Here is a 55394-nt window from a genome sequence, read left to right as displayed (position 1 = left end):
AGCCGGCGAAGGGGGCGGCAGTATTGCCGACCGCGGCGTGCTGGCGATGAGCCTGCGCTCCGACGGCGCGCACAAGGACAAGCTCTTTGTCGACGGCGGGCCTTCGACGACGGGAACGGTCGGCTACCTCAGGATGGAAGGCCGCGAGGTCTTCAAACATGCGGTAGGCATGATCACCGACGTCATCGAGGCGACGTTTTCGCAGGCCGGCATCACCGCCGACGACCTCGACTGGTTCGTGCCGCATCAGGCCAATAAACGGATCATTGACGCTTCCGCCAGGAAGCTCGGGATAGCTGAGGAAAAGGTGGTGGTGACGGTCAATCTGCACGGTAACACCTCGGCTGCTTCCGTGCCGCTGGCGCTTTCCGTGGCTGTTGCCGATGGCCGCATCAAAAAGGGCGACCTTGTGCTTCTGGAAGCGATGGGCGGCGGCTTCACCTGGGGCGCGGTTCTGCTTCGCTGGTAAGTGCCGAACGGTCCGGTTCGGTCCTTGACCTTGCCGGATCAATTACTTAGGCTCTGCCGCTGTTGTGTCGATTTTATGTTTGAGCTGATGGGACGGTCGCATGGGGGGAAAGACACTTACGCGCGCCGACCTTGCCGAAGCCGTTTACCGCAAGGTAGGTTTGTCGCGCACTGAATCGGCGGAACTTGTCGAGGCGGTGCTGGACGAGATCTGCGAGGCGATCGTCCGTGGCGAGACGGTGAAACTGTCGTCTTTCGCGACGTTCCACGTCCGCTCCAAGAACGAGCGCATCGGGCGCAATCCCAAGACCGGCGAAGAGGTGCCGATCCTGCCGCGTCGGGTGATGACCTTCAAGTCGTCGAACGTGCTGAAGAACCGCATCTTGCGCTCCCACCAGAGCGGCAAGGCGAAGGGCGGCAAGTAGGCTCGCTGCAAATGCACGGTTGAAAACAGGCCTTGCGATGATGCCGGGCTTGAATATTGCCTCACAAACCGCTGAAATGAGACCCGATTCGGCAACATGGCCGGATTGGTGTTCCGCGTGATCGTTACGCGCAGCCGGAATGAGCTCCCCTCCTGTCGAGGGAATCCCGTTCGAACGCCGGTTCCCATGTCCCGGGATCATGCTCCAGTGTGAGGATTTCGCCCATGGACAAGAGCCCTGACGCCTTTCGCACCATCAGTGAGGTCGCCGAAGACCTCGATCTGCCGCAGCACGTGCTGCGCTTCTGGGAAACGCGTTTCAACCAGATCAAGCCGATGAAACGCGGCGGCGGCCGCCGCTACTACCGGCCGCAGGATGTAGAACTGATCAAGGGCATTCGCCATATGCTCTACGACCAGGGCTACACCATCAAGGGCGTGCAGAAGCTGTTGCGCGAAAACGGCAACCATTTCCTGGTTGCCATCGGCAATGGCGATATGGCCGCCGTCGAGGCGATCTCGCAACGAAAGCAGGCCGACCAGGTGCCGTTGACGGCGGCAGCGCAACCGCGCGGCGGAGATGACGAACTGGTTGGCCAGCCGAGGGTCAAGCCCAGCCGCCGTTTCTTCGGTCTTGGCAAGAGCGACGAGGAAGGCCCGGTCCAGCCGGACGCTTCGAAACTGTCGCGGGACAATCGCGCGCTGTTGCAGGAAGCTTTGTTCGACCTCCTCGAATGCAAGCGCCTCCTCGACCAAGTGCGCTGACGGGCAACCGGCCGGCGCCTGAAGAACGGGAACCCGCCTTTGGGTGATGCGTTACGTTTTCTTGAGCAAGACAAGGCTTGAGCAGACAAGGAAACGCATCATGGCATTATTCTCGACCCTCTCGGACGTCGATCTCGACAGGCGGGTCGCTGCACTCTCCAGGGAATTGGCGGCCCTGAAGAAGGCTGCGTCCAGGCGGGGCGGCGCCTATTACGAAGACGGTCGCGACGCGGCGCTTGACACGTATTCCGACCTTGCGGAACGTCTGCACGATGCGTTGCCGGCGATCCGCGAGCGGGGCAGGGCGATCGAGAAATCCGCCCGCGAGCATCCGGCGGCGGCCGCAGCGATCGGCTTTGTGGTGCTTGGTCTGGTCGCCAGTCTGCTGTTCAGCCGGCGCTGACCTTTATTTTATTCCTCGGTTCCGCTGGATCGGTGCGCGGGAGATTCATGTTGCCCGAAAGTGCACCCGGTTTAGGACAGCGGCGCCTGTGGGTGCCACGAAAAAAGGGCCATAGCCCCAGCTTGTCGGTCTGCACCACGAACAGGGGTTTTTTCGTCAGAGCAGGCGCTCGTTGTAGCGCTGCGAGATCGCGCTGATACGGCGCGTATCCGGAGGAAACCAGGAGAAGACCGGCTTCGAACAAGAAGCCAAAGCCGGTCTTCTCATTGGCAGTCGGTTAAGCTCAGGCCTTCTTGCCCATGACCTTGTGGTGGTGGTGATGATGGTAGTGGTGGCTGCGATGGTGCTTGCGATGATGACGATGATGCTTATGCATCGGCGCCGCATCAGCGCTGGTCGCGCCGAGGATTGGCATGGTGAATGCAAGTGCAACTGCAAGCCCGAGGGCCGAGAGGAGGGACTTCTTCATGGATATCTTCCTTTGTTCGCAGGCAATCTGAATCAGGCCAACAGCCTGTTCGCCGCGAGCGGGATTACGCTCCCGATTTTTTTCGTCAGTATTTCCCGAATATAGAATTTTGTTTCTGGAATGTGTCTGGCGGCGCAGCCTGTGGGCTCCGCCGACAGGCTGAGCCCACAGCGCCGATGAGCGGGAGAAATTTCGGTACGGGGCCGCAGACGCAACCGGCTTACATGGGCGGGACCACGCCATTGTTGCCGACCACGACGCGGTTGGCACTCAGCGTGCCGTCGGCGCCGCGCGTCGCGGTGACCACGACGGGCGCGCCGGGCTTGAGATCGCCCGGCGTGGCCGGCGCGAAGGTGACGACCGGCGTCTTGTCGGGGATTGAGATCTTCTTTGTCTGGCCGTTGTCATAGGTCAGCGTCACCGCGCGGCCATTCACGTCGGTCACGTCGGCGACGGTGCCGTTGGTCATGCGGCTGTTGGGCTTGAGGTCCCAGGCGCGGTCGCCTTCGCCCGTGCCTTTCAAGGCTGCGGGAAACACCACGACCTCGAGCGCGCCGCTGCCGCCATCGGCTTTCGACACGGATGCTATGCCGAGGAAATCGCCGAGCTTGATGTCCTTTACCGACGCGCCCGCGACGCCCGATATCTTCCATCCGGCAGCGAGCTTGATCTTATCCATGCCACCCTGGCGGTTTTTCACCGTCAGCTGGGATTGGTCGGAACTGGCCACGACGCCGCGCACCCGCACCGTGTCTGCCGCCGGCGCGCTGGTTGCAGCAAGGCCAAGGCTGGAAAGCGTGCCGAGCACGATCATGATTGTCCGCAATTTCATCGCATCGATCCTTTCAGGAAAATGACAGCCGCGCCGGCAACGTCTTGGGTTTCGCGCCGGCGCAATTGAACTAACGAACGGGGTCGTAAAAATCATCGAGGGACGAGGTGATCAGGTGTTCAAAAGAACTTGATCGAGAGCGGTTGCGAGCGGCGTCCGCCAGGCATGGTTCACGATGCTGTGACGGCCAGTTTGTGACTTGGCAAATCACCCGCAAGCGGGCATGTTCTCGCCGTCTCAGGCAACACCATTTTCATCAAACTCTTTCAGCCAACGGAGTTGCCAATGCCATACAGTGCAAAGCGCGAACCCCTCCCGGAACTGGTTGCCAGCGAAGCCGGGCAAGGCCATAGCGCCCTCAGAACGATTCGGGAAACCAAGGGATACAGTGTCGAGGAGCTTTCCCTGACAACCGGTCTGTCGGTCGACGAAATCGAGGATATCGAGAACGGCAGGACGGCCGATCCGTCGCAACTGCGCCGTATTGCGTCGGCGCTTCGGCTTCCTCAGGAGGCGCTGCTCGGCACGGCCGTGCAGGCGCGGGCCGCGCAAGACCGCCCCGCGCTGTAGCGCCAGTGCCATGCATGTTCGAAAACCCGCCGGGGACCTTGGCGGGTTTTCTGTTTGCCGTGACTGAAGGCTTCGGCACGTGTTTATGGACGCGCCGGCCTAGCTTGCTGCTTCGTCATTTCGATCCGCGGGGTTTCGATGAGCTTGGAATCCGTTCGTGCCTTCTTTGCCAGCAAGGCGCCTGACATCGACGTGATCGTGACTGACGCGAGTTCGGCAACCGTAGCATTGGCTGCGCAGGCGCACGGCGTGTTGCCGGCACAGATCGCAAAGACGATCTGCCTTCGCGTCGGCGAACGCACCATGCTGGTCGTGACCAGCGGCACCGCCAGGCTGGACAATCGCAAGTTCAAGGATCGGTTCGGCAGCAAGCCGCGCATGCTGGAGGCCGCTGAGGTTATCGAGGCAACCAGCCATCCGGTCGGCGGTGTCTGCCCGTTCGGCCTGCCGGCGCCGCTGCCGGTCTATTGCGACGTGTCGCTGCGCGGTTTCGAAGAGGTGGTGCCCGCCGCCGGCGCCACCAACGCGGCGGTGCGCATCGCACCGCAACGCATGGCTGATCTCACCGGCGCCGAATGGGTCGATGTGTGCCAGGGGTAGATGGCGATAGATGAGACGGACTTTGGGGGTAAGTCCTTGTTTAAAATGGTCGGAGTGGCCGGATTCGAACCGACGACCCCTTGACCCCCAGTCAAGTGCGCTACCGGGCTGCGCTACACTCCGGACCGGTCGCGATGTATCGTGATAACCCCGCTCGGGTCAACCGAAATTCGGCGCTTGTCGCGCTGGTGTGAATGCGATGGCTGTTGAGCCCGGCATCGCCAGCCGTAATTGCCGCTGATGACGGTGTTCCAGCGCGATCGCGCCCCAGACCAATCCGAGCAGCAGATAGACGTGGCGCCAATGGTCGATGTCGATGAAGGTGCCGAGCCCGACATTGCCGATGAAGGCGACATAGGCGCACAGGAGATAGGGCTGCCATGGCCGGTCGCGCAGCAGGATGCGGAATCCGGCACATATCGTCCAGAGGACAAGCGTCAGGAACGATACGAAGCCGAGCCAGCCATAATCCATCAGCATCTTCAGCCAGATGTCGTGGGTGTCCTCGCCGAAGATGGTGCCGAACACCAGAGGCCCGATGCCGAACGGGTGCTCCATCGCCATTTGGAAGCCGATTGCATAGCGGGCGAAGCGGCCGAGGCGGGCGGTGTCGTAGCTCTGTTCGAGATGGGCACGGTTGGAGAACATTTCCGCCACGCCCGGCAGCTGCAGGATGACGATCATGGCGATCGTCAGCAGCGACAATGCCGCGATGGTCATCACCACCACGCGCAGCCGGAACATGCCGCTGTTGCTCTGCAGGAACAGGCAGCCGGTAAGCAGAACGGCAGAGACGGCAAACATGCCCCAGGCGCCGCGCGAGAAGGAGAAGAAGATGCCTGATGTGATGATGAGCAGCGGCACCGCCAGCAGCGGCATGCGCGAGACCGGCCCGGTCAGCAGCAGATAGAGCAGATAGATGCCGGGCAGAACCAGGAACGGCCCGAACACGTTCGGGTCCTGGAAGGCGCCTGCGGCGCGGTCGTATTTGGTGAACATCTCCGCGCCCGGGAAGGCATGGAAATACCCTGCTATGCCGAGCAGCGAAGTCATCACCGCGGATACGACATAGGCAATGAAGATCAGCCGGTAGAGGCTCGGCTGCGTGGCGGTGACCGATGCGAAGAAGACCGCGCTGAAGGCGAGAAACAGCGACACTGCAAGGTAGAGCGGCGTGTTGGCGAGGTCTGACATCTGCGTCATGGCGATCATGCCGCCAATATTCATCGTCACCAGAAGCACCAGCAGCGGCGCGGCCGCGCGCGAAATCCTCAAACCGAAAAGCGCCCAGATGGCGATCAGGCCGGCCATGTAGATTTCGTAAGGAGCCGGCTCGCTGATAACGAAGCCGGAAAGCAGGATGCCGAGCCCGACCGCGCCCGAGGAAATCAGTGCGATCAGCTTGGCATTGACCGCCGCGCGCGGCAGGTCATGGGTGACCGCGCTCAATAGGCGTTTTCCGTGTTGAGCAGCCGGATCGGCGTCAGGAACAGGATCCGCAGGTCGAACAGCATCGACCAGTTCTCGATATAATAGAGGTCGTATTCCGTCCGCATGCGGATCTTCTCGTTGGTGTCCATCTCGCCGCGCCAGCCATTGATCTGCGCCCAGCCGGTGACGCCGGGCTTGACCTTGTGGCGCGCGAAATAGCCGTCGACCACTTCGTTGTAGAGCAGGTTGTGCGACTGCGCGGCAATCGCGTGCGGCCGCGGGCCGACCAGCGACAGCGAACCCAAGAGCGAATTGAAGAACTGCGGCAGCTCGTCGATCGAGGTCTTGCGGATGAAGCGGCCGACGCGGGTGACGCGCGGGTCGTTCTTGGTGACCGTCTGTCTGGCGGTCGGGTCCGACCGGTCGGCATACATCGAGCGGAATTTGTAGACTTCGATCACCTCATTGTTGAAACCATGCCGCTTCTGGCGAAACAGCACCGGTCCCTTGCTGTCGAGCTTGATGGCGATAGCGGTCGCCAGCATCACCGGTGAGAACACGACGATGCCGATCAGGCTGAAAACGATGTCGAAGGCGCGCTTGGCCACCGAATCCCAGTCGTTGATCGGCTTGTCGAAGATGTCGAGCATCGGCACCGAGCCGATGTAGGAATAGGCGCGTGGACGAAACTGCAGCGCGTTCGAATGCGCCGACAGCCGGATGTCGACCGGCAGCACCCACAGTTTCTTCAGCAATTGCAGCACGCGCGATTCGGCGGTCAGCGGCAGCGACACGATCAGCATGTCGATGCGGGCGATGCGGGCGAATTCGATCAGCTCCGAGATTGTGCCGAGCTTGGGATAGCCGGCGACGATAGGCGGCGAGCGTTTGTCGCTGCGATCGTCGAAAATGCCGCAAATGCGGATGTCGTTGTAGGGCTGCCTCTCGACCGAGCGGATCAGGACCTCCGCTGCCTTGCCGCCGCCGACGATGACGGCGCGCCGCTCCATGTGGCCGTCGCGCGCCCAGCGCCGGATCAGCTTCGACATCACCAGCCGCAGGCCGAAGATGAGAATGAAACCGACGGCGAACCAGGTGCCGAACAGCAATCGTGAATAGTTTTCAGATATCTTCATCACGAATGCCGTCAGCGCCATGAGGGCGAACGTGCCGGCCCAGACCAGCAGCAAACGTCCAAAATTGGCGATCGGCCGCATGAGCGAGACGATCTGGTAGCAATCGGTGACGTCGAGCAGCACCACTGCAAGGAACGACGCGGCGGCGATCGTCAGCGGATATTGCCAGGCGAAATAGTTGAAGAAGCCGACAAAGTAGAAATAGACGCCGAGGCCGGAAAGGAACAGCACTGCGAACTCGACCATCCGCAGGACGCCGCTGACCATGATCGGCGACATCGTATCGCGCCGGTATTGCGAGGCGACCTGACGGGCGACATCATTCATGCCGCCCGGCATGCCGCCATCGGTCGGGGTGTCGAGTTTGCGCACAGCCTCTGCCGAAAAGCGGTGCACGGGATCGATCTCGTTCATGGGATTTCCGCAAGCTTCCCCCAGGCAATAGCAAAAGAGAGCTAAGAAACCCTTGAAACAACGCGTGGCTTTGGAAGGGCTTGGGCCGGTGGTTTATTTGGCCAGCGCCGCGAAATACGCTTTCTCGATCTCGGCAGCCATGACATCGGCTCCGAAGCGTGCCTCCAGATCGGCGCGATCGGGCATCAGTTTTCGATAGGCGGCGGGATCGGCCAGCGCTTCGGCGATCTTGTCGGCAAGCTGCAACGGATCAGGTCTGATCAGGGCAGGGGAATCGGCGCCGAAGATCTCCGGTATGCCGCCAACGGCCGTGGCGATCATCGGTTTTCCCGCCGCCAGCGTCTCGAGCACGACATACGGCAATGCTTCGGCGCGCGAAGGAACGACGACCAGCGCGCCCAGCGCAAAGGCATCCCTGGCCGGCATCGGCGGCAGGAAACGCACATTGCCGTCAAGCCCGAGCCGCCTCACTTGCGCGCGGTACCGAGGCAGGTTGTCGCCGTCGCCCACCATGACCGCGCCCAGCGGGCGTCCGAGCCGTGTCCCCGCAAGGGCCAGCGCGTCGATGAAGATGTCGGGTCCCTTGAGGTCACGCATCATGCCGATGTAGAGCAGGTCCACCATTCCGGGCTTCTCCGGAACGGGGTCGAACTCAGCCGCGCGCAGGCCATTGTAGACCAGCGCGTTCGGAATGGGCGCCTCGCCGACCTTCCTGCGATAGGTGCGTCGCTCATAGTCCGAGACGAACAGCAGACAGTCGGTGAAGTGAGCCATGGATCGCTCGAGCGCGAAGAACAGCTTTCCCGTGAACGTGCTCTCGTCATAGTGGAGAGAACCGCCATGCGGCGAATAAAGGCGGGCTACGCGAGACCTTGATACCCGCAACAGTGAGCCGAACAGACGGGCATAGGCGCCACCCTTGGCGCCGTGCCCGTGCAGCACGTCCGGCCGCAATTCCTTGATGATTCCGTAGGTGCGCGAGGCCGAGGCGAGATCGCCCAGTCCGACATGGCGCTGCATCGGCGTGCGATGGATGCCGAGCGCCAGCATGGCCTTCATCCGCTTGAACAGGCGCTCCTCGTATTCCCCGCCTGTGGTCGAATCGCACACGATGCCGACCGAATGGCCGGCGGCGACCTGAGCTTCCGCGAGGTCCCGCACATGCCGAAAGATCCCGCCGACAGGTGAACGAAAGCAATGGACGATCCTGAGTTTGTCCGCCACGTGTGTTCGTCAGAACAGACGTTCACGCACATAGACAGTATCTCCGGGCAGCAGCGGGTCTGACGTGACAACCCGGCCGGTCATCACCTTGCCGTTGATATCTCGGGTGATGTCGACGCTTTCCTGGTTGGCGCGCGGCGTGAAGCCGCCGGCAATGGCGACGGCTTTCTGAACGGTGAGGCCGGGCACATAGGAATACTGGCCGGCGGCGCCCACTTCGCCCATGACGAAGATAGGCCTGTAGCGGTCGATCTCGACGGAAACATCGGGATCGCGCAGATAGCCTTGGCGCAGTTTGTCGGCGATTTCCTTTTCCATCTGCTGGGCGGTGTGGCCGCGGGCCGGCACGGCGCCGACCAGCGGGAAGGAGAGATATCCGGACTGGTCGACACTATAGGTGTTGGTCAGCCCGTCCTGCTCGAACACGGTGACGCGGACGCGGTCACCGGCGCCCAGGCGATAGGGTTGATCGAGCACCTCGTGGAAGGCGGCCGGCGTCGGCCGGTAGCTGGAGCAGCCAGCAAGCATCGACACGGCAAGCAGCGCGCGAAAGAGGGAAGCAGTGCTTTTCATGACAGGACACATACCTTCGACTGGCCGCTGCGGCGTCGCAGCAAACATCTGAGAGCGCGTCCGTTATCGTCCTGTTAGGGTTAATGGCCGGTAAAGGGCGCGATCGATACGGCATCGATCGGCAGGAGTTTTATAACTTTGACGGTTTTGCTTGGCGCCTGCCAGTAAGTCCTGACGGAAGCTTCCTGTGATCTTAACGGCTGAGTTACCATAGTTGTTTACGGTGCATGCGATCCGTATCGGAGTAGGATGCATGTCCGTTCAGTCCACGGCCGCAGACGTTGACGTCGATCTCAGGCAGCTCTTCGCCAGCCTGGCGAGGAACTGGCTGCGAATATTGGTCGTCTCCCTGGTGGTCACCGGGTTGGCGTTTGCGCTCGCTTCGCTGGCAACCAAGCACTACAAGGCCCAGACGCAGGTTCAGATCGATACGCGTGAATCCGTCTACACGCGCCCCGCCGGCAGCAATGACAGCGACAAGCCGATCCTCGATGAGCAAGGCGTCGCCACCCAGGTCCAGATCATTTCGTCCAACGAAATCCTGAAGCGGGTGGCGCAGAAGCTTGATCTGTCGCGATTGCACGAATTCGACGAAACTGTCGATATGTCGCCTCTCAGCCGCCTGCTGATCCTGGTGGGGTTGAAGAACGATCCCATGGATATTCCGGTCGACGAACGCGTCCTGAAGAAGATGCGCGAGAAGCTCAACGTCTATGGCGTCGAAAAGACGCGTATCATCGCCATCGAGTTCTCCTCGGAAGATCCCAAGCTCGCGGCTGCTATCCCCGATGCCATTGCCGCCGCCTACATTGCCGGGCAGGGCGCGGCCAAGCTCGAATCCAACACCGCCGCGGCGGACTTCCTGGCTCCCGAGATCGCCGATCTGCAGAAGCAGGTCAGGGATGCCGAGGCCAAGGTCGCCGCCTATCGCGCCCAGTCGGACCTTCTGGTGGGCGGCAACAATTCTGTGCTCGCCACCCAACAACTGGCCGAACTGTCGACCGAATTGTCGCGGGTGCGGGCCAACCGCGCCGCCGCCGAGGGCACCGCCGACAGCGTGCGCAAGGCGCTGCAGAATGGCGGCTCGCTGGATTCGCTGCCCGAGGTGCTGTCATCCGATCTGATCCAGCGCTTGCGCGAACGGCAGGTCGAACTGCGCGCCAACATCGCCGACCTGTCGACGACGCTGCTCGACAATCATCCGCGCATTCGCGCGGCAAAATCACAGCTGGCCGATCTCGACGCGCAGATCCGCAGCGAAGCTCAGAAGGTGATGAAGGGGCTGGCCATGCAGGCCGATGCCGCCAAGTCACGTGAGAGCCAGCTCGTCGCCGACGTCAACACGCTGAAGGCGGCTTCCGCGGAGGCAGGCGAACAGCAGGTCGGTCTCGATGCGCTGCAGCGTGACGCTGCCGCCAAGCGCCAGCAGCTCGAACTTTACCTGACCAACTACCGCGAGGCGGCTTCGCGCCAGGATCGCAATTACGTGCCGGTCGACGCGCGTGTCATCTCGAAGGCCGTAGTGCCTTCCGAGGCCTACTTCCCCAAGATCGGGCCGATCGTCGGTGCTGCTTTTGCCGCCTCGCTTTTGCTCATGTCGGTGTTCACGCTGCTGCGCGAACTCTTTTCCGGCCGCGCCATGCGCCCGGCCAGCGGCGCTCGCTTCGAGCCGATCGACGAGGTGGCGATGCCGGTCGCGGCCAGGGAAACGACGATCATTCCAGAGTCCGGGCCTGAGCACCACGCTGAGAAAGCGGTGGAACCGGAGATGATGGTGGAACCGGATCTGCCCTCGCCGGCGGAATCTGCCATAGAGGTCGAACCCGCCGCCGGCGCACCGGTCGCCGAAACCGTCCCTGTTGCCGAGGCCGTCCCGGTCGCCAAAACCAGGCCGCGTTCGGTGCTGGGGGAGATCGACGTTGAAAAAGCGGCGGAAAAGCTGATCGCAAGCGGCGCCGCGCGCGCCATCTTCGTGTCGCCCGAAGGCGACGAGGCGGCCGCGTCCGCGATCCTGGTGGCGCGTGAGGTCTCCGACGCCGGCCTGCGCGTGCTGCTGCTCGACCTCACGGCTTCCGGCGCCGCCTCGCGACCGATGCTCGACAGCGGACTGTTCCCGGGCATCACCAATCTGCTCGCGTCGCAGGCGCAGTTCAGCGAAGTCATCCACCCCGACCTCTATTCCGACTGCCATGTCATTCCTGTCGGCACCGCCGATCCGGTTCGCGCCATGCGCGCCGCCGACCGGCTGCCGATCATCATGCAATCGCTGACCACCGCCTATGACCTGGTGGTGGTCGAATGCGGTCCCGCCGACGCCCAAGGCATCAGCCGTCTGGGTGGCGATGCGACCGAGGTGTTCCTCTCCATGCTGGAGCCGGATGATGAGGTGACGCAGGCCGCCGTCAAGCTTATCGAGAATGGCTATCCGGAGTTGACGCTGGTGACCCCGCTCGGCCACGAACCGCCGGGCACCCCGGTGCCGGGAAGGCGCTCGGCGGCTTGAGTCCGATGAGCGGCGCTTGTGGTCATCACGTTGGAAGGTGGGCGGGTTAGCTACCGTCCTCGGCGGGCGCCGGCGCCTGGCCAGCGGCCTTGCGACGCAGCAGCTTGGTCAGCTTCCAGATCGTCGGACTGTTCTTGACGACGGCTTTCAGCCTGGCGCTTTGCCGCAGCCCCAGCGCCAGTGCCCGGCCTTTCGACGTCAGCGGAACCAGCACCTCGAAGTGCTGCGTTTCGATATCGCACCATAAACGCTTGTACGGCTCGTCGCCGACCGAGAAATCATAGACGTCGAAACCCGCCTCGCAGGCTTCCTGGATATTGTCGAAGAACAGGAAGTCGCCGGGGCTGGTGTGGGCGAGGTCATCCTCGGCGATCGCGCCGAACTCGCAGATCAGCCGTTTGCCCGAGCGGCTCGATCCGGTCACGGCGCGAAGCTTGCCGGCGACCTCGAGCCCGTGCAGCACGAAGGAGGGCTTATCCTCGGCAAGCGCCTCGGTGAACAGAGCACGGAAGAACGCGCGCACTTGATTGTCGCCGAAGACGTTGGCGATGCCCATCCTGCGGAAGCGGGATTCCTTCATCTCGAAAAAGCCGTCGAGCAGCCGGCCGACCTCGTCCACGGTCCGCGCCTCGATGCGCCGATGGCTGCCGATGGCCTCGAACTTGCGCGTCTGCGAGCGGTGCTTCTTGCGTTTGCGCTTTCCGTTTGCCCGAGAGAGCAGTGCATCGAAACCGCCGACCAGGTCGACGGCGAGCGACAGGTTCGGGCTGTCGAAATAATCGAACGAGGCGAGTGGGTTGGCTACGCCATCGAGGTCGGGCAGCAGGCGTTCGAAGGCGACGAGATCGATGTCGGGGCGAGCCTCGGCTATGGCCGCCAGGGTCGAACGAATAGCCGCACTGTCCGCCCTGGCAAGCCATTGCGGGTCGGCGGCGACGAAATTGCCATTGGCGTGGCGGCCGCCCATGAAGCGGGCAACACGGAATGGCCCATGGCCGACGACCTCCAGCGCCAGTGCGAAAACCGGTCTGCCTTCGCAATTCAGCATCGCCACGACCGGGTCCGGCTCGACCTGCGCGGCCCAGTTGCGGATCCAAACCGCGCTCTGCGCCGGCGCGAACACGGCGGAGCGGCAGAACGCGGCATAGGCCGCGAGCCCATCGGCGGAAGCGGTGGAAACCGACAGCCCAGCCGGCTCTATCGGCGGCACACTGGGCGGGGCTTCGATTGCCGCCAGGCGATTGCCGTCAAATGACGCGGCCGCGTCAACCATACCTCAATCCTTAGGGCGTATTGCTGCCGATTTGGGGGCGCTCAGGCGTATCCGTGCTTGGTTCAGCCTAGGCGCAAAAGGTGAAGGAATGATCGACGGCGGGGAGGCAATCCGAAAGCTGGCGCTCAACGTCGCCCGCTATACCGGCCTCGCACCGCTGGCCAAACCGCTGGTCGGCGGTATTGGCGCCATCCTCATGCTGCACCGCGTTACGGCAAAGCCCGAAAAGCCCGACAGCGTCAACCGTCATCTCAACATTGCGCCCGGCTTCCTCGACGCCATGATCGCCGGCCTGAAGGCGGATGGCTACGCCTTCGTCTCGATGGACGAGGCGGTGGAGCGTATCGCGGCGCGCGGCAAGGGCGGCCAGTTCGCCGCCATCACCGCCGACGACGCCTATCGCGACAACATGACCGAGGCCTTGCCGGTGCTGGAAAAGCACGGCGCGCCGATCACCATCTATGTGGCTCCGGGGCTTATCAACGGCACTGCGGATCTGTGGTGGGACGTGGTCGAGGATCTCGTCAACGCGGGCGATCGCCTGACCCTGACGACGTCCGAAGGGAAAACGACGATCGACTGCACCAGCCCGGCCAAAAAGCTCCAGGCCATCGCACGGCTGCACACCTATCTCACCAGCGAGGTTCGCGAGGAGGACCTGCGCGCCGTGCTGCGCGAACTGGCGCATGCGAACGGCGTCGACGCCGGCCGGCCGCGCGTCGACACGCTGATGACTTGGTCGGAGATCCGCGCGATCGCAGCGCATCCGCTCGTAACGATCGGTGCTCATACGATCAATCACAGCAATCTGAAGCGGCTTTCAGAAGCCGACGCGCGGCACGAAATCGTCGGGGTGAAGTCCATCCTGCGAGCCGAGCTGGGCGAGGAGCCGCGCCATTTCGCCTATCCCTACGGCTATGCCAGCGCCGTCGGCTGCCGCGAAGTGGGCTTTGTCCGCGATGCCGGCTACACCTCGGCCGTGACCACCCGTCATGGCGTGCTGCGCGCCGAACACGCCGGCTTCCTGCACGCATTGCCGCGCATCTCGGTCAACGGCCGTTATCAGAACCTCGCCCACATCCGCACCATGCTGTCTGGCGTGACGACGCCGCTCGCCAACGCCGGAAGGATGGTGGTCACCATCTGAGGCCGGCCGGCAACGGTTCAGCGCTTGGGCCGAGGCTCCAGCATCAGCCATTTGATGATGCCCATGGCCGGCAGCACCCAGAGCAGGCCGCTTAGCAGGAAGAACAGGAAATGCGTCCACGGGCCCGCCTCGGACAGCCGGGCGACCGCGAAGATCGATGCGACCAGCGCGTAGATGATGACAAGCGCCACCAGCAGGAACATTCCGATCAGCTTTTTCAGGCGCACGGGCATGGTTGGCCTCCTGGAGCCGGGGTAAAGTGCGGCCCAGCTCAATGTGTCGGCTTCGCCATAGGCCTTGACGCGAAGCTGTGCAACCCGACAGACGCGGCGCGACGGCGTGCCGCGCCGCCCGGTCTTGCATGCGGGAGTGCGATGGTCCACCAATCCGCGACTTCAACCTGCCGGGATAAATCCATGGCCGCCATTACTGCCGCGCCTTACGAGGCGCGTGACCGCGATCTGCACAACCGCGCGCTGGTGCGCGGCTGGCTCTACGTGGTGCTTCTGGTGCTGTTCGCGCTGGTGCTGGTCGGCGGCGCCACAAGGCTCACCGAGTCCGGCCTGTCGATCACCGAGTGGCAGCCGATCCACGGCGTCATCCCGCCGCTCAACGACGCCGAATGGCAAGAGGAATTCCAGCGTTATCAGCAGATCCCGCAATATGCCGAGCTCAACAAGGGCATGAGCATCGAGGCATTCAAGTCGATCTTCTGGTGGGAGTGGGCGCATCGGCTCCTGGCGCGCAGCGTCGGCCTGGTCTTTGCCTTGCCGCTGCTGTTCTTCTGGGCGGCGCGCCGCATCGAGCGCGGACTGGGGCCGAAGCTGGTCGGCATCCTGCTTCTCGGCGGTCTGCAAGGCGCCATCGGCTGGTGGATGGTTGCCTCGGGTCTGGTCGACCGCGTCTCGGTCAGCCAGTACCGGCTCGCCACCCATCTGACGCTTGCCGCCCTGATCTTCACGGCGACCATGGTCGTCGCGCGCGGCCTGGCGCCGCATTCGGAACCTGCGGCCGATCGTTCGACCCAGAAACTGGCTGGTTTCATAGTGCTTCTGGCGCTGATCCAGATCTATCTCGGCGGTCTGGTCGCCGGGCTCCACGCTGGCCTGAGCTACAACACCTGGCCGCTGATGGACGGCAAGATCATTCCCGGCGATCTGCTGATCCTGGAGCCGGCATGGCGCAATTTCTTCGAAAGCCCCAAGACGGTGCAGTTCGTGCACCGGATCGGCGCCTACACGGTGTTCGTCGTCGCCCTGTGGCACATGATCGCCACGCGTCGCCGTCTGCCCGGTTCAACGCATGCTCGTCGCGCGACGCTGTTGTTTGCCCTGGTGCTGGTGCAGGCCTCCGTCGGCATCGGCACGCTGTTGATGCATGTGCCGCTGCACATGGCGCTGATCCACCAGGGATTCGCGTTGATCGTGCTGGGGTTCGCCGCCGCGCATTGGCGCGGCACCAAGGGCGCATATCCCTTGCCCCACGAGATCGCCCTCGGACGCTGAGTCTCTCCGGTCACATCCAGAACGTTCGACTGCGCCATCGTCTTGTCGCCGTCGAATTCCGCCTGACGCAAGGCGGCACGGATCAGAAGCCGAGCCGTACCGTTCGGATCGCTGCTGCGACCGACAGTTCGCGGTTCTCCTCGATCGCGTTGTCGTCCTCATGGTGCCAGGAAGCCGACAGGCAGCCATAGGCGATGGCGTGATCCAGTATTGCCGCCGGCGTCTGGCTCAGCGTTCGCGCAAAGACTTCAGCCATCCCGGCAATCCGTGGGGGATCGAGACAAAGGTCGTCGCGATCAAGAGGATTGTAGAACATGTTCGCGGCATCGAATCCCGGGTCGCCGAGAACGCTCTTCGGATCTATCGCCAGCCAGCCGCGTGCTCCGTGCATGATGTTGTCGTGATGGAGGTCGCCATGCAGCGGCCTGACATCATGCGGACCACCCAGCAGCCGGTCGGCGATTTCCGCCGCTTCGACATAAAGGCTGTTCCGGCCAACGACACGGTCGGCCTCCGCTTTCTTGAACAGGCTGGAAAATCGTTCCCGAAGCGGCTGCAGGTCGGGCGGAGCGGGGTGATCCGATGGCGAAAACAGCTTTGCCATCACCTCCGCCGCGATTTCCGTGGCGGCCAAATCTCCCTGCTCGGCAAGAACATGCGACAGCATGGTCTCCCCGGCATATTCGAGCAACATGGAATGCCCGTCGCGGCCCAGCAGCCGCACGGCGCCTTCGCCGCGCCGCCAGGCAAGGAAATGCTCGCCGCGCAACTCGTCTGCGACGTCATCGAATGGCTTCAGCGCCTTGACGATCGCCGGCGAGCCGTCCTCGCGCCGCACCTTCCAGATGCGGCTCGAAAAGGTCTCGGCGATGAGCTCGGGCGCGCTGATCTTCCAACGGTCCGGAAATGCCGGTGCCGCCATCAGAGGCCGAGCATCAGGTCCATGTTCTGTACGGCAGCCCCCGATGCCCCTTTGCCGAGATTGTCGTAAACGGCGAGCAGCAGGGCCTGCGCGCGCTTGTCATTGGCAAAGACGTAGAGCTTCATTCGGTTGGTGCCATTGTAGATTTCCGGATCGATCTCCGGAATGCGCTCCACATGCGCATAGGGCGCCACTTCGACCACGCCGCCCTTGATGGCGGCGAAATGGTCGGCGATGGCTGCATGGAGTTCCGCACCGGTCGGCACATGGTCGAGGCCACCGAGCTGCAGCGGCACCACCGTGATCATGCCTTGCGCGAAATTGCCCACCGCTGGCTGCATGATCGGATCGTGCGACAGTTTCGCATAGGCCCTGAGCTCCGGCACGTGCTTGTGCTGGAGGGTGAGCCCGTAGGGCAGGAATTCAGAGGCGTCCTCGCCCTTGGCGACATAGTCCTCGATCATCGGGCGGCCGCCGCCCGAATAACCCGAGATGCCGTTGACTGTGACCGGGAAATCCGCAGGCAGCAGGCCGGCGGCGACCAGCGGCCGCAGCGTCGCGATCGGTCCCTGCGGCCAGCAGCCGGGATTGGCGACGCGTTTCGCCGCCCCGATCTTCTTCGCCTGCTCCTTGTCCATCTCGGCAAAGCCATATTCCCAGCCTTGCGCTACGCGATGCGCGGTCGAAGCATCGATGACCCTGGTGGTCTCGTTGGAGATCAGCGACACGCTCTCCTTCGCCGCATCGTCCGGCAGGCACAGGATCGCAACGTCGGCGGCATTGAGGAATTCGGCTCGCGCCGCCGTTTCCTTGCGGCGCTCGGCGGGAATTGAAATGATCTCCAGGTCGCCGCGCTCGGCAAGCAGCGCCCGGATCTGGAGGCCGGTGGTGCCGTGCTCGCCGTCGATGAAGATTCTCGGTTTCATTGGCTGATCAAATTCCCTGATATCGAAAACTATATGCCGTTGCCTTGGTTCACCGCGGCACCGTTGTGGCTGCCGTTGTTCAGCTCTTCGAGCCGTGCTTTCCGCTCGGCCAGCAGGCCGAGATACTGCATGGCGATCATCGAGCCGGCAATCGCCGTTATATCGGCGTGATCGTAGGCCGGCGCAACCTCCACGACATCGGCCCCGACAATATCGATCTGGTTGAGCTGGCGCAGCGTCGACAGGATCTTTGCAGAGGACGGCCCGCCGGCGACCGGCGTGCCGGTGCCGGGTGCATAGGCGGGATCAAGGCAGTCGATATCAAAGGTGAGATAGGTCTTCTTGCCGCCCGTCCTGTCGACGATGGCGTAGGCGATGTCGGATGCACGCATCTCCTCGATCTCGTGACCGTAGAGGATCTTGATGCCGAACGTGTCGGGCGCGTGGGTGCGGATGCCGATCTGGATCGAGCGGTCGGGATCGATAATGCCTTCCTTGACCGCGCGGCCGACGAAGGATCCGTGGTCGATGCGTTTGCCGTCATCCTCCCAGGTATCCTGGTGCGCATCGAACTGCACCAGAGCGAGCGGGCCATGGATTGCGGCATGTGCCTTGAGCAGGGGCCAGGTGACGAAATGGTCGCCGCCCAGCGACAGCAGGAAAGCACCTGTCTTCAGGATCTTGGCCGCCTCGCGTTCGATCGTCCCCGGCGTCTTCTGGTGGTTGCCGGTATCAAGCAGACAATCGCCATAGTCGACCACCGCGAGGTGCTCGAACAGATCGCGCGAAAAGGGATATTGCGGATCGTTGTCGAGGATTGCCGAGGCGCGGCGGATCGCCTGCGGCCCGAAACGCGCGCCGGGCCGATTGGTGACGGCGGCATCAAAAGGGATGCCCCAAACCACAGCGTCCGCGCCCTTCACATCCTTCGTGTATTTGCGTCGCATGAACGACAGCGCGCCGGCATAGGTCGGCTCCAGCGAAGCGCCCGTCTTCGAGCGGGCTGTGAAGGCATGGTCGATGTTCTTGTTCGCCATTACGGATCCTTGGTTTTCATCGGGGTGCAACAACTACAGAACCGGCACGCAACATGCCAGTCACAGCTTGGGGAAACGAAACGGCGCGGGCGCGGTGCCGCCGCGAGACAGGATTGTATCATCATGACGCAGACCGCGTTTCTTGATTCTCCCCATGGCGCGGCGTCGATCCAGTCCGGCACGGTGGCGGGTGAGCGGTTCCTGGTTCTCGATTCGTGGCGCGGCATCTGCGCCCTGCTGGTGGCGCTGTTCCACTTCCCGACCGCTTCGACGATCTCGCAAAGCGCCTTTGTCGGTTCGTCCTATCTGTTTGTCGACTTCTTCTTCGTTCTCTCCGGTTTCGTCATCGCCAGCTCCTATGGCTGGCGGCTGAACCAGCCGCGGGAGGTCGCACGCTTTGCGCTGGTGCGCTTCGGCCGCATCTATCCGCTGCACTTTCTCATGCTCGCCGCTTTTGCCGGATTCGAGCTGCTGCGGCTGATGCTGCCGCAGGTGCATGGCGCCGGTGCCGCTCCCTTCACCGGCGGCTTCAGCCTCGAGAGCCTGCTTAGCAATCTGCTGCTGCTCCAGGGGGTCGGCTTCGATGACCAATTGACTTGGAATGCGCCAAGCTGGAGCATTTCGGCGGAGTTCTTCGCCTACCTGTTGTTCGCGGGAGTGGTCTTCACCGCCGGGGCACGCGCCTGGGTGTGGTTCGTCGCCGCCGCCATCACCGCGCCTCTGTTTCTGCTTGGCTTCTCGACCCACCATATGGATGTGTCCTTCGATTTCGGCTTCATACGCTGCCTGTACGGCTTCTCGCTCGGCGCCTTGCTTGCCTCGTTCCAGCATGATTCCATTGCAGGCGCGCGACAGGCGCTTGCCCGGACCGGCCCGTTGCTGAGCTGGACCCTTGCCGAAATCGTCATGGCGGCTGTCATTGTGCTTTTCGTCGCACTGGCGGGCGACAATGATGCCGGGATCGCAGCACCGCTGGTGTTTGCACTGGCATTGTTTCTCTTTGCTCATGAGGGGGGCTGGATCAGTGTCTTTCTGAGAACCCCACTCATTCTGACGCTCGGCGCGCTGTCCTACTCGATCTACATGGTCCACATCTTCGTCCAGGCGCGCATGATCAATGTCGCCGGCCTGGTCGAGCGCAAGCTCGGCCTCGGTCTTGTCGGCGACATCGTCTTGCGCGGAGAGCCGGCGACCGGCTTCGGCGCCGGCTGGGCGGGGGACGTTGCGATCCTCGTCATGCTCCTTGCCACGATAGGTGTCTCCTGGATTACCTGGCGTTTCGTCGAGATGCCTGCGATGGCCTGGTTCCGCCGACTGTCGAAACGCATCTGAGGCGACATATCGCTGGCAACCGCTAGCCGGCTTCGTTCACCTAGACGTCACGGGCATCGCCTATTCCCGGTTCGATCCGGAATGGAGCGATTCTCGATGCGGACCTTCTGGCCGAGCCTTCTGTTTTCCGTCACGCTGGCGGCTTCCGCCAGCCAGTCAATGGCGGGCGAAACCCGTGCGAGGCAGATCCTCGACCGCTTCGAACATGCCAATCAGTGGCGCGACCACGTCATGGTGGTCGCGCATCGCGCCGGCAGCATGCAGGCCGGCAAGACGCTCTATGCGGAAAATTCGCTCGCCGCCGTCGAAGGCTCGATCGCGATCGGCGCCGAGATCGTCGAGGTCGACATCCGGCGCTCGAAGGACGGCGAGTTTGTAGTCATGCATGACAGCTGGCTTGATCGCACCACGACCTGCAAGGGTGAGGTGGTTAAGTACACGCTGGCCGAACTGAAGAGTTGCCGGCTGGTGATCGAAGGCACGGGCGCCGTAACCGACGAGACAGTCTCGACGCTGCGCGAGATGCTGCTGGCGACCCGGGACCAGATCCTCATCAATCTCGACAACAAGCTCGAGGTTGGGGACCTGTCGGGTATGGTCGCGGTGGCGCGAGATCTCGGCATGGCCGACCAGGTCATCGTCAAGGAAAACCTGTGGAACCAGACCAGGATCGCTACGGTGAAGGCTGCCATGGAAGCGGTCGGCGGCGGCTTCCAGTTCATGCCGATCATCGCCGACGACGCAGTGCATGACGCCGGTTTCGCCGCGACGGTCGACCATGCTTTTGCGCCGCGCGCGATCGAGCTGATCAACTGGCGCGCCGGCGCGGAGACGTTGACCGAGACTGGCGGGCCGCTGTTCAGCACGCGCATGCGCGCGGCCGCGGTGAGGGGCGACTGGCACATCTGGGCCGACACCTACGCCATCGTCAACAAGCCGGGCGGCTTCCTTGCCGGCGGCCGGGGCGATGAACTGGCGGTTCAGGCCAGCCTGCCGCGTGAAGCCTGGGGCTTCTGGGCCGATCGTGGCGCCACCATCATCCAGACCGATGAGCCAAAGGCGGCGATAGGCTGGCTGGCGGCAAATGGGTTTCGCGTGCCCTATGCGGAGACGGGCGAACGCGTCGAACCTGCCGCGACCGCCAGCATCAATTGATTTGCCGCGGCTGAAGTTCCGGCCTTGTTGTCGCAGGCCGGCGCCTGCTGACGCAACGGTGTCAGGGGAAACCCGTTATCCATGGGCATGCCCGATACCATCGTTCTCAAGCGCCCTGCCGCCTATGCCGCCACCGTTGCTGCGACCAGCCTCGGCTTCGTCGTCGTGCAGCTTGATGTCTCCATCGTCAACATCGCGCTGAACAGGATCGGTACTGGGCTGTCGATGGGGGTCGGCGGCCTGCAATGGGTCGTCGACGCCTACACGCTTGCCTTCGCCTCGCTGCTGCTCGCCGGCGGCGCCCTCGGCGACAGGGTCGGCGCTCGCCGCGTTTTCGTTGGCGGCATGGCGCTGTTCAGCATTGCTTCGCTGGCTTGCGGCCTGGCTCAGAGTGCCTGGTTGCTGATTGCGGCGCGCGCTGCACAAGGCGCGGGTGCCGCCTTGCTGATACCGTGTTCGCTGGCACTCCTCAATCGCGCCTACGCGTCCGACAAGGCGCGCCGGGCACGCGCCGTTGGGCTGTGGACGGCGGCGGGCGGCATCGCGCTGTCGGCAGGGCCGGTGCTCGGCGGCTTCATGGTCGCGTCGCTTGGCTGGGCCAGCATCTTTCTGGTCAACCTGCCCATTGGCGCTCTCGCCATCTGGATGGCTTATCGGTTTCTGCAGGAAACGCCGCTCAAGGCCGAGCGGCCGCCGATCGACTGGGTGGGGCAGGGACTTGTCGTGCTGGCGCTGTTTTCGCTGACCGGCGCCTTTATCGAAACCGGTTCGTCGGGCTGGACCTCGATGCCGGTCATCGGCGGACTGGTATTGGCGGTGGTGGCCGCAAGCCTGTTCCTGCTGGTCGAGAGCCGGACGAGGGCGCCGATGTTTCCGCTCGGTCTTTTTGCCAGCCGCGTGCCGGCTGTGACGAGCCTTGTCGGACTGGCCGTCAACCTGACGCTCTATGGCACGATCTTCATGCTCAGCCTGTATTTCCAGCAGGAAAGGCATTTTTCTCCCGAAATGACAGGGCTGGCCTTCCTGCCGTTCATGGCGGCAGTCACCCTGTCGAACATTGCCGCCGGGCGCATTGCCGCAAATCATGGCCCACGATCGCCCATGGCGATTGGCCTGTTCGTCGGGGCAGCCGGTTTCGGACTGATGGCGCTGATCCAGGCCGATACGTCCTACCTGTCGCTGCTGTGGCGCCTGCTGTTCCTGCCGGTCGGCATTGGTCTTGCCGTACCGGCCATGACCACCGCGCTGTTGTCTTCCGTGCCGGCGGAGATGTCGGGAACGGCATCGGGCGTACTCAACACCGTGCGCCAGTCGGGTGGCGCGATCGGGGTGGCGCTGTTCGGGTCCGCCTTGGCGCTGGGCACGATCGATGGCATGCAATTGGCATTCCTGGCCTCGGCGCTCGCGGTGGCCGGCTCGGCACTTTGCGCGTTCCTGTTCATCCGCGACGCCGACCATTCCGCTCAATAGTGATGCGCAACGCAAAAAGGCCGCCCGGAGGCGGCCTTTCGGTTGTGAAGCTGCGATGCGCTTAGCGCTTCGAGAACTGGAACGAACGACGGGCCTTCGCCTTGCCGTACTTCTTGCGCTCGACGACGCGGCTGTCGCGGGTCAGGAAGCCGCCCTTTTTGAGCACGGCACGCAGCGCCGGCTCGTAATAGGTCAGCGCCTTGGAGATGCCGTGACGCACAGCGCCGGCCTGGCCCGAAAGGCCGCCGCCGATGACGGTGGCGACGATGTCGTACTGGCCCGAGCGGTTGGCGGCGATGATCGGCTGGTTGAGGATCATCTGCAGGACCGGACGCGCGAAATAGGTCGCGAATTCCTTGTCGTTGACGACGATCTTGCCCGAACCTGGCTTCACCCAAACACGCGCGATGGCGTTCTTGCGCTTGCCGGTGGCATAGGCGCGGCCCGACTTGTCGAGCTTCTGGACATGGACGGGTGCCGCGGCCTGCGTATTGGTGTTGCCGGTGGCGGCGCCCAGTTCTGCGAGCGAGGAAAGCTCAGCCATCTTATGCGACCTTCTTGTTCTTGGAATTCAGCTTGGCCACGTCGAGGACTTCTGGCTGCTGGGCGACATGCGGATGCTCGGCGCCTGCATAGACGCGCAGGTTCTTCATCTGGCGACGGCCGAGCGGGCCACGCGGAACCATGCGCTCAACGGCCTTCTCGACGACACGCTCGGGGAAACGGCCTTCGAGCAGTTGGCGCGCGGTGCGCTCCTTGATGCCGCCGGGGTGCCCGGTGTGCCAGTAATAGACCTTGTCGGTGAACTTCTTGCCGGTGAACACCACCTTGTCGGCATTGATGACGATGACATTGTCGCCGTCGTCGACATGCGGGGTGAAGGTCGGCTTGTGCTTGCCGCGAAGATGATTGGCGATAACGGTGGCGAGCCGGCCGACGACGAGACCTTCGGCGTCGATCAGGATCCACTTTTTCACCACATCCGCAGGCTTCTGCGAAAAGGTTGTCATGTTTTCTGCTTTCGGTTCGGACCTTCCCCAATCCACAAACGATAAGGAAGGCGTTTCTTGTTGCTTGGATTGGCGAAAAGCGCTTGCCCGCCGCCAATAACAAAACGGCGGCCTTTGCGGGCCGCTGCTTCGTGAGGGCTTATAGGGGAGGAGGGTAGCCCTCGTCAAGCATCATCGGGAGTCAACGAAAACGAAAAACCGTTAAATTTCAAGTGCTAAACTATGTGGTATTATTTTACAACACGGCCTACCGCCAAAACGGCTGGTATTTCGCTCACCGCCGGCCACTCGTCACTGCAAGCAGGAGTCTGATGCCGACGGCGACCATAATGGCTCCGGCCAGCCTTCCCTGCCACACGACGAAGCTGCTTCGGCGCGACAGCCAGCCGCCGACCGCGCCGGAGGTCAGCGCGACAGCGCCGAGGACAACCATTCCCATCATCTTCATAGTCGTGCCGAGAATGACGAACTGCAACGCCGCTGGACCGGCCCAAGGGTGAACGAATTGCGGCAGCATCGCTAACATGAAGGCAAGCGTCGTCGGATTGGTGAGATTGCAGATCATGCCTTGCCGGAAAGCGGCAGCAGTGCCACCGGTGTTGGCAAAGGCAGAGGTACGACTTTCATCCTGCCGGCGCGCCAACAGGAATTTGACCCCGATGGCGATCAGATAGATGGCGCCGACGATTTGGAGAAAGCTGTAAAGAGGCGGCGAGGATGTGATCAGCGTGGCAAGTCCCATCGCAAGTAATGGAATTTGTACGACGCCGGCCGATACGCAGCCTGTCGCGGCCGCCAGCGCGTGGCGCCAGCCCTGTCCGACGCCGCGACTGATCACAAGCATCATATCGGGCCCGACGCCGGAAAGCTGGTAGGCAAGCACGGCGCCGAGAAAGGCAAGGTATGTGGTCAGATCGGGCATGCCGCAAAACGGACGTGTCGATCGGGAGTTCCGGCCAGGATGCCGGATCGGCCTTCTCCGTGTCAGCGTTTCGGCGGGATCGAATAGGTTCCGGTGGCGTGCGCCACTGTCTGCCCCTCCGGGCCGGCGACGATGTCGATGTCGAAGACCATCAGGTTCTTTCCGAGCTTCAGAATGCGGCAATGGCCATCGATCGGTCCTGCCTCGGCCTTGCGGACGAAATTGATGTTCAGATTGGTGGTGACCGAGAGCGCATCGGGCCCGGCATGGCTGAGCACGCAGACATAGCCGCCAATGTCGGCCAGCGTGAACAAGGCAGGGCCGGACACCGTACCGCCGGGACGCAAATGCCGTTCGCCGGCATTGAGCCGCACGGTGCAGCCGCCGGGAAACACGTCGGTTGCCTCAAAGGCCGCGCCCTTTTCGTTGAGCTGCGGAAACACGGTCTCCATCAGCGCATTGACCTGGGCTGCTGTCAGCACCGGCTCGAGCTTGGTCTGGGCGGGCATCTCGGTCCTCATTCTGCGCCAAGCCTGTATGGGCGAAGCGGCGCGTTTCTGGCAACACCTTCATCCTACTGGCGCAAGCGATACGGTGTTGATGAAACCCCAGCCGATATTAGATACCTTGCCAGCGGAACGGAATCGCGGAGACCTTAGCCATGGCCGAAATCCTTGCCATCAAGCCTGTCGCAGTTGAAGGGCCGGTTGCGGCTAGGCGCGACGAGGGCGTGCTGCGCCTGACGCTTGCCAATCCCCCCGCGAACGCGCTTTCCCTGGCGGCGATGACGGCGCTGACGGAGGAACTGGACCGTGCCAGGGCCGACAAGGCCGTTCGCGTCATAGTGCTGTCGGCGGCCGGGAAGGTATTCTGCGCCGGCCACGATCTCAAGGAGATGACAGCGCGCCGCGCCGACGCCGATCGCGGCAAGGCCTTCTTCGAAGAGACGTTTGCCGCCTGCGCCACGCTGATGCAGGCGATCGTGCGCCACCCCAAGCCGGTGATCGCCGAGGTCGATGGCCTGGCCACCGCCGCCGGCCTGCAGCTTGTCGCCAGTTGTGACCTCGCCATCGCCTCGCATGAGGCGACGTTCTGCACGCCGGGCGTCAATATCGGCCTGTTCTGCTCGACGCCGATGGTGGCGCTGTCTCGCAACGTCTCGCGCAAGCACGCCATGGAAATGCTCCTGACCGGCGAAACCATCGATGCCGCGACCGCCAAGGAGTTCGGCTTGGTCAACCGCGTCGTGCCGCGCGAGTACCTGAATCAGATTGTCAACAAATACGCGCAAACCATTGCTTCAAAATCATCTTCGGTGGTGAAGACCGGCAAGGAAGCGTTTTATGCGCAGGCCGAGATGGGGCTGGCGGATGCCTATGGCTATACCGGCCGGGTCATGGTCGAGAACATGCTGGCGCGTGACGCCCAGGAGGGCATCGGCGCCTTCATCGGCAAACGCAAGCCGGAATGGACCGACGAATAAGGACGAAAGTCATGGAGCCGCGCATCTCCATCATCACCATCGCCACCGACGATCTCGATCGTGCGGTGCGCTTCTACGAGACGATGGGCCTGAAGCGCCATGCGGGCATCACCGATGGCGTCGCCTTCTTCCAGATGGGTGGTGTTATACTCGGCCTGTTCCCGCGCGCCAGCGCCGAGGAGGATTCCGGCATCACCTTCGCCAAGGCGCCTTCCGCCGTCTATCTCGCCTACAACACCCGCTCCGATGCCGAAGTCGACGCGGTGCTTGCGATGGCTGAAGAGGCCGGCGGCCGCATCGTCAAGCCGGCAGGCCGTGCCTTCTGGGGCGGCTGGTACGGCTATTTCGCCGATGCCGACGGACATGTCTGGGAAGTGGCGCACAACCCGGCCTTTCCGATCGCGGAAGACGGTACGATCTCGCTGCCCGATTGATGGCTCACCGCAGGCAGTTGACGCGGCTCAAGGCGCCCTATCTCAAGCGCATTCTGCTCGATTCCGAGCGGGTGACCGATTGGGAAAAATACCCGTGGAACCTGCCGCTGTTTCGCGGTCACGCCTTCGAACTCGAATTCACCACACCAATTACCATCATCGTCGGTGAGAACGGCACCGGCAAATCGACATTGCTCGAGGCGATCGGCGCGCTCGCCGGTTACGACGAAGCCGGAGGCGGCAAGGGCTACCGGCCTGTCGACCATTCCGGCGCCATCGACAGGAGTGGTGCCGCGCTGGCAGATACCTTCCGTGGCCATTGGTTGCCAAAAGTCACCGCCGGCTGGTTCTTTCGCGCCGAATCCTTCTACTCGGTGGCTCGCTATCTTGACCAGGTGGCCCTGGAAGATCCGTTCAAGCCACCTCCGCCCGACTTTCTGTCCTGGTCGCATGGCGAAGGGTTCATCCGCTTCTTCGAGGAACGTTGCCGCAGGCAAGGCATCTACATCCTCGACGAGCCCGAAAGTGCGCTGTCTCCATCGCGCCAGATCGAACTTCTCAAGATGCTGCGGCGCATGGATCGGTCGGGCACTGCGCAAGTGATCATGGCGACGCATTCGCCGCTGCTGATGGCCTGTCCAGGCGCGCGGCTGTTCCGCATCAGCCGGTTCGGGCTAGATTCGACCGATTTTCGTGATACGGACCACTTCCGCATGATGCGCGATTTCAGCAGTGATCCTGATGGCTTTCTCGCCGAGGCGTTGTATGAGGACGAGCCATGAATCACGATAGCTATGACAACGCCTACATCGCCGGCATCCTCAATTCGGTGAAGACCATCGCCATGGTCGGCGCGTCCGCCAACGACGTTCGTCCAAGCTATTTCGTGTTGAAATACCTGCTGGCCAAGGGGTTTGAGGTGTTCCCCATCAATCCGGGTCATGCTGGCAAGGAGATACTCGGCCGTACGGTCTATGGCAGCCTTGCCGAGATTGCCCAGCCCATCGACATGGTCGACATCTTTCGCGCCTCGGCGGCGGTGGCCGGCGTTGTCGACCAGGTGCTGAAGCTCGATCCCCTGCCGAAAGTGATCTGGATGCAACTCGGCGTGCGCCACGACGAAGCCGCCGCACGCGCCGAAGCCGCCGGCGTTAAGGTGGTGATGAACCGCTGCCCCAAGATCGAATATGGCAAGCTGTCCGGCGAGATCGGCTGGACCGGGGTCAATTCCGGTGTGCTGTCGTCGAAGAAGCCGCTGATGCGGTCGGGATTCCAGAGTTTCGGCGTGCGGCAAAAATAGACAAGGGGAAGGCGCAAAATCATTCCGGCAGGAGCCGTATTTTCCTGCTGCCTGGTCGAAGATGACACGCCGAAGGGTATTTTCTTCTTTGCATTCGTGGTTGAGCTTGGCCAAGAATGGCCGGCGAATTTCAGAAGTTTTTTCGAGGGAGGTTTCAGTGACCCGCACGCCCGGTTTCAACACGCTCGCCGTCCATGCCGGCGCCAAGCCCGATCCGGCCACCGGCGCACGCGCCACGCCGATCTACCAGACGACCTCCTTTGTTTTCGACGACGCCGATCATGCCGCCTCGCTGTTCGGGCTGAAGGCCTTCGGCAACATCTACACCCGCATCATGAACCCGACGCAGGCGGTGCTCGAAGAACGCATAGCGGCGCTCGAGGGCGGCACGGCCGCCCTGGCGGTCGCGTCCGGCCACGCCGCCCAGGTAATCGTGTTCCACAATCTGTTGCAGCCGGGCGACAATTTCGTCGCCGCCAACAAGCTCTATGGCGGTTCGATCAACCAGTTCGGCCATGCCTTCAAGAACTTTGGCTGGGAGGTGCGCTGGGCCGAAGCGAACGATCCGTCAACCTTCGAGAGCCAGATCGATGACAAGACCAAGGCGATCTTCATCGAGAGTCTGGCCAATCCCGGCGGCACCTTCGTCGACATAGAGAAGATCGGCGACATCGCGCGTAAGCATGGCCTGCCGCTGATCGTCGACAACACCCTGGCCTCGCCCTACCTGATCCGGCCGATCGAGCACGGCGCCGACATTGTAGTCCATTCGCTGACCAAGTTCATTGGCGGTCACGGCAACTCGATCGGCGGCGCCATCGTCGATGGCGGCACGTTCGACTGGTCGAAATCAGGGAAGTACCCGATGCTGTCGGAACCGCGCCCCGAACATGGCGGCCTGGTGCTGCACGAAACCTTCGGCAATTTCGCCTTCGCCATCGCCGCGCGCGTGCTTGGCCTGCGCGATCTCGGCCCGGCGATTTCGCCGTTCAACGCCTTTCTCATTTTGACAGGCCTCGAAACCTTGCCGCTGCGCATGCAGCGCCATTGCGACAATGCGATCACCGTCGCGGGCTGGCTGTCCAACCATCCCAAGGTGGCCTGGGTCAACTATCCCGGCCTTCCCAGCGACAAGAACAACGCCCTGCAAAAGAAATACTCGCCGCAAGGCGCCGGCGCGGTCTTCACCTTCGGCCTCAAGGGCGGTTACGAGGCCGGCGTCAAATTCGTCGAAGCGTTGGAGTTGTTCTCGCACTTGGCCAATGTCGGCGACACCAAGTCCTTGGTCATCCATCCGGCGTCGACCACGCACCGACAGCTGTCCGACGAGCAGAAGGTCAAGGCGGGTGCGGGACCGGACACGGTGCGGCTGTCCATCGGCATCGAGGACGTCACCGACATCGTCGCCGATCTCGAACAGGCACTCGCCAAAGTTTGATCTAGCCTCCCCCTCGTAGGAGGGTCGGCGCAAAACGCCGGGGTAAGGCGAGCCGGCCCGAGGCCGGTTCTCATGGAGGCAAATCCTGTCCGAGCATTACCTGACGATATCGACGGATTCTGTCGACGCCGAAGAAGGCGCGCCGGCGCCCGATCGCCTGATCTCAGGCGATCCGAAATTCCGCACCTGGAACGTCGAGGAGCGCGAAGGCGGTCTTTATGCCGGTATCTGGGAATCGACTCCGGGCAAGTGGCGCATCGTCTACGACGAATGGGAATTCTGTCACATCCTTTCCGGCGTTTCGGTGATCGAAGAGGAGGGTGGCGAAGCGCGCACCGTCAGGGCCGGCGACAGCTTCGTGCTGCGACCTGGCTTCAAGGGAAGCTGGGAAGTGCTTGAAACCACCCGCAAGGAGTATGTGATCAGGCTGTGAGCTGCGCGCAGCTCACAGCTCAGGCCTGCGCTCCTTCAGAAGCCGACGGTGAGCGCTTCCAGCCCATGGAAATGATACGTGTCACGGAAGCTTGGGCTTTGGGCAAGACGGAGCTTTGGGTGCCGCTCGAACAAGGTTTTCAGCGACACCTGCAATTCGAGCCTGGCCAGGGGCGCGCCGATGCAGAAATGGATGCCGGCGCCGAACGACACGTTCTTCTGGTCGGCACGATCCGGCCGGAAGGCCCGCGGCTCGGCAAAGGCATGAGGGTCATGGTTGGCCATGCCAAGCAGCAGACCGATCGTCTGGCCGGGCTGCACGACGATCCCGGGAGCGATTTCGATCTCCTGGTAGGCGTAGCGGGTGAACATGTGCAACGGCGCGTCGAAGCGCAGGCATTCCTCGACAGCGGCCGCCGTTGCCTCGGCTGAGGTGAAGAAACGGCGCGGGTCGCCGCCTTGCGCCAAGATCGAGCGCACCGCATTGCCGGTCTGGTGCACGGTCGCTTCGTGGCCGGCATTGAGCAGCAGGATCGCCGAGGACACCATTTCGTCTTCCGACAATTTTTGGCCGCCCTCCTGCGCCGAGATCAGCAGCGACAGCAGGTCGTCGCCGGGATTTTTGCGCCGTTCGGCGATGGTGCCGCGCAGGAAATCGGCAAAATCCTGCGCCGCGCGATTGGCCGTCTCCTCGATCTCGCGAGTGCGGCCATGCACGTACATGGCGACCATTCGATGTGACCAGTCGAGCAGTTGCGGTCCCATTTCGACCGGCACGCCGAGCATCTCGGCGATGATGGTGATGGGCAGGGGAGAAGCGAAGGCGGGCAGCAGGTCGACTTGCTTGCCCGGCTCGAAACGATCGATCAGTTCGTTGGCGAGTGCCTCCACGCGCGGCCGCAGCCGCTCGACCTGGCGCGACACGAAGGCGCGGTTGACCAGTGTTCGAAGCCGCGTGTGTACCGGCGGCTCCAGTTCCAGCATGGAATTGGCTTCGATGCCGTCGAATGCCTTGAGATGTGTTCTATCCCGGCCGATGCCACAACTGTCGGGAATGCCCGCCGGGTTATGGCGGCCGAAGCGGCGGTCGCGCAACAGCTTGTTGACGTCGTCGAAGCCGCCAAAGCACCAGAACCCGAATTCTTCCCAGAAAAAGACGTTCGATGCATCGTGCAGGAACGCATAGGCCACGTACGGATCCTGGAAGAAAGCCCACTCGTGCGGGTCAAGTCTCAGGTGACGGGTCGCTGGATCAAAGGCGAGGTAGGATGGCGTCGATTTGGTCATGCCAGACCAATAGCGCGGCTTGCCAGCCTGGTTCCAGACCGTATGTTGGCGCCCGCAATCCAATGCGTTGAGCCAGCCGCAACGGCTGCGGAAAGTCTGATTTGATGAATGTGATCGTTGTCGGCGCGGGCATCGCCGGTCTCTCCACCGCATGGTCGCTGGTCAAGGCTGGCCATAGCGTTTCCATCGTCGAGCAGGGGCCGATCCCCAATCCGTTGGCGGCATCCGGCGACCATCACCGCATCATTCGCCGTGCCTACCGGGCCGGGACCGGCTACGGCCGGCTGATCAGCGAGGCCTATGAAGCCTGGGACGAAATGTGGGCCGACCTCGGCGAGAACCATCTCGATTCCAGGGGCTTCCTCTGCGTCTCGCGCGAGCCGGGCGACGAAGCCGAGGAATACCGGGAAGGGCTGGAGGAGGGAAACTATCCGTTCGACCTGCTGGAACCTGATGCCGCGGTCGAACGCTGGCCTTTCCTGGAGCCGGGCTCGTTCCGCTACGCCTACTTTTCACCGGAAGGCGGCGCGCTGCATTGCCGCAAGATCGCGTCCGGCCTGGCCAAGTGGCTGCGCGCCAACGGCGCCAACGTCTACGAGAACAGCAAGGTGACGGCGGTCGACTCCGAGGCAGGGCATATCGTGCTCGCGTCCGGCGAGACGATGCAGGCCGACCGCATCGTCGTCGCTGCGGGCGCCTGGGTGCTGAAACTGTTCCCCGAACTCGGCGGCGAACTGAAGACGTACCGAACCGCGCTCGCCTATGTCGAACCGCCGGCGGACCTCAAGGCCGTCTGGGAAGTTGCGCCCGTGGTCCTCGATGTAGGTGGCAAGACCGACGGCTACATGATTCCGCTGACCCGAGGTGCCGGCATGAAATTCGGTTCAGGCCTGCACAGGGTGCCGACCAGCGACGCCGACTGGAACCGGCAGCCGGTGCCGGGCGAGGGCGAGGCGATCCGCAACCTGTTTTCACCGCCGATCGCCCGCATCGAGGAGTATGAGGTGACCGAAGTGGTCACCTGCGCCTACACATTCACGGACGATGAGAAATTCCTGGCGCATGAGACGGGCAAGTGCCTGATCGTCTCGGCCTGCTCGGGCCATGGCTATAAATTCGGGGCGGCGGTCGGCCGGCGTGTGGCGGCGGCTGTCGATGATGGCGATATTGCCGGCCTGAAACGTTGGTTGCGAGCCGAAATCGCCTGAATTCAGTCCTGGCAATGCCTGGGAATATGCACGCGCCGCCAGCCGGATGAGCCTTCGCGCACCAGCACGCGCCGCGCGACGGTCTGGTAGGCGCCGGGAATGTCGATGACGCGCCTTTGCTCCGGTCGCACCAGCACCTCCTCGGCGATCCTGTCATATTGCGCCGGAATGACGACGCGCCTTGTGCGCTCCGGCCGGATCACCACCGTTTCGGCGACGCGTTCATAGCGCGCCTTGTGCCGGACCTTGCACAGCACCTTGCGGCCGTGGATGACGCGCCATTCCCAGGAATAGCCGCCATCATCGACCTTGACTGTGTGGTAGACCGTACGGGTGATTGCGGGCACCACCTCATAGGTCACCTGTGCCGGAACCGTCATCACCACCCGCTCGCGCGTGCCGTAGATCGGCGCTTCATAGTCGACCTGCTGGCTGGGCGGACTGATCATCACGTCCTCGTAGACCGTGTCATAGACATCAGGCGTTTGGACCGGCTCATAGCATTCGACGGCGCGGCCGCCGGCCGCCGTCTGCGAAATCGAGCCGAGCATGGTCAGCCCGGCCATGGCGAAGCATGCGGTTTTCCTGGACATGACGTTCCCCCTGTTGAACCGCGGACACAAGTTCAACGTTGAATTGTAGGGGAAGCGGTCCGCGAGAAAAGCGGGTTCGGCGCATTCGTTAAGTGACGCGGTTAAGAAACTGCTACCTGTCAGGCCGCAGGTGCCGTCGCGAGCCGGCGGAAGCGCCCGCCGTTGCGAATCTCGCCTGGAAAGCTTGATTCGACTTACCCAGATGGCTAGGAGGGGTCGGCCTTGCACAAGGATGAGCCGGCATCCTATTTACACAATAACGATCCAGAACCGATTCTGCCCGAGTTGCCAGCATGTCCGGCGCCGGAATCCCACCGCGAGACAAGAGATAACGAATGAAGAACCCCGTCGAAACCTACATGAACCTCGTTCCGATGGTGGTCGAACAGACCAATCGCGGCGAGCGGGCCTACGACATTTTCTCGCGCCTCCTCAAAGAGCGCATCATTTTCATCACCGGTCCGGTCGAGGACGGCATGGCGACGCTGGTCTGCGCGCAGCTTCTGTTCCTGGAAGCCGAGAATCCGAAGAAGGAAATCAACCTCTACATCAATTCGCCCGGTGGCGTCGTCACCTCGGGCATGGCCATCTACGACACCATGCAATTCATCAAGCCGGCCGTGTCGACGCTGTGCATCGGCCAGGCGGCCTCCATGGGCTCGCTGCTCCTGACCGCCGGCCACAAGGACATGCGCTTCGCCACGCCCAACGCCCGCATCATGGTTCACCAGCCGTCCGGCGGCTTCCAGGGCCAGGCGTCCGACATCGAGCGTCATGCCCAGGACATCATTAAACTGAAGCGCCGCCTCAACGAGGTGTACGTCAAGCACACCGGCAAGAGCTACGACGAGATTGAAAAGACGCTCGACCGTGACCATTTCATGACCGCGGACGAGGCCAAGGACTTCGGCCTGATCGACAAGGTCATTTCGTCGCGCGAAGCGGCCGAAGGGGCGCTGGCATAACGGCATATTGGCAGTTGGATGGCGGCATCACGCGCTTTTGGCGCGTCTTGCGGCATTTCGGCCACAATTGGCTGTTCCCTCGACGATCGGGATTGCCTACGTTAAGGCTATGTTGATTTTCGACGGCTTAGCTTTGTGTGGGGTTGCTGCGAATCATTGCCACGTTTTCTGATTTGTGTTTCGTACGGAATACGTTGCGGGAGCCGGGATACTGGCGGCGGCGGATTCCCGCGATAAATAGAGTATGCGCCCTTTCAGCCAGACCATCGGCGGGCGGCCATGAAAGGACATGAAAATGAGCAAAGTCGGCAACAACAGCGGCGATTCCAAGAACACGCTTTATTGCTCGTTTTGCGGCAAAAGCCAGCATGAGGTGCGCAAGCTGATCGCCGGCCCGACGGTCTTCATCTGCGACGAATGCGTCGAGCTGTGCATGGACATCATCCGCGAGGAGAACAAGACCTCGATGGTGAAGTCGCGCGAGGGTGTGCCGACCCCGCAGGAGATCCTCAAGGTTCTCGACGACTACGTTATCGGCCAGCCCTACGCCAAGCGCGTGCTCTCGGTGGCCGTCCACAATCACTACAAGCGCCTCGCCCATGCCGGCAAGAACAACGATGTCGAACTGGCCAAGTCCAACATCCTGTTGATCGGCCCGACCGGTTGCGGCAAGACGCTGCTGGCGCAGACGCTCGCCCGCATCATCGACGTGCCCTTCACCATGGCCGATGCCACGACGCTGACCGAGGCCGGCTATGTCGGCGAGGACGTCGAGAACATCATCCTGAAGCTGTTGCAGTCGGCCGACTACAATGTCGAACGCGCCCAGCGCGGCATCGTCTACATCGACGAGATCGACAAGATCTCGCGCAAGTCCGATAACCCCTCCATCACCCGCGACGTGTCGGGCGAGGGCGTGCAGCAGGCGCTGTTGAAGATCATGGAAGGCACTGTCGCCTCGGTACCGCCACAGGGCGGCAGGAAACATCCACAACAGGAGTTCCTGCAGGTCGACACCGCCAACATCCTGTTTATCTGCGGCGGCGCCTTCGCCGGGTTGGACAAAATCATATCGGATCGTGGCCGCAAGACCTCGATCGGCTTCGGCGCCACCGTGGCATCGCCCGAGGATCGCCGCACCGGCGATGTCTTCCGCCTTGTGGAGCCGGAGGATCTCTTGAAGTTCGGCCTCATTCCCGAGTTTGTCGGCCGTCTGCCGGTCCTGGCGACGCTGGAAGACCTCGACGAGCCGGCGCTGATCCAGATCCTGACCGAACCGAAGAACGCACTGGTCAAGCAATACCAGCGGCTGTTCGAGATGGAGAATGTCGACCTGACCTTCCACGAGAACGCATTGTCTGCGATCGCCAAGCGCGCCATCGAGCGCAAGACCGGCGCGCGTGGCCTGCGCTCCATCATGGAAGCGATCCTGCTCGACACCATGTTCGAACTGCCGGCGCTCGAAGGCGTGCGCGAAGTGGTGATTTCGGAAGAAGTGGTGACCGGCAGTGCCCGGCCGCTCTACATCTATTCCGAACAGAAGGAAAAGAAGGGCAATGTCAGCGCCTGACATGCCACTTGAACCCATATTTTTGTGGAACGGCGCCCTCGGGGCGCCGTTTTGCCATGAGAGGCATGCGACCTTCGCGAGGGAATGGAACGCCGGCGATGTTAACTCTTGATCTTTGGCCCTCCTGCATCCACCTAACACGAGAAGGCCGAGGTGCCCGATTTCTGTGCTGTAAAACTCCCGTCACAACGGTGGTAGGCGGAACGATCCCCGGTCGTTAATATAAGATTCGCGGTTGGCCGATTGGCGGCCGCGACATGAAAGGTTGGACAATGGCCAAAATAACCAAGGCTCCCAGCGACGGCGTCTTCGCAGTCCTCCCACTGCGCGACATCGTGGTGTTCCCGCACATGATCGTTCCGCTCTTTGTCGGGCGTGAAAAGTCGATCAAGGCGCTGGAAGAGGTGATGGGTCAGGAAAAGCAGATCCTGCTCGCCACCCAGATGAATGCCGCCGATGACGATCCGGAGCCCGATGCCATCTTTGATATCGGCACGCTCGCCAACGTGCTGCAATTGCTGAAGCTGCCCGACGGCACCGTCAAGGTGCTGGTCGAAGGCGCCTCGCGCGCGAAAATCACCGCCTTCACCGACCGTCCCGACTTCCATGAGGCCCGCGCCACCGCGCTGGTCGAGCCGGAAGAGGAAGAGGTTGAGGTCGAGGCGCTGGCTCGTTCGGTCGTCACCGACTTCGAGAACTACGTCAAGCTCAACAAGAAGATCTCGCCCGAGGTGGTTGGTGCCGCCAGCCAGATCGACGACTATTCCAAGCTCGCCGACACGGTCGCTTCGCACCTCGCCATCAAGATCCCCGAAAAGCAGGAGATGCTGGCCACGCTCTCGGTCAAGGAGCGGCTGGAAAAGGCGATGGGCTTCATGGAGGCCGAAATCTCCGTCCTGCAGGTGGAGAAGCGCATCCGCTCGCGCGTCAAGCGCCAGATGGAGAAGACGCAGCGCGAATACTACCTCAACGAGCAGATGAAGGCGATCCAGAAGGAGCTCGGCGAAGGCGAGGATGGCCGCGACGAGGCCGCCGAGATCGAGGCCCGCATCAAGAAGACCAAGCTCTCCAAGGAGGCTCGCGAAAAGGCGGAAGCCGAATTGAAGAAGCTGAGGACGATGTCGCCTATGTCGGCGGAATCCACCGTGGTGCGTAATTATCTCGACTGGATCCTGTCGATTCCGTGGGGCAAGAACTCCAAGGTCAAGCAGGACCTGGCGTTCGCGCAGAACGTGCTCGACACCGACCATTTCGGTCTCGACAAGGTCAAGGACCGTATCGTCGAGTATCTCGCCGTGCAAAGCCGCCAGAAGAAGCTCAAGGGGCCCATCCTGTGCCTCGTCGGCCCTCCCGGCGTCGGCAAGACCTCGCTCGGCAAGTCGATCGCCAAGGCGACCGGCCGCGAGTTCATCCGCATGGCGCTGGGCGGCGTGCGTGACGAGGCCGAGATCCGCGGCCACCGGCGCACCTATATCGGCTCGATGCCCGGCAAGGTCATCCAGTCGATGAAGAAGGCGAAGAAATCCAATCCGCTCTTCCTGCTCGACGAGATCGACAAGATGGGCCAGGATTTCCGCGGCGATCCGTCGTCGGCTTTGCTGGAGGTGCTCGACCCCGAGCAGAACTCGACGTTCATGGACCACTATCTGGAGGTCGAGTACGACCTGTCGAGTGTGATGTTCGTGACGACGGCGAACACGCTGAACATCCCTGCGCCCTTGATGGACCGCATGGAAATCATCCGTATCGCCGGCTACACCGAGGACGAGAAGATCGAGATCGCCAAGCGGCATTTGCTGCCGAAGGTGGTGCGCGATCACGCGCTGCAGCCGAAGGAGTTCTCCGTCAGTGAGGACGCGATCCGCGCCATCATCCAGACCTACACCCGTGAAGCGGGCGTCAGGAGCCTGGAGCGCGAGCTGATGAAGCTCGGGCGCAAGGCGGTGACCGAGATCCTGAAGACGAAGAAGAAGACTGTGAACATCACGGCGGACAATCTCGCCGATTATCTCGGTGTTCCGCGCTTCCGCTTCGGTCAGGTCGAGGCAGACGACCAGGTCGGCGTCATCACCGGACTTGCCTGGACGGAAGTCGGCGGCGAGCTGCTGACGGTCGAAGGCGTCATGATGCCCGGCAAGGGCCGCATGACGGTGACTGGCAATCTGCGCGACGTGATGAAGGAATCGATTTCGGCGGCGGCCTCCTATGTCCGCTCGCGCGCTCTCGATTTCGGCATCGAGCCGCCGCTGTTCGACAAGCGCGACATCCACGTCCACGTGCCGGAGGGTGCCACGCCCAAGGATGGGCCGTCGGCCGGTGTGGCGATGGCGACCGCGATCGTCTCCGTGCTGACCGGCATTCCGGTCAGGGCCGATGTCGCCATGACCGGCGAGATCACGCTGCGCGGCAGGGTGCTGCCGATCGGCGGTCTGAAGGAGAAGTTGCTTGCCGCACTGCGCGGCGGCATCAAGAAAGTGCTGATCCCGGAAGACAACGCCAAGGATCTGGCGGATATTCCTGACAACGTGAAGAACGGTATGGAAATCATCCCGGTCTCGCGGGTCGGCGAGGCGTTGCGCCACGCGTTGGTGCGTATGCCGGAGCCAATCGAATGGGTCGAACCGGTCAATCCTCCTGCCGCGACGGACACTGCGGATGACGCCGGAAAGTCGCTTGCGCATTAGTTCTTGCTAAGGTTGCAGCGCACAAACAGAAAGCCGGGCCTCGCGCCCGGCTTTTTCATGTGAAAAACCCCGGAATTCCGGGCTTTTTTCCATTCTTTCCCGGCTTTTCGACTTGGTTGCGCGAGCGCTTCTTTCTAAAGTCCGTTTCCTGCCGGATGAGTCGTGAGTTCCGGTGTTCTCATGGAAGGGAATTTTTATGAACAAGAACGAACTGGTGTCCGCTGTTGCCGACGCCGCGAGCATTTCGAAGGGTGACGCGCAGTCGGCTGTCGATGCGGTATTCTCCGTCATCACCGGCGAACTGAAGAAGGGCGGCGATGTCCGGCTTGTCGGCTTTGGCAATTTCACCGTGTCAAAGCGCGCAGCCTCGACCGGCCGCAACCCTCAGACCGGCGCCGAAGTAAAGATCCCGGCGCGCACCGTGCCGAAGTTCTCGGCCGGCAAGGGTCTCAAGGACGCCGTCAATTAAGCGCCTTTTTTAAATTTCAAAATATCAGAAAAGCCGGGCAAGCCCCCGGCTTTTCTTTTGCGCTCCTACTGGTCGATAGGTTCGTGATTGCGAGCTACCCGGTCGGCGCGTCCGCCCGCATCAGGCCGTCCTTCTTCAGGTCGGCCCAGAGTGCCGCCGGCAGTCTCGCATCGAGCAGTGACCGATTGCTTTCGACCTCGCTTGGCCGCTGGCCACCGGGGATCACCGACACGACGGACGGATGCAGCAACGGGAACTGCAACGCTGCCTCGATCAGGCGCACGTCATGCCGCCGGCAGACCGCCTCGATGCGCGCCACCCGGTCGAGCACGTCCCGCGGCGCTTCGGTGTAGTTGTAGAAGGCACCCGGCTTCGGCCCCGTGGCCAGGATCCCGGAATTGTAGGGGCCGCCCAAAACGATGCCGATGCCGCGCTTCTGGCAGAGTGGCAGGAAGGATGTCAGCGCCTCCTGCTCGAGCAGCGTATAGCGGCCGGCAAGCAGGAACAGATCGAAATCACCGCGCTCGGCCAATGTCTGGGCAACCTGCCATTCGTTGATGCCGCCGCCGAAGGCCTTGATGACGCCCTGGTCGCGCAAGGCAAGCAGTCCGTAATAGCCGGAGCGCATAAACTCCTCTATGCGCTGGTCGGACGCTTCCTTGCTGCCATGGGTGAAGATGTCGACGTCGTGCACGAACAGAATGTCGATGCGGTCGACGCCGAGCCGTTCCAGGGACGCTTCGAAGGAGCGCATCACGCCGTCATAGCTGTAGTCGTAGACCTCCTTGCGCGACGGCGTGTCGAAGAACTTGCCGATGCCGGTGCGCTCTTGCGGCGGACAGGCGCGCATGATGCGGCCGACCTTGCTCGACAGCACGTAGTCGTCGCGTTTCTTGCCGCGCAGGAAGGGGTTGAGCCGCGTCTCCGACAGGCCAAGCCCATAGAGCGGCGCGGTGTCGTAATAGCGGCAGCCGGTCGCCCATGCAGCCTCCAGCGTCGCATTGGCGTCCTCGTCGGAGACGGCGCGGTAGAGGTTGCCGAGCGGCGCCGTGCCGAAGCCGAGTTCGGTGAAGCTGATGCCGCCATTGCCGATGCGGTCGAAATGCCGTGTCTTCATATCCTGCCGTTTGCCTCATTGATTTGTCTGAAATGACACTATCACGCTCGTGGCACAGCAAAAGCGCGCAGGGGCGTTGGACACGGATTTTGGCGGTGATAGCATGAATAAAAACAAGCTGTTCGGGGAGAGACGTGACCGGGAATTTCCACTCTTCTTCGACCTCGGATCGTTGGACGGCACCGTCGTGAGCGATGGGGGCTCGCAGATGTTCAGGACCGCTCTGGACGAGCTCGGCACTGTGCTGGCGCGCGTCGACGACGGCCGGATCGATGCCGCCTGCGAGATGCTTGCAGGAGCACGGCAGATCGTCGTCTATGGCTGCGGCCGCGAGGCCTTGCAGGTCAAGGGCTTCGCCATGCGGCTCCATCATCTGGGCCTGCCGGTGTCGGTGGTCGGCGACATGACCACGCCGCCCGTGGCGCAGGGCGATGTCTTCCTGGTCACTTCCGGGCCTGGAGAAACCGCGACCGTGCTGACCCTGATGCAGGTGGCGCGCCAGGCCGGCGCGACGGTTCTGCTTCTGACCGCCCAGCCCGGCGGCAGTGCAGCGCGCTTGGCCGACTTCACGCTGCTCGTGCCGGCGCAGACCATGGCCGACGACCAGGGCCCGCAAAAAACATCGGTCCTGCCGATGGGATCGGTGTTCGAAGGCGCGCTGTTCCTGCTGTTCGAGGTCATGGTGCTGAAGCTCAGGGGGTTGACCGCGGCCTCGCCGGAGGCGATGCGGGCCCGTCACACCAACATGGAGTAGTGCGATGCGCTACGAGCTGATGCTGCCGCACCAGATCCGCAAGGCGATCGCCCAGAACTGGCCGGTCGCGCTGCCGCTCGGCGTGCTCGAATACCATGGCGAGCACATGGCGGTCGGCATGGACACGCTGGCGGTCGTCAAGACGCTGGAGCTGTTTGAGAAGGAGCGGGAGATCGTCATCCTGCCGCCCTTCTACTACGGCGCGGCGAGCTACGCCGTGGCGCCGCCGGAGGGCACAGGCTCGGTGCAGGTTGGCGGCAATCAGCTGGCGCCCTTCGCGGAGGAACTGTTCTACAGCCTTCTGCGCATCGGTTTTCGCGACATCCACGCCATTATCCACCACCAGACCGAGAATTTCGCCGCCGGCATGCCGACCGATCTCGCCTTCAAGGCCGCCGGACGTCAGGCGATCTTCCGTTTCCTTGAGAAGGAACGAGGTGAAGGCTGGTGGGGCTCCGAGGCGATGGCCGCCTACTATGCCGAGCATGCCGAGGGCAGCAATTTTTTCAACTGGGTGCAGGTGCATCCGCTGATGCCGGCCGAGATGAACGGCAAGTACCCGTTCGATCATGCCGGCATCGGCGAGACCTCGCTGATGCTGGCGCTATGCCCTGAGGCTGTCGATGCCGGCCATTTCGCCGACAATACGAGCTGGTATACGGCCAGCGCTCCGGATGCCTCGGCTGCGCTCGGAGCAGAGGGCGTTGCCATGATCATGGATCACCTGCGCACGATCCTGAGGGGCTAGCGCGGTTCTCCTTCTCCCTTGTGGAGAAGGTAAGGACGGCGCCGCCTATTTCACCGCTCCCGCGGTCATACCCATGATCAGGTAGCGCTCCAGCGCGATGCCGATGACGGCCAAGGGCGCGATTGCCGCCGTGGCAAGCGCTGCCATCGACCACCAGTTGATGCCTTGCGAACCGGTCTGGCTCGCCACCATGACCGGAATTGTCTTGGCGTCGGTCGAGGTCAAAAGGGCGGCGAAGAAATACTCGTTCCAGCATAGCACCATCGCCAGGATGAAAGCCGCGACCATGCCGGGCAGGGCAATCGGCATGACGATGCGAAAGAACGCGCCCCAGATCGACAACCCGTCGACGAGGGCCGCTTCCTCGAGCTCGACCGGGATGGAATTGAACTGGTCGCGCATGATCCAGATGACGATCGGCAGCACCATCAGCGTGTAGAGCAGGATCAGCCCGATGCGCGTGTCGAGCAGTCCGACTTCGCGGTAAAGCACCAGGAACGGCAGTGCGAGCACGACCGGCGGCAGGATGAGCTGCGACAGGAAGAAGAAGGAAATGTCCTCGTTCTTGAACCAGGCGAAGTGATAGCGGTAGCGCGTGAGGCCGTAGGCGGCGAGGCTGCCGATGACGATGGCGAGGCTCGACGCGCCGACCGAAGTGATGACCGAATTCATGAAGCGCTTGAAGAATTCGTCGCGGACGGTCGACGTCTGGAAGATCGAATCCGGCGACAGGCCAAGCGATCGCCAGCCCTTCCAGTCCGGCTGGAAGTCGACGAAGGGGATCAGATGCCCCTGGGTCACGTCTACCGCCGACTTGAACGAGGTCGTGATCGTCCAGTAGATCGGAAAGAGGCAGATGAAGGCCCAGAACACAAGCGCGCCATAGATGAAGACGCGGCTGGTGATGAAGCTCGCCGGCGAGTGGATTTCGGAGACGGTATAGTCGGTGGTCTGAACGCTCATGATCCCTGCCGCACTAGTTCACATTGCGCACGAAGCGGTTGGCGACCTTCAGCAGCCAGGTCACGAACACCACGATGATGACGAGATAGGCCATCGCCAGCATCGTGCCGTAGCCGACATTGGAACGGTCCCGGTACTCGCGATAAATAAAGCTCGACACGGAATCGGTGGCGCCGCCGGGACCACCCGAGGTGACCGTGATGATGATGTCTGCCAGTTTCAGCTTGAAGATGATGCGCAACACGACGGCGGTCACCGACACCGGCAGCATCAGCGGGAAGGTGACCTGCCAGAAGGTTTGCCAGGCCGTGGCGCCGTCGACGCGCGCGGCCTCCAGCACCTCGCGCGACATCGCCTGCAAGCCGGCAAGCAGCATGATCATCATGAAGGGGATGAAGGTCCAGGCGTCGAGCATCATGATCGAGATACGGGCGGTGATCGGGTTGGAGAAGAAGGCGGGGTTGTCCCAGCCGAGGTGGCGGGCCAGTGTCGCCGCCGGCCCGAACCGGTACTCCATCAGCGATTTGCCAATCATCCACGAGACCGCGACCGGCGACAGCATCAGCGGCATCAGGAAGACGACGCGAAAGAATTTGCGCGCCCGGATCTGCGCGTTGAGCAGCAGCGCCAGGCCGAAGGCGATGACATATTCGACCAGCACCGCCAGCACATAGAGCACCATGTTGAACAGCGCGTTGCGATAATAGGGATCGCCGAGCATCTGCCAGAAATTGTCGAGCCCGTTGAACTTGCGGCCCGAGAATGAACTCAGGTTCCAGTCGGTCAGCGCGATGTAGAAGCCGAACAGGGTCGGGAAGATCACCATGGCGATGGTGAACAGCAGCGCCGGCAGCAGGAACAGCGCCCGCTGGCCGTCTTCGCCGCGCGTCAGCACCTGGCCGACGCCGAGCGCCACGCCCCACAGCACATAGGCGTAGACCACGGGCCGCCATGTCTCGAAGCCGATCGTGTCGACCTCGCTCTTGTAGAGGATTTGCACCAGGATCGTTGCCAGAAGGCCGAGCGTCGCGACGGCCATCAGGGCCCAACCAAGCCGTTTGCGGCCGGGCGGGATCAGATCGGTCGGTACGGAATTTGCCGGCCACGCATTCGTGGTCGAAGTCTGGTCAGCCACGCCTCTTGCCTCTTTTGCGCAAATGACCGGCCGAAGCCGGCCGAGATACGGCCCGGCGAACAGGTTCCGCCGGGCCATAACGCCTGCCTACAGACCGAGCGAGGCCTTGTAGAGCTTGATCTGGTTGTCACGGCCGATCTGGTCGGTCAGCTTCTCCCAGGCCGCGGCAATGGCGTCTGCGCCCTCCTGGGCCTTCATCTTGCCGGCGAAGGTGTTAGCCAGAATGTCCTCGGCGGCTGAATAGTATTGGAAGATGCCGGGAATGCGTGGCTCGATCGCCGCGTTCGGGTGGTTGTAGCTGTCCGATTCCGACTTGAGATAGGAGGTGATGAAGGCTTCGTCATAGCCCGCCGCCACCCACTCCGGAATGTCGAAATGTGAGTTGCGGTAGGGCTGGAAGCCAGACGGGTACATCGCCGTCCAGATCGACAGGTCCTTGCCGCCGAGATGGGCGGCGGCGGACCATGCCGCCTTCTTCTTCTTCTCGTCGCTATCGACGCGGGCCATGACGTATACGCCCCAGCCGAGATAGGCGCAGTTCGGCGCATAGTTCGGTCCGCTGGCGAGTTTGTCCCACTGCCCGGTCTTGGAGTTGTAGACATCGTCGGAGCCGGGCAGGATCGAGAAGCCGGTGACGTCGCCCACGACGGAGGAGTCGTTGGTCTTGACGTTCGAGCCGACATCGCCCCACCAGGTGACCATCGAGCCGGTGCCGGCCAGGAACTGCTGGAAGGCGGTGGTGTTTGGATCGGCGTTGATTTGGTCGGCAGGCTCCGAAGGCAGCGCGTCGATCACGTCCTGTATGGCGCGCACCCAGGCCGGATTGTTGATGCGCGGCTTCATCGTGTCGGCGTCGAACAGCCAGGCCTTGTCGTCGGGGTGCTTGGCGTAGGCGGTGGCGCGGCTGCCGAGGAAATAGAAGCCGAATCCGCCCCAGGGTTTCGGCGCGTCGAGATAGCCGTAGACGTCCTGACCCTTGACCTGCTTGCCCTTGAGGAACTTGGTGACCGCCTGGACCTGCTGCCAGGTCTTCGGCACGCCCCATTCACCGCCGCCGCCGCCGTCCTTCCAGGCCTTGGCGAGGTCGGCATCGGAAAACACATCGGTGCGGTAATTGAAATTATGAGCGTCGCCGTCGACGGTCACGCGGTACTGCTTGCCGTTCCAGGTGCCGACAGGCGGCTTCAGATAGTTGACGAGGTCGTCGAAATCGATCTGGGTCTTGACCCAGTCGGGCATCTCGGACGTGAGGCCCTTGCCGCAGACGTCGCCCTCGAACGGCGCGCCCATCTCGATGATGTCGAAGTCGACCGTGCCGGTGGCGATCGACTGCTGCAGACGGGCATTGTAGTCGGCCTGCGCCAGATCGATCCAGTTGATCTTGGCGCCGGTATAGGTTTCCCAAGGCTTCAGGAAGCCGCGGAACAGCACATTGTGCAGGTTCTGGTTGTTGAGACCCATGAAGGTAAGCTCGACGCCGGCGAATTCGCCTTCCTTGACATTGGCCTTGGTCGCCTCGAGGCAGAGCTCGCCGACCTTCTGGAAGTCGGCGTCGGTCGGCTGACCCTTGCCCACGCCGGGGATCTGCAGGATTTTCGAGCGCAGCTCACTGGCGGCGGAGGCCGGGCGCGTGAGGGCGCCGAGCCCGGCGCCGGATGCGGCAGCGATCGCGGCCATCGAGGCCGCGCCCTTCAATATGTCGCGTCGGGTTGCCCCCGCGCGGACCAGCGTTTCGTAGAGACCTGTTTTCATCGATGTTCCTCCCAGAATATCTGTTGTGAATGCGGCCAAATTTCTCAGGCGCTGGAGCGCCAAACGATTCTCCCGGTTCGGAAACGAACGATGCAGGACCCCACCTGCTCGATTGAGGTTCCGTTTTTTTGGTTCGGGCAACCGGTATTCGGACCAGCGCCCGTCACTATTCTCGCAACCAAACGCCGTGTCAACGAGACCGGGTTTTGTCGGGAAGAGACCGGCTTGCCCTGGCAGGTCGCGTTGGTTAGCTTCTGCGCATACGGCAATGGAGCCGATGGGGGAGATATGGCTCAAGTCGCGATCAGCAAAGTGGCCAAGGCGTTTGGAACCGTCAAGGTTCTGCACGAAGTCAGCGTCGATATATCTGACGGCCAATTCGTGGTGCTGGTCGGTCCTTCGGGTTGCGGCAAGTCCACGCTGCTGAGAATGGTGGCGGGGCTGGAGACCGTCTCCGGCGGCACGATCGCCATCGGCGACCGTGTGGTCAACCACTTGCCGCCGGCCAAGCGCGACATCGCCATGGTGTTCCAGAACTATGCGCTCTATCCGCACAAGACAGTCGAGCAGAACATGGCCTTTGCGCTCAAGCTGCGCAAAACCGATCCGGCCGTGGTTGCCGAGCGGGTCAAGCGCGCCGCCGACATCCTCGACCTCAACCCTTATCTGAAACGCTATCCCCGGCAGCTTTCCGGCGGCCAGCGCCAGCGCGTCGCCATGGGCCGCGCCATCGTGCGCAACCCGCAGGTGTTCCTGTTTGACGAGCCGCTCTCAAATCTCGACGCCAAGCTGCGCGTGCAGATGCGCACCGAGATCAAGGAACTGCACCAGCGGCTGAAGACCACCACCATCTATGTCACGCATGACCAGATCGAAGCCATGACCATGGCCGACAAGATCGTGGTGATGCGCGACGGCCGCATTGAACAGGTCGGCGCACCGCTGGAACTGTTCGACCGGCCTGCCAACTTGTTTGTCGCCGGCTTCATTGGCTCTCCGTCGATGAACCTGCTCAAGGGCGTCGCGCGCAAGGGCGGTGTCGACATCGCCGGCGCTCTGTTCCCGGTCGCGCCCGGCAGCGCCGTGGAGGAAGGGCGCGCCGTCGTCTATGGCGTGCGCCCGGAGCATCTCGAGATTCATGCCGATGGCGTGCCTGCCAAGATTTCGGTGGTCGAGCCGACTGGCTCGGAAACCCTGGTCTTCCTGCGTTTCGGGGACGGCGAGATGGTGGCGCTGTTCCGCGAACGCCACGACTTCAAGCCCGGCGATACGCTCAAGCTCAGGCCGCGGCTCGACCACATCCATCTGTTCGATGCCGAGACCGGCAGGCGTCTCTGATCTCAAACTCATTTCACGAGGAATATCATGCTCAAAGGGATCAATCCGCTCCTCAATGCCGACGTGCTCCAGGCATTGCGGGCGATGGGACACGGCGACGACCTGATTGTCGCCGACACCAACTTCCCCTCCGATTCGGTGGCGCGCCAGACGGCGCTCGGGCGGCTGCTGCGCATCGACGCGCCGGCGGCGCAAGTCGTGAAGGCGGTGCTGTCGCTCTACCCGCTGGATACGTTCGTCGACGATTCGGCCGCGCGCATGGAGATCGTCGGCAAGCCGGACGAGATCCCGCCCGTCCAGCAGGAAGTGCAAAAGGAGATCGACGCCGCCGAGGGCAAGCCATGGCCGATGCTGCCGGTCGAGCGCTACGCTTTCTACGAGCGCGCCAAGCAGGCTTACTGCGTCATCCAGACCGGCGAGCGCCGTTTCTACGGCTGTTTTGCCTTCCGCAAGGGCGTAGTCCCGCCGGATGCGGAGTAGCGGCATGCTGGCCGGCAAGCCGATCGTCATCCTCGGAGTCTTCGTCGCCGACACGGCCTATCGCGCCGCGCGGCAGCCGCGCATGGGCGAGACGATCCTCGGAACGTCCTTCACCCTCGGTCCCGGCGGCAAGGGTTCGAACCAGGCGGTTGCGGCCGGTAAGCTCGGCGCCGATGCAACCTTCCTCACGCGCCTCGGCGTCGATGCCTTCGCCGACATGGCCAAGCGCACCTGGAAGGACGCCGGCGTGAAGAATGCCGTGATCGACACGCCCGACAGCTATACGGGCGCTGCCTATATTTTCGTCGAGGAGGGCACCGGCAACAACGCCATCATCGTCAGCCCCGGCGCGGCGATGCTGATCTCGCCCGACGACATCGAGGCCAATGCCGCCCTGATTCGTGGTGCCGGCGTCTTCGTGACGCAACTCGAACAGCCCATCGAGGCGGCGCTGCGGGCGTTGGAGATCGCGCGCGGGGCAGGGGTGACGACCATCCTCAACCCGGCTCCGGCGGCCAGGCTCCCCGACCGCATCTATTCGCTCTGCGACTACCTCACGCCCAACGAGACCGAGACGGAGGAGTTGACCGGCATGAAGGTCGCCTCGGTCGATGACGCCCGCGCAGCCGCCGGCAAGCTGCTCGAAAAGGGCGCCGGCGCCGTCATCGTCACGTTGGGAGAGAAAGGCGCATTGCTGCACACGAGGGATCGGTCCGAACATGTCGCCGCCGTCAGCGCCGGCCCGGTGGTCGAGACCACGGGAGCCGGCGATGCCTTCAATGGCGGCCTGGCCGCCGCGCTGTCGCGTGGGATGGAGCCCCTGCAAGCCGTGCGCTTTGCTTGCGCCGTTGCGGGCATTTCGGTGACGAGGCCGGGCACCGCGCCGTCCATGCCGGACTTGCACGAGGTCGAGGCGCTGCTGGCGAGGGGCTGAGGCGTTTGAATGAAAGGCGCCTGAATGGTGGGCGATGACGGGCTCGAACCGCCGACATCTTCGGTGTAAACGAAGCGCTCTACCAACTGAGCTAATCGCCCGCTCCGGGCCGGACCTTTAAGCGGTCGGGGCCAGCTTCGCAAGGCCAAATGAGCGTGGGACGCCGTCGTTGCGGGCCGTATTTGCGAACAACACGCCGGCTGTCAAAAAACCTTCTCCAGTTTGATGTTATGATGGTTTCGTGCGCTTGACACCCGGTGGCGAACCCCTTATCCAGCGCCCAACGACGAACACGGCTGACACGTGCTCGTCAATGCGCGGGTGTAGCTCAGTTGGTTAGAGTGCCGGCCTGTCACGCCGGAGGTCGCGGGTTCGAGCCCCGTCACTCGCGCCATTAGTTTCAAGGGGTTAGCTACCGCCCCTTGAAAAAGTTTCAACTCTCATTTTCCGGAGAGTTTCAACTTTTCGTATTCATTCCGTTCCTGGCCGAGCAGTTTCCTGCCCCTATGTCGGGCTGCGCAGACGGCTACCAGATTGACCGGCATGTACGTCTTCTGGAGCGCCTTGTTCTGGTCGATTGAATTGGCCATCTTGGCCGAGATCGCCTCGATCGAAGCGCCGCTGGCGCGGCGTTGGCCTCGACCGCACCGGAACGCCCAACGTCCATGAACCGGGCGGGCCGAGGGGGGACGCATCGCGATATTCAAGCGGTTCAACCGCTACGGCACCGGTATAGTCTCGGTTTGTGTGAAGACTGCATGTCCGGCCGTGAACACTACGGTATTGGCTAGCAGCGGAGAAATGCCCCCATCGTGCGGATAGACAAAGAATTTTTGCGGGCGCACGCGGATGCTTTCACAGGATCCTGTTAGGCAGGGCAACAAACTCAGACCATCGTGAGGTCGGTTAGGCTGGTGCCCGATCGCGTCCATTATTGTGGGATAGACGTCGATCAACTGCGATTCTCCGTCAGATACCGCAAAATCAGAGTCCGATTGAGAGGGCTTAATCATGAGGGTTGCCATCGACCTGCTTTCAAATGCTGCGGTGGTGCCTCCAAATGCGGTGATGCCGGAGTGATACGGCGGACTCATCTCTGAGCCACCGAGTCCATTCAAAAAGCCTGCCCACCCGGACCCGTGGTCAGATTGTATGACGATAATGGCGTCGTCATAGCGGTCCAGTCGCTTGAGCTCTTGCAAGAACTCCACAACAAGCTTCATGGCGCAACTGGCCTGAGACCTATAGGCAGCCTGGACCCCGACCGCCGCACGTTCGGGATCGACCATGCAATTTGCATCGAGCACGTAGGGGCCATGAGGAAGGATCGCTTGGAACAATGTGTATCTACCGCGTGCGGCAAACCGCTGTTCATTCGCGATCAGATATTTCATCCCCACAACAGCCTGAAATGGATGGACGCCTTGTTCTACGGTCTTCGGGATGTAGCTTTCCGCTTTGCGCTCAAATACCGCGCTAATCCGCTCGCCGGCCGAGTGTCCCCACCCCAAGGCCTCATTTGTCAAGAAATTTGGAAACAATTTTGCAAACAATAATCCAGAAAATTCGACAATTTGCGGGTGTTTGAGCGAGTATTGGTACTTGGTGATCTGCTCTGGCGTGAAGAATACATCTGCAACATTTGTCTGCAATATCTCCGGAAGCCCCACAACATCAACTGCGTAACCATCCGTCCGAAGATCTTTCAGCAATCCTTGATCGAAGGCTGCTCTCCAGGCGGGAAAGCTTCCGCTCCGAAATATGGTACCGGTCAGATAGCTCGCAACCGACGATAACGTATACGGATAGTTTGAAATATTCCGGCGCATAAACGTAAACCCGCGAAAAATGCTCCGGTCATTCATCTCTTCGATGGCGGCAAGTGCAAAATCTGACTGCATCTCATCGAGATGAAAGTGATATATATTTGGAAGGTCCGAGCGGCCATTTATAGACAAGCCGGATTTAGGAGAGTTTTCGGTTTCAGCCGGTGGCACTGGCAGGCCCGCAGCAACAGTGGCCAATCCGGCAATTAACGCGATCGACAGGATGGCAAAAACCCGAACCAGCGTGCCTAGAGTCGTAACTGCACCCACCGCCAACAGCGCGACCAAGATAGCAACTTCTACCGCAGTGATGGAGATGGGCTCCGGGCTTGTGAATGCTGCGCCATCTAAGCGACTCAGCTGAACGGGGGCAAAAACGTCGGCGAGTAATACGAAGGCCCCTAGAAGCAAATACGCCTTTTTTATGAAATCCCGAATTCCGAACAAGGTTAGAGCGCATACAAATATCAAGATAAATGCGCCGCCATAAAAGAAAATAGTGGGGAGCCAAATATCATACCCCAATTCCTTGGCGTTTTTCGCATAAAGCTCCAACGGAAAAAAAACGAAAAGGACTAATATTGGAAACAGTAAGGCAAGAAATGCCGTCGAAATTCTAACAATGCGATTGGCGTTAATACTCATTCGAAAATACCCGATAAAGTACCATCTCTTTTTATTTCATCGCCTATCGAATTGATAAAGTGTACGGCCGGTGGCCGACACTGTTTGTTTCTTCGCAATGCGGGAAACGGACGTAAGTGCGCATTCGAACGAAGAAGGGCTATAATCGGGGAAGATATCCTCTCGAAGAGCAAGCATCTGTCGAATTGTTGGATCATCCTTGGGGACGAACTCGATTATGCCGGTGGGAGCAACGTCAACAATCCATTTGACGGCCTGGTGCAAAGGCACGTTTCTGCCAATGGCAAGATGGTGCTCAAAAGCGAGAGCAAGAACCGCATCAGCTCTGAATCTCGACGAGAAACCCTTTCGTTCCTTCTGAGCCCATCCTTGATCAGGGCTGGGGTTCGCAGCATCCAGCCACAACGGAAGAAAGTTCATTTTAGCTGACGCGGCCCGCAAAAATCCGATGTCGACTGCGGTCTGATCGAAATCGAAGCCAACTACCGCTTTCGCGCCACCCTCCAAAGCGGCGACCGAAAAGTCGCCAGTATTGCAGCCCAGATCGATTGCGGTGGCGACTTGGCCGGATGCCGCGAAATCGTGGATCATTTGCCGCTTTGTCGAGGCCTCTTGACTGGAGTAGGTGTTCATACTCGCGTATGCGCCCCACACAGTCTTGCCGGTGTCGGCCGGCTCTAGACGTGCGATCCACCGGCGCAATTGGGATAAAATGCCGTGATACCCCGCCCGCGGTAGCTTTCTGCTTCGGCTAACCCTTTTGACAGCGTTGCTGGGATCATTCACGGAGCTCTGTTCAAGGCGACTTTGCAGCGTGACGTGGGTCAACATGTTCCACGAAAATCGCTCAGAAAATGTCAGCAAGCGAGCAAAATCGCGGGTGGAAATGCCCTCCAGCGCACCCCTGAACCATGAATTGTGGGCGATTCCCTTCACAGCTCGGAGAAGCAGCGGATTAAGAAACTGCTCGCAGAATTGTCTGTGACCCGTCCAATACTCCCCGTCCCGATATGGCCTAACAGAGAGGATATCGATGAAGATGGGCTTGGAGCCAACGAACTGCACATTGTAGGCGCTTGCGTCAGAAAGGACAAAATTCTCGGTCAATAGTTGTATTTGCAGGTCAAGATGATGCAGGGCTGCTGCCTTCAACGCACCGAAAGACCATTCGTAGGGATAGCTCACGAATGGTATCGCTCCGTGTTCCAACACGTAAGCTGGTTTTCCTACGACCTCGGGCCAATCTGCGGGGGCGACCTCACTGGTCCGGACTATTTTATCCAGCTCGGCGTAACGTAGCAGGATGCCCGCATCCCGGGCGGCCTCATAGCTCGCTTTGCCCTGGTCGGTCACTGTGCGGAAAACCCGGCCATCGGAAACAAAGACCGACCCGGAAGGATCTCGGAACGATCCATCCTCAAAAACTAGTCCTGAACCTTTCATTTCCGGTCTGTACGATTCTTACCGAAAATGCGCGCCAACAGCAGTTTGAGGCGATTGTAATAGATGGTTAACACGGTGGTGCCCGCCGCGACACCTGCAATCAAGCCCTGCAGCAGCATGCTCCCGGTGCCCGGGTCGAGATATGCGTGAGCCGACACCGTCAGACTCAATAAATATAGCATCCCAAGTGAAGCTGTCAGTCTCATCTTGTACAAAGGCCCATACTCCCCATCGGCTCTGCGCGCGGTTGCTGTTTAATGCGCCTTTAATGCGATCCAACGCGTTTGACCAGACATTTGTCACAAATCTTTCACACTTCGAGAAACTTGTGGTGACGGAAATGGCCGCGACAGCGTGTCGCTAGTGAGCCACTCTGTCGCTGTGCGGCGCCAAACATTTCGGATTTTTGCGATCGAACATGTCTCCGCCAAAATGGTCAACGAACGCCTTCGTCGCGGCGGGTCGGCGAAGTGAAGGCGATAGTCCTCATATTTGCCGCTCTACCATATCGCCGGCACGTGCCCGTTCGATGAGTGATGGCGCCGGGGGTTAACACGATTACGTTTGGCATCAGTGGGAGGTCGGCTTCTCGGTTGCTGCCGCTTGGGCGTCGATTGCGTCGCTCCTTGACCTGCAACATCATGGCGTGGGGCTGCTTGAATAACGATGTACTTGGCGCCGTGCCGAGCGGAGGTGGCCGGCGCCCTTTTTTGGGGGCGGGTGGGGTAAACCCGACTTGCAGGACGCCGGCCAGGCGGGTTGGGGTCCGCCAGGAAGTATAATGCCAGAAAACCTTATGGTTCGATATTCCGCGATAGCGGAACATCTGCGCCACATGAGCGAGTTCCAGCCGATCTCAAGGGCCTATGATCCGGCTGCTCATCCACCGGCGTAGGTAGCGCATATCGGCTTTCTGGCCGCAGATCTTGCAGGTGTAGACGTTGTGCCTTTTTGCGCGCCGAGCGCCATCATGCGGACGGCCGGGAGGGGCGGGGAGCCCGTCGACCGTAGGCATAGCGGCTCTCGGGAAGACGCCTTTTATGGCAGCTCTGCTATCTACCAGCCCTGCCGACTATACCAGTCGTCGACGTCTCGGCGTACGCGATCCTTCTCGATGCCGTAGCGTTCCTGGATAATGCCCTCAAGCTGATCGCGTTTGCCGGCGATGCGGTCGAGATCATCATCAGTGAGCTTCCCCCACTGCTCCTTGACTTTACCCTTGACCTGCTTCCAGTTTCCTTCGACGCGGTTCCAATCCATTGTGGCTATCTCCTGAATCACACATGGAAGAACGGGTGTATCGCCATGAGGTTCCGGTGGGCCAAATCCCCGCCGATCACCGCCAGCGGGAACGCTGCGGCTGCGCTTGGCATCAGTGACGATGTGCGCCGGCTTCTTGTTTCCCCTCACGCGTTGTTCACGGCGGCGCCAGCCTGAAGTCGCTCCCCTCTGGCAGCAATTGCCCGCCATCGACGATAATCGTGGTGCCGGTGATGTAGCTGGCATCGTCGGAGGCCAGGAACAGGAAGGCATTGGCGACGTCGCGCGGGCTGCCCAGCCGGCCGAGCGGAATGGCGTCTTCCATGTTCTTGATGAAGGCAGCACCCCGGTGAAGCTCTATTCCCTCGGTGAGAATGTTGCCGGGTTCGACGCCGTTGACGGTTATGCCGTAGCCGGCGAATTCGAGCGCCGCCGAACGGATCAGCCCGTTTATGCCTGCCTTGGTCGCGGAATAGTGGCCGTGGCCGGGACTGGTGACGTGCGGGCCGGTGATCGAGGAGGTGAACAGCATGCGCCCGCGGCGCTGCGCCTTCATCGGCACCAGTGCGGCGCGGGCGGCATTGAAACTGCCGCGCAGATTGACCGCCATGACGCGATCCCAGTCGTCCGGGCTGGTGTTCTCCAGCAATTGCCAGGGATAAATGCCGGCATTCTGGACGATGATGTCGAGGCGGCCATGGTGCGCGAGCGCCAGCGCGACGGCGGCCTCGACATCGGCCAAAAGCGAGATGTCCGTGCCGATGAAGGCGGCGTCAAGTTCACTGGCGGTCGCTCGCCCCACCTCGATCTCGGTGTCGGCAAGCACAAGCCTGGCGCCTTCTTCGGCGAAACGTTGGGCGATGCCCTTGCCGATGCCGCGCGCGGCGCCGACGATCAGCGCTACTTTGCCCGACAGTCTTCCGGTCTCTGGCCGTACGGTCATGCGAGCCTCTGGCGAATGGTTTGCTTGAAGGCGTCGAGCAGGACCGCCGCCAGCACCAGCAAGCCGTGAATGACCTGGGTGAAGTTGGCGGGCAGGCCCATCAGATTGATCGCCGTGTTGATGGCCGACAAAAGCAGCACGCCGGCATAGACGCCGGGTAAGGTGCCGACGCCGCCTTTCAGGCTGACGCCGCCGATGACGACGGCGGCGAAGGCGTTGAACAGCAGGCCAACGCCGAGATTGGCGGTGGCGCCCGATGTGCGGATGGCGAGCAGCCAGCCGGCAAGGCCGGCTATGGCGCCGGCAAGCACGAAGGCGATGATCAGGTTGCGGTTGACGCGGATGCCGGCGCGGAAGGTCGCCGTCTCGTTGCCGCCGATCATCACCAGATGCCTGCCGAAAGGCGTCTTGGCCATGATCAGCGAGAAGACGACGAAGCAGGCGATCGCGATCCAGGCGGTGAGCGGCAGGCCGATCAGCCGCTGGATGCCGAACCAGCGGATGGCAGGCGCCAGATCCTGCGCCGAACGGCCGCCGGAAATGACCAGCACCAGGCCGCGCACCCAGATGTAGGAGGCCAGCGTGATGATGAAGGCGCTCATCTTGACCTTGACGACCAGGACACCGTTGAAGGCGCCGATGACGCCGCCGACGGCAAGCGCCAGCAGCAGCGAGACCGGCACCATCAGCCAGTCCGGATGCAACTGTACGCCGAAGCCGATGCCCGAAGAGCAGAACAGGATGCCGACCACCATGGCGCTGAGCGCAGCCACCGATTCGACCGACAGGTCCATGTGCCCGGCGATGATGACCAGCGCCAGGCCGATCGACATCACGCCTAGCACGCTGGAGGCTTCGATGATGTTGGCGAAAATACCGAGCTGGAAATAGTTGGGAATGAAAAGGGAGAACACCACCAGCACGAAGACCAGCATGAACCAGACGAGATTATCGAGGACGAACTCGAGGATTTGACGGGTGCGGGGGCTCATGGGCTGATCCGGTTTGGGTTCGAATGCCGCGGCGGCTCTATGCCGGGCAATTCTGCCGGGCAGGGCGGCTCCGGGCGGGTGGCCCGGAGCCGTTCTGGGGAAGGTTTATTCGACGGACTTCACGGTGTCCTTCGGCGGCTTCTGGTTGCCCCAGAAGGCCGGGTTGTCGACGTTCTCCTTGGTGATCGCGGCACCCGGGATCTTGATGTTCGGGCCCCAGGCCTCCTTGGTCACCACCGATTTCAGGCCAAGCACGTCATAGTCGCCGGGCTTGATCTCCTGCTTGTTGACGACCTTGTCCATGAACATGGCGACCGCCGCGGCCTGCGCGTAGAGCGGCTGTTCGACTTCGACGTTGAGCCAGCCCTTGCGGATCAGGTCGAGGCCGACCGGCGCGCCGTTCGAACTCATCAGCATGACGTCGCCCGGCTTCTTGCCGGCGGCCTCGAGCGAGGCGACGGCGGCGACCGAAAGATGCGCGGCGTGGCTGAAGATCAAGTCGATGTCGGGGTTGGCAAGCATCTGGTCGGCGACGATGGTGCCGGCGTTGCTGGCCTCCCATTGCATGGCCGGCAGCGAGATGATCTTGACGTCCGGGAACGCCTTCATCTTCTCTTCAAAGCCTTTCTGGATGTCGAGCGTGTAGGGATCGCCGGGGTCGCCGAGCACCTGCAGGATCTTGCCCTTCAC

At 62.1% G+C, this 55394-nt stretch carries 56 protein-coding genes and 3 tRNA genes (1 of these 59 running past the window's edge); 29 read left to right on the top strand and 30 right to left on the bottom strand.

What is annotated here, in order from left to right; all coding sequences use genetic code 11:
• From FJ946_RS00295 to FJ946_RS00280, 4 genes are all read left to right on the top strand, one after another.
• On the top strand, positions 1 to 469 hold the 3' end of the coding sequence (locus FJ946_RS00295) for a beta-ketoacyl-ACP synthase III (protein ID WP_140494008.1). It extends 503 nt beyond the left edge of the window; 469 of the gene's 972 nt are visible here — the last part of the coding sequence; the start codon falls outside the window, past its left edge; its stop codon occupies positions 467 to 469.
• A gap of 100 nt (positions 470 to 569) precedes the next feature.
• Positions 570 to 893: an integration host factor subunit alpha gene (locus FJ946_RS00290; protein WP_140494007.1), complete on the top strand. Its 324-nt coding sequence runs from the start codon at positions 570 to 572 to the stop codon at positions 891 to 893.
• Between the two features lie 224 nt (positions 894 to 1117).
• Entirely contained in the window at positions 1118 to 1657 is a 540-nt protein-coding gene (locus FJ946_RS00285; RefSeq protein WP_140494005.1) for a MerR family transcriptional regulator, read from the top strand.
• A gap of 100 nt (positions 1658 to 1757) precedes the next feature.
• Complete coding sequence (locus tag FJ946_RS00280) at positions 1758 to 2060, top strand: hypothetical protein (protein ID WP_140494003.1); 303 nt, start codon at positions 1758 to 1760, stop codon at positions 2058 to 2060.
• A gap of 283 nt (positions 2061 to 2343) precedes the next feature.
• On the opposite strand, the gene FJ946_RS00275 is transcribed toward FJ946_RS00280, so the two are convergent.
• Together FJ946_RS00275 and FJ946_RS00270 are read right to left on the bottom strand one after the other, a co-directional pair.
• Positions 2344 to 2529 carry a hypothetical protein gene (locus FJ946_RS00275; protein ID WP_140494001.1) on the bottom strand — a complete coding sequence of 62 codons (186 nt, stop codon included), beginning with the start codon at positions 2527 to 2529 and terminating at the stop codon, positions 2344 to 2346.
• A gap of 220 nt (positions 2530 to 2749) precedes the next feature.
• Positions 2750 to 3361, bottom strand: a complete 612-nt coding sequence (locus FJ946_RS00270) for a hypothetical protein (RefSeq protein WP_140583720.1) — start codon at positions 3359 to 3361, stop codon at positions 2750 to 2752.
• Positions 3362 to 3646: 285 nt separating this feature from the next.
• Between FJ946_RS00270 and FJ946_RS00265 the strand changes: the two genes are divergently transcribed.
• The gene (locus FJ946_RS00265) at positions 3647 to 3931 is read left to right on the top strand and encodes a helix-turn-helix transcriptional regulator (RefSeq protein WP_140521799.1); all 285 of its coding nucleotides are present in this window, start codon (positions 3647 to 3649) and stop codon (positions 3929 to 3931) included.
• Positions 3932 to 4069: 138 nt separating this feature from the next.
• Positions 4070 to 4531 carry a YbaK/EbsC family protein gene (locus FJ946_RS00260; RefSeq protein ID WP_140521801.1) on the top strand — a complete coding sequence of 154 codons (462 nt, stop codon included), beginning with the start codon at positions 4070 to 4072 and terminating at the stop codon, positions 4529 to 4531.
• Between the two features lie 46 nt (positions 4532 to 4577).
• Here the strand turns inward: FJ946_RS00260 and FJ946_RS00255 are convergent.
• The 5 genes from FJ946_RS00255 to FJ946_RS00235 form a co-directional block, all read right to left on the bottom strand.
• Positions 4578 to 4654 (bottom strand) — tRNA-Pro (locus FJ946_RS00255).
• A 36-nt stretch (positions 4655 to 4690) separates the two neighbouring features.
• On the bottom strand, positions 4691 to 5980 hold the full coding sequence (locus FJ946_RS00250) for an O-antigen ligase family protein (RefSeq protein ID WP_140565212.1): 1290 nt from the start codon (positions 5978 to 5980) through the stop codon (positions 4691 to 4693).
• Positions 5977 to 7512, bottom strand: coding sequence for an undecaprenyl-phosphate glucose phosphotransferase (locus tag FJ946_RS00245; protein WP_140493986.1), 1536 nt, complete (start codon positions 7510 to 7512; stop codon positions 5977 to 5979). The genes FJ946_RS00250 and FJ946_RS00245 overlap by 4 nt, the downstream gene beginning before the upstream one ends.
• A 93-nt stretch (positions 7513 to 7605) precedes the next feature.
• The gene (locus tag FJ946_RS00240; RefSeq protein WP_140565215.1) at positions 7606 to 8736 is read right to left on the bottom strand and encodes a glycosyltransferase family 4 protein; all 1131 of its coding nucleotides are present in this window, start codon (positions 8734 to 8736) and stop codon (positions 7606 to 7608) included.
• Between the two features lie 9 nt (positions 8737 to 8745).
• Positions 8746 to 9309, bottom strand: a complete 564-nt coding sequence (locus FJ946_RS00235) for a polysaccharide biosynthesis/export family protein (protein WP_140493982.1) — start codon at positions 9307 to 9309, stop codon at positions 8746 to 8748.
• 253 nt (positions 9310 to 9562) lie between these two features.
• Here FJ946_RS00235 and FJ946_RS00230 point away from each other — a divergent pair, with 253 nt between their 5' ends.
• Entirely contained in the window at positions 9563 to 11812 is a 2250-nt protein-coding gene (locus FJ946_RS00230; protein WP_140565218.1) for an exopolysaccharide transport family protein, read from the top strand.
• A 46-nt stretch (positions 11813 to 11858) separates the two neighbouring features.
• Here the strand turns inward: FJ946_RS00230 and FJ946_RS00225 are convergent, their stop codons facing one another.
• Positions 11859 to 13085 (bottom strand): GNAT family N-acetyltransferase, encoded by a 1227-nt coding sequence (locus FJ946_RS00225; protein ID WP_140493978.1) that lies wholly within the window; start codon positions 13083 to 13085, stop codon positions 11859 to 11861.
• An 88-nt stretch (positions 13086 to 13173) separates the two neighbouring features.
• Between FJ946_RS00225 and FJ946_RS00220 the strand changes: the two genes are divergently transcribed.
• On the top strand, positions 13174 to 14232 hold the full coding sequence (locus FJ946_RS00220) for a polysaccharide deacetylase family protein (RefSeq protein WP_140565221.1): 1059 nt from the start codon (positions 13174 to 13176) through the stop codon (positions 14230 to 14232).
• Positions 14233 to 14249: 17 nt separating this feature from the next.
• Here FJ946_RS00220 and FJ946_RS00215 read toward each other — a convergent pair whose 3' ends face one another.
• Positions 14250 to 14465, bottom strand: a complete 216-nt coding sequence (locus tag FJ946_RS00215) for a DUF2842 domain-containing protein (protein ID WP_140522178.1) — start codon at positions 14463 to 14465, stop codon at positions 14250 to 14252.
• Between the two features lie 183 nt (positions 14466 to 14648).
• Between FJ946_RS00215 and FJ946_RS00210 the strand changes: the two genes are divergently transcribed.
• Positions 14649 to 15737 carry a COX15/CtaA family protein gene (locus FJ946_RS00210; RefSeq protein WP_140565223.1) on the top strand — a complete coding sequence of 363 codons (1089 nt, stop codon included), beginning with the start codon at positions 14649 to 14651 and terminating at the stop codon, positions 15735 to 15737.
• An 82-nt stretch (positions 15738 to 15819) separates the two neighbouring features.
• Here the strand turns inward: FJ946_RS00210 and FJ946_RS00205 are convergent, their stop codons facing one another.
• From FJ946_RS00205 to speB, 3 genes are read right to left on the bottom strand one after another with little or no spacing between them, the layout of a single operon-like run.
• Positions 15820 to 16662, bottom strand: coding sequence for an aminoglycoside phosphotransferase family protein (locus tag FJ946_RS00205; RefSeq protein ID WP_210240087.1), 843 nt, complete (start codon positions 16660 to 16662; stop codon positions 15820 to 15822).
• On the bottom strand, positions 16659 to 17585 hold the full coding sequence (gene argC / locus FJ946_RS00200; protein WP_140565229.1) for an N-acetyl-gamma-glutamyl-phosphate reductase: 927 nt from the start codon (positions 17583 to 17585) through the stop codon (positions 16659 to 16661). Before argC ends, FJ946_RS00205 begins: the two co-directional genes overlap by 4 nt.
• A 29-nt stretch (positions 17586 to 17614) precedes the next feature.
• A complete protein-coding gene (gene speB / locus FJ946_RS00195; RefSeq protein WP_140565231.1) occupies positions 17615 to 18622 on the bottom strand; it encodes an agmatinase in 1008 nt (335 codons plus the stop codon).
• 123 nt (positions 18623 to 18745) lie between these two features.
• Here speB and FJ946_RS00190 point away from each other — a divergent pair, with 123 nt between their 5' ends.
• The 3 genes from FJ946_RS00190 (at position 18746) to FJ946_RS00180 (ending at position 22579) form a co-directional block, all read left to right on the top strand.
• On the top strand, positions 18746 to 19954 hold the full coding sequence (locus FJ946_RS00190; RefSeq protein WP_140493964.1) for an acyltransferase: 1209 nt from the start codon (positions 18746 to 18748) through the stop codon (positions 19952 to 19954).
• Positions 19955 to 20050: 96 nt separating this feature from the next.
• On the top strand, positions 20051 to 21109 hold the full coding sequence (locus FJ946_RS00185) for a glycerophosphodiester phosphodiesterase family protein (protein ID WP_140515740.1): 1059 nt from the start codon (positions 20051 to 20053) through the stop codon (positions 21107 to 21109).
• 81 nt (positions 21110 to 21190) lie between these two features.
• Complete coding sequence (locus tag FJ946_RS00180) at positions 21191 to 22579, top strand: MFS transporter (RefSeq protein WP_246673006.1); 1389 nt, start codon at positions 21191 to 21193, stop codon at positions 22577 to 22579.
• A 61-nt stretch (positions 22580 to 22640) separates the two neighbouring features.
• Here the strand turns inward: FJ946_RS00180 and rpsI are convergent, their stop codons facing one another.
• From rpsI to FJ946_RS00160, 4 genes are all read right to left on the bottom strand, one after another.
• A complete protein-coding gene (gene rpsI / locus FJ946_RS00175; RefSeq protein ID WP_140493960.1) occupies positions 22641 to 23123 on the bottom strand; it encodes a 30S ribosomal protein S9 in 483 nt (160 codons plus the stop codon).
• Between the two features lies 1 nt (position 23124).
• Positions 23125 to 23589 (bottom strand): 50S ribosomal protein L13, encoded by a 465-nt coding sequence (gene rplM / locus FJ946_RS00170; RefSeq protein ID WP_010915638.1) that lies wholly within the window; start codon positions 23587 to 23589, stop codon positions 23125 to 23127.
• Positions 23590 to 23863: 274 nt separating this feature from the next.
• Positions 23864 to 24511: a LysE family translocator gene (locus FJ946_RS00165; protein WP_140565234.1), complete on the bottom strand. Its 648-nt coding sequence runs from the start codon at positions 24509 to 24511 to the stop codon at positions 23864 to 23866.
• Positions 24512 to 24573: 62 nt separating this feature from the next.
• Positions 24574 to 25020, bottom strand: a complete 447-nt coding sequence (locus FJ946_RS00160) for a PaaI family thioesterase (protein ID WP_140493956.1) — start codon at positions 25018 to 25020, stop codon at positions 24574 to 24576.
• Positions 25021 to 25172: 152 nt separating this feature from the next.
• Here FJ946_RS00160 and FJ946_RS00155 point away from each other — a divergent pair, with 152 nt between their 5' ends.
• From FJ946_RS00155 to FJ946_RS00130, 6 genes are all read left to right on the top strand, one after another.
• Positions 25173 to 25994: an enoyl-CoA hydratase gene (locus FJ946_RS00155; protein WP_140565238.1), complete on the top strand. Its 822-nt coding sequence runs from the start codon at positions 25173 to 25175 to the stop codon at positions 25992 to 25994.
• Between the two features lie 11 nt (positions 25995 to 26005).
• On the top strand, positions 26006 to 26428 hold the full coding sequence (locus tag FJ946_RS00150) for a VOC family protein (RefSeq protein WP_140565242.1): 423 nt from the start codon (positions 26006 to 26008) through the stop codon (positions 26426 to 26428).
• The gene (locus FJ946_RS00145; RefSeq protein ID WP_140521833.1) at positions 26428 to 27210 is read left to right on the top strand and encodes an AAA family ATPase; all 783 of its coding nucleotides are present in this window, start codon (positions 26428 to 26430) and stop codon (positions 27208 to 27210) included. Before FJ946_RS00150 ends, FJ946_RS00145 begins: the two co-directional genes overlap by 1 nt.
• A complete protein-coding gene (locus FJ946_RS00140; RefSeq protein WP_140521835.1) occupies positions 27207 to 27728 on the top strand; it encodes a CoA-binding protein in 522 nt (173 codons plus the stop codon). Before FJ946_RS00145 ends, FJ946_RS00140 begins: the two co-directional genes overlap by 4 nt.
• Positions 27729 to 27885: 157 nt before the next feature.
• Positions 27886 to 29166 carry an O-acetylhomoserine aminocarboxypropyltransferase gene (locus FJ946_RS00135; RefSeq protein WP_140732013.1) on the top strand — a complete coding sequence of 427 codons (1281 nt, stop codon included), beginning with the start codon at positions 27886 to 27888 and terminating at the stop codon, positions 29164 to 29166.
• 82 nt (positions 29167 to 29248) lie between these two features.
• On the top strand, positions 29249 to 29599 hold the full coding sequence (locus tag FJ946_RS00130; protein WP_181165167.1) for a cupin domain-containing protein: 351 nt from the start codon (positions 29249 to 29251) through the stop codon (positions 29597 to 29599).
• A gap of 35 nt (positions 29600 to 29634) precedes the next feature.
• On the opposite strand, the gene FJ946_RS00125 is transcribed toward FJ946_RS00130, so the two are convergent.
• Positions 29635 to 30885, bottom strand: coding sequence for a cytochrome P450 (locus tag FJ946_RS00125; RefSeq protein ID WP_140565246.1), 1251 nt, complete (start codon positions 30883 to 30885; stop codon positions 29635 to 29637).
• Positions 30886 to 30989: 104 nt separating this feature from the next.
• Here FJ946_RS00125 and FJ946_RS00120 point away from each other — a divergent pair, with 104 nt between their 5' ends.
• The gene (locus FJ946_RS00120; protein WP_140493943.1) at positions 30990 to 32093 is read left to right on the top strand and encodes an FAD-dependent oxidoreductase; all 1104 of its coding nucleotides are present in this window, start codon (positions 30990 to 30992) and stop codon (positions 32091 to 32093) included.
• Between the two features lie 2 nt (positions 32094 to 32095).
• On the opposite strand, the gene FJ946_RS00115 is transcribed toward FJ946_RS00120, so the two are convergent.
• Positions 32096 to 32686 carry a hypothetical protein gene (locus FJ946_RS00115; RefSeq protein ID WP_140493941.1) on the bottom strand — a complete coding sequence of 197 codons (591 nt, stop codon included), beginning with the start codon at positions 32684 to 32686 and terminating at the stop codon, positions 32096 to 32098.
• Positions 32687 to 33021: 335 nt separating this feature from the next.
• On the opposite strand from FJ946_RS00115, the gene clpP reads away from it, so the two are divergent.
• From clpP to FJ946_RS00095, 4 genes are all read left to right on the top strand, one after another.
• Positions 33022 to 33651, top strand: a complete 630-nt coding sequence (gene clpP / locus FJ946_RS00110; protein WP_027028064.1) for an ATP-dependent Clp endopeptidase proteolytic subunit ClpP — start codon at positions 33022 to 33024, stop codon at positions 33649 to 33651.
• 295 nt (positions 33652 to 33946) lie between these two features.
• Positions 33947 to 35221: an ATP-dependent Clp protease ATP-binding subunit ClpX gene (gene clpX, locus FJ946_RS00105; protein ID WP_140493939.1), complete on the top strand. Its 1275-nt coding sequence runs from the start codon at positions 33947 to 33949 to the stop codon at positions 35219 to 35221.
• A 272-nt stretch (positions 35222 to 35493) separates the two neighbouring features.
• On the top strand, positions 35494 to 37905 hold the full coding sequence (gene lon / locus FJ946_RS00100; protein ID WP_140493937.1) for an endopeptidase La: 2412 nt from the start codon (positions 35494 to 35496) through the stop codon (positions 37903 to 37905).
• A 196-nt stretch (positions 37906 to 38101) separates the two neighbouring features.
• Positions 38102 to 38374: an HU family DNA-binding protein gene (locus tag FJ946_RS00095; protein ID WP_006201846.1), complete on the top strand. Its 273-nt coding sequence runs from the start codon at positions 38102 to 38104 to the stop codon at positions 38372 to 38374.
• A 94-nt stretch (positions 38375 to 38468) separates the two neighbouring features.
• Here the strand turns inward: FJ946_RS00095 and FJ946_RS00090 are convergent, their stop codons facing one another.
• Positions 38469 to 39491, bottom strand: a complete 1023-nt coding sequence (locus tag FJ946_RS00090) for an aldo/keto reductase (RefSeq protein WP_140515754.1) — start codon at positions 39489 to 39491, stop codon at positions 38469 to 38471.
• Between the two features lie 208 nt (positions 39492 to 39699).
• Between FJ946_RS00090 and FJ946_RS00085 the strand changes: the two genes are divergently transcribed.
• Together FJ946_RS00085 and FJ946_RS00080 are read left to right on the top strand one after the other, a co-directional pair.
• Entirely contained in the window at positions 39700 to 40245 is a 546-nt protein-coding gene (locus FJ946_RS00085) for an SIS domain-containing protein (protein WP_140522180.1), read from the top strand.
• Between the two features lie 4 nt (positions 40246 to 40249).
• Positions 40250 to 40993: a creatininase family protein gene (locus FJ946_RS00080; protein ID WP_140565250.1), complete on the top strand. Its 744-nt coding sequence runs from the start codon at positions 40250 to 40252 to the stop codon at positions 40991 to 40993.
• A gap of 45 nt (positions 40994 to 41038) precedes the next feature.
• Here FJ946_RS00080 and FJ946_RS00075 read toward each other — a convergent pair whose 3' ends face one another.
• The 3 genes from FJ946_RS00075 to FJ946_RS00065 all read right to left on the bottom strand — a co-directional run bounded on the left by FJ946_RS00075 (position 41039) and on the right by FJ946_RS00065 (position 44843).
• A complete protein-coding gene (locus FJ946_RS00075) occupies positions 41039 to 41956 on the bottom strand; it encodes a carbohydrate ABC transporter permease (RefSeq protein WP_140493928.1) in 918 nt (305 codons plus the stop codon).
• A gap of 13 nt (positions 41957 to 41969) precedes the next feature.
• Positions 41970 to 43091 (bottom strand): sugar ABC transporter permease, encoded by a 1122-nt coding sequence (locus FJ946_RS00070; RefSeq protein WP_140521848.1) that lies wholly within the window; start codon positions 43089 to 43091, stop codon positions 41970 to 41972.
• A gap of 87 nt (positions 43092 to 43178) precedes the next feature.
• Positions 43179 to 44843 carry a sugar ABC transporter substrate-binding protein gene (locus FJ946_RS00065; protein WP_140493924.1) on the bottom strand — a complete coding sequence of 555 codons (1665 nt, stop codon included), beginning with the start codon at positions 44841 to 44843 and terminating at the stop codon, positions 43179 to 43181.
• Positions 44844 to 45131: 288 nt separating this feature from the next.
• Here FJ946_RS00065 and ugpC point away from each other — a divergent pair, with 288 nt between their 5' ends.
• Genes ugpC through rbsK form a run of 3 tightly spaced genes read left to right on the top strand, consistent with a single transcriptional unit; the run spans position 45132 to position 47595 of the window.
• A complete protein-coding gene (gene ugpC, locus FJ946_RS00060; RefSeq protein WP_140565253.1) occupies positions 45132 to 46181 on the top strand; it encodes a sn-glycerol-3-phosphate ABC transporter ATP-binding protein UgpC in 1050 nt (349 codons plus the stop codon).
• A gap of 27 nt (positions 46182 to 46208) precedes the next feature.
• Positions 46209 to 46661: an RbsD/FucU family protein gene (locus FJ946_RS00055; RefSeq protein ID WP_140493920.1), complete on the top strand. Its 453-nt coding sequence runs from the start codon at positions 46209 to 46211 to the stop codon at positions 46659 to 46661.
• Between the two features lie 4 nt (positions 46662 to 46665).
• Positions 46666 to 47595, top strand: a complete 930-nt coding sequence (gene rbsK, locus FJ946_RS00050; protein ID WP_140493918.1) for a ribokinase — start codon at positions 46666 to 46668, stop codon at positions 47593 to 47595.
• A 25-nt stretch (positions 47596 to 47620) separates the two neighbouring features.
• Here the strand turns inward: rbsK and FJ946_RS00045 are convergent.
• Positions 47621 to 47696 (bottom strand) — tRNA-Val (locus tag FJ946_RS00045).
• A 216-nt stretch (positions 47697 to 47912) separates the two neighbouring features.
• On the opposite strand from FJ946_RS00045, the gene FJ946_RS00040 reads away from it, so the two are divergent.
• Positions 47913 to 47989 (top strand) — tRNA-Asp (locus FJ946_RS00040).
• 325 nt (positions 47990 to 48314) lie between these two features.
• On the opposite strand, the gene FJ946_RS00035 is transcribed toward FJ946_RS00040, so the two are convergent.
• The 7 genes from FJ946_RS00035 to FJ946_RS00005 form a co-directional block, all read right to left on the bottom strand.
• On the bottom strand, positions 48315 to 50066 hold the full coding sequence (locus tag FJ946_RS00035; protein ID WP_140565256.1) for a sulfatase-like hydrolase/transferase: 1752 nt from the start codon (positions 50064 to 50066) through the stop codon (positions 48315 to 48317).
• A 36-nt stretch (positions 50067 to 50102) separates the two neighbouring features.
• Positions 50103 to 51509, bottom strand: a complete 1407-nt coding sequence (locus FJ946_RS00030; RefSeq protein WP_140522018.1) for a class I SAM-dependent methyltransferase — start codon at positions 51507 to 51509, stop codon at positions 50103 to 50105.
• Complete coding sequence (locus FJ946_RS00025) at positions 51506 to 51715, bottom strand: hypothetical protein (RefSeq protein ID WP_140495002.1); 210 nt, start codon at positions 51713 to 51715, stop codon at positions 51506 to 51508. Before FJ946_RS00025 ends, FJ946_RS00030 begins: the two co-directional genes overlap by 4 nt.
• 850 nt (positions 51716 to 52565) lie before the next feature.
• Entirely contained in the window at positions 52566 to 52769 is a 204-nt protein-coding gene (locus tag FJ946_RS00020; protein WP_140493912.1) for a CsbD family protein, read from the bottom strand.
• 157 nt (positions 52770 to 52926) lie between these two features.
• Positions 52927 to 53712: an SDR family oxidoreductase gene (locus tag FJ946_RS00015; protein ID WP_140568189.1), complete on the bottom strand. Its 786-nt coding sequence runs from the start codon at positions 53710 to 53712 to the stop codon at positions 52927 to 52929.
• Positions 53709 to 54704 carry an ABC transporter permease gene (locus tag FJ946_RS00010; protein WP_140568190.1) on the bottom strand — a complete coding sequence of 332 codons (996 nt, stop codon included), beginning with the start codon at positions 54702 to 54704 and terminating at the stop codon, positions 53709 to 53711. The genes FJ946_RS00015 and FJ946_RS00010 overlap by 4 nt, the downstream gene beginning before the upstream one ends.
• Positions 54705 to 54809: 105 nt before the next feature.
• Positions 54810 to 55394 (bottom strand): substrate-binding domain-containing protein (locus FJ946_RS00005; RefSeq protein WP_140732011.1); only part of this gene is annotated, 585 nt, incomplete at its 5' end.

It is taken from the genome of Mesorhizobium sp. B2-4-7 (assembly GCF_006442685.1).
Taxonomy (GTDB): Bacteria; Pseudomonadota; Alphaproteobacteria; order Rhizobiales; family Rhizobiaceae; genus Mesorhizobium.
This window is presented reverse-complemented; position numbering and strand designations above follow the sequence as displayed.

Excerpts from the sequence above, each read along its gene's own strand:
- FJ946_RS00090 (WP_140515754.1), bottom strand. The coding sequence starts at position 39,491 with ATGAAGACACGGCATTTCGACCGCATCGGCAATGGCGGCATCAGCTTC.
- FJ946_RS00095 (WP_006201846.1), top strand. The coding sequence starts at position 38,102 with ATGAACAAGAACGAACTGGTGTCCGCTGTTGCCGACGCCGCGAGCATT.
- FJ946_RS00220 (WP_140565221.1), top strand. The coding sequence starts at position 13,174 with ATGATCGACGGCGGGGAGGCAATCCGAAAGCTGGCGCTCAACGTCGCC.
- FJ946_RS00055 (WP_140493920.1), top strand. The coding sequence starts at position 46,209 with ATGCTCAAAGGGATCAATCCGCTCCTCAATGCCGACGTGCTCCAGGCA.
- FJ946_RS00150 (WP_140565242.1), top strand. The coding sequence starts at position 26,006 with ATGGAGCCGCGCATCTCCATCATCACCATCGCCACCGACGATCTCGAT.
- speB (WP_140565231.1), bottom strand. The coding sequence starts at position 18,622 with ATGGCGAACAAGAACATCGACCATGCCTTCACAGCCCGCTCGAAGACG.
- FJ946_RS00185 (WP_140515740.1), top strand. The coding sequence starts at position 20,051 with ATGCGGACCTTCTGGCCGAGCCTTCTGTTTTCCGTCACGCTGGCGGCT.
- FJ946_RS00260 (WP_140521801.1), top strand. The coding sequence starts at position 4,070 with ATGAGCTTGGAATCCGTTCGTGCCTTCTTTGCCAGCAAGGCGCCTGAC.
- FJ946_RS00165 (WP_140565234.1), bottom strand. The coding sequence starts at position 24,511 with ATGCCCGATCTGACCACATACCTTGCCTTTCTCGGCGCCGTGCTTGCC.
- FJ946_RS00075 (WP_140493928.1), bottom strand. The coding sequence starts at position 41,956 with ATGAGCGTTCAGACCACCGACTATACCGTCTCCGAAATCCACTCGCCG.
- FJ946_RS00125 (WP_140565246.1), bottom strand. The coding sequence starts at position 30,885 with ATGACCAAATCGACGCCATCCTACCTCGCCTTTGATCCAGCGACCCGT.
- FJ946_RS00285 (WP_140494005.1), top strand. The coding sequence starts at position 1,118 with ATGGACAAGAGCCCTGACGCCTTTCGCACCATCAGTGAGGTCGCCGAA.
- FJ946_RS00190 (WP_140493964.1), top strand. The coding sequence starts at position 18,746 with ATGACGCAGACCGCGTTTCTTGATTCTCCCCATGGCGCGGCGTCGATC.
- FJ946_RS00140 (WP_140521835.1), top strand. The coding sequence starts at position 27,207 with ATGAATCACGATAGCTATGACAACGCCTACATCGCCGGCATCCTCAAT.
- FJ946_RS00215 (WP_140522178.1), bottom strand. The coding sequence starts at position 14,465 with ATGCCCGTGCGCCTGAAAAAGCTGATCGGAATGTTCCTGCTGGTGGCG.
- FJ946_RS00230 (WP_140565218.1), top strand. The coding sequence starts at position 9,563 with ATGTCCGTTCAGTCCACGGCCGCAGACGTTGACGTCGATCTCAGGCAG.
- FJ946_RS00180 (WP_246673006.1), top strand. The coding sequence starts at position 21,191 with ATGGGCATGCCCGATACCATCGTTCTCAAGCGCCCTGCCGCCTATGCC.
- FJ946_RS00270 (WP_140583720.1), bottom strand. The coding sequence starts at position 3,361 with ATGAAATTGCGGACAATCATGATCGTGCTCGGCACGCTTTCCAGCCTT.
- FJ946_RS00275 (WP_140494001.1), bottom strand. The coding sequence starts at position 2,529 with ATGAAGAAGTCCCTCCTCTCGGCCCTCGGGCTTGCAGTTGCACTTGCA.
- lon (WP_140493937.1), top strand. The coding sequence starts at position 35,494 with ATGGCCAAAATAACCAAGGCTCCCAGCGACGGCGTCTTCGCAGTCCTC.
- rplM (WP_010915638.1), bottom strand. The coding sequence starts at position 23,589 with ATGACAACCTTTTCGCAGAAGCCTGCGGATGTGGTGAAAAAGTGGATC.
- FJ946_RS00010 (WP_140568190.1), bottom strand. The coding sequence starts at position 54,704 with ATGAGCCCCCGCACCCGTCAAATCCTCGAGTTCGTCCTCGATAATCTC.
- FJ946_RS00160 (WP_140493956.1), bottom strand. The coding sequence starts at position 25,020 with ATGCCCGCCCAGACCAAGCTCGAGCCGGTGCTGACAGCAGCCCAGGTC.
- rbsK (WP_140493918.1), top strand. The coding sequence starts at position 46,666 with ATGCTGGCCGGCAAGCCGATCGTCATCCTCGGAGTCTTCGTCGCCGAC.
- FJ946_RS00065 (WP_140493924.1), bottom strand. The coding sequence starts at position 44,843 with ATGAAAACAGGTCTCTACGAAACGCTGGTCCGCGCGGGGGCAACCCGA.
- clpX (WP_140493939.1), top strand. The coding sequence starts at position 33,947 with ATGAGCAAAGTCGGCAACAACAGCGGCGATTCCAAGAACACGCTTTAT.
- FJ946_RS00245 (WP_140493986.1), bottom strand. The coding sequence starts at position 7,512 with ATGAACGAGATCGATCCCGTGCACCGCTTTTCGGCAGAGGCTGTGCGC.
- FJ946_RS00020 (WP_140493912.1), bottom strand. The coding sequence starts at position 52,769 with ATGGATTGGAACCGCGTCGAAGGAAACTGGAAGCAGGTCAAGGGTAAA.
- rpsI (WP_140493960.1), bottom strand. The coding sequence starts at position 23,123 with ATGGCTGAGCTTTCCTCGCTCGCAGAACTGGGCGCCGCCACCGGCAAC.
- FJ946_RS00155 (WP_140565238.1), top strand. The coding sequence starts at position 25,173 with ATGGCCGAAATCCTTGCCATCAAGCCTGTCGCAGTTGAAGGGCCGGTT.
- FJ946_RS00115 (WP_140493941.1), bottom strand. The coding sequence starts at position 32,686 with ATGTCCAGGAAAACCGCATGCTTCGCCATGGCCGGGCTGACCATGCTC.
- FJ946_RS00210 (WP_140565223.1), top strand. The coding sequence starts at position 14,649 with ATGGCCGCCATTACTGCCGCGCCTTACGAGGCGCGTGACCGCGATCTG.
- FJ946_RS00025 (WP_140495002.1), bottom strand. The coding sequence starts at position 51,715 with ATGAGACTGACAGCTTCACTTGGGATGCTATATTTATTGAGTCTGACG.
- FJ946_RS00080 (WP_140565250.1), top strand. The coding sequence starts at position 40,250 with ATGCGCTACGAGCTGATGCTGCCGCACCAGATCCGCAAGGCGATCGCC.
- FJ946_RS00030 (WP_140522018.1), bottom strand. The coding sequence starts at position 51,509 with ATGAAAGGTTCAGGACTAGTTTTTGAGGATGGATCGTTCCGAGATCCT.
- FJ946_RS00265 (WP_140521799.1), top strand. The coding sequence starts at position 3,647 with ATGCCATACAGTGCAAAGCGCGAACCCCTCCCGGAACTGGTTGCCAGC.
- argC (WP_140565229.1), bottom strand. The coding sequence starts at position 17,585 with ATGAAACCGAGAATCTTCATCGACGGCGAGCACGGCACCACCGGCCTC.
- FJ946_RS00145 (WP_140521833.1), top strand. The coding sequence starts at position 26,428 with ATGGCTCACCGCAGGCAGTTGACGCGGCTCAAGGCGCCCTATCTCAAG.
- FJ946_RS00085 (WP_140522180.1), top strand. The coding sequence starts at position 39,700 with ATGTTCAGGACCGCTCTGGACGAGCTCGGCACTGTGCTGGCGCGCGTC.
- ugpC (WP_140565253.1), top strand. The coding sequence starts at position 45,132 with ATGGCTCAAGTCGCGATCAGCAAAGTGGCCAAGGCGTTTGGAACCGTC.
- FJ946_RS00120 (WP_140493943.1), top strand. The coding sequence starts at position 30,990 with ATGAATGTGATCGTTGTCGGCGCGGGCATCGCCGGTCTCTCCACCGCA.
- FJ946_RS00015 (WP_140568189.1), bottom strand. The coding sequence starts at position 53,712 with ATGACCGTACGGCCAGAGACCGGAAGACTGTCGGGCAAAGTAGCGCTG.
- clpP (WP_027028064.1), top strand. The coding sequence starts at position 33,022 with ATGAAGAACCCCGTCGAAACCTACATGAACCTCGTTCCGATGGTGGTC.
- FJ946_RS00225 (WP_140493978.1), bottom strand. The coding sequence starts at position 13,085 with ATGGTTGACGCGGCCGCGTCATTTGACGGCAATCGCCTGGCGGCAATC.
- FJ946_RS00290 (WP_140494007.1), top strand. The coding sequence starts at position 570 with ATGGGGGGAAAGACACTTACGCGCGCCGACCTTGCCGAAGCCGTTTAC.
- FJ946_RS00235 (WP_140493982.1), bottom strand. The coding sequence starts at position 9,309 with ATGAAAAGCACTGCTTCCCTCTTTCGCGCGCTGCTTGCCGTGTCGATG.
- FJ946_RS00035 (WP_140565256.1), bottom strand. The coding sequence starts at position 50,066 with ATGAGTATTAACGCCAATCGCATTGTTAGAATTTCGACGGCATTTCTT.
- FJ946_RS00280 (WP_140494003.1), top strand. The coding sequence starts at position 1,758 with ATGGCATTATTCTCGACCCTCTCGGACGTCGATCTCGACAGGCGGGTC.